The sequence below is a fragment of the Streptomyces sp. NPDC002309 genome (genome assembly GCF_053593375.1).
This window is the reverse complement of sequence record NZ_JBSFCI010000009.1, coordinates 141,112-193,917: the sequence shown is the minus strand read 5'-3', so window position 1 is coordinate 193,917 and position 52,806 is coordinate 141,112. Positions and strand designations below refer to the sequence as shown.

At 70.8% G+C, this 52,806-nt stretch carries 48 protein-coding genes and 1 pseudogene; 31 read left to right on the top strand and 18 right to left on the bottom strand.

Annotation, left to right across the window (positions count from 1 at the left end):
- The 6 genes from ACWCPM_RS10940 to ACWCPM_RS10915 all read left to right on the top strand — a co-directional run.
- A partial coding sequence (locus ACWCPM_RS10940; RefSeq protein ID WP_450975828.1) for a tyrosine-type recombinase/integrase occupies positions 1–169 on the top strand: 169 nt, incomplete at its 5' end.
- A 16-nt stretch (positions 170–185) separates the two neighbouring features.
- Positions 186–536, top strand: a complete 351-nt coding sequence (locus ACWCPM_RS10935; protein ID WP_450975821.1) for a helix-turn-helix domain-containing protein — start codon at positions 186–188, stop codon at positions 534–536.
- Positions 533–2,971, top strand: a complete 2,439-nt coding sequence (locus ACWCPM_RS10930; protein WP_450975820.1) for a site-specific integrase — start codon at positions 533–535, stop codon at positions 2,969–2,971. The genes ACWCPM_RS10935 and ACWCPM_RS10930 overlap by 4 nt, the downstream gene beginning before the upstream one ends.
- Positions 2,968–3,549: a hypothetical protein gene (locus ACWCPM_RS10925; RefSeq protein ID WP_450975819.1), complete on the top strand. Its 582-nt coding sequence runs from the start codon at positions 2,968–2,970 to the stop codon at positions 3,547–3,549. Before ACWCPM_RS10930 ends, ACWCPM_RS10925 begins: the two co-directional genes overlap by 4 nt.
- Before the next feature lie 126 nt (positions 3,550–3,675).
- Positions 3,676–4,743, top strand: coding sequence for a hypothetical protein (locus tag ACWCPM_RS10920; protein ID WP_450975818.1), 1,068 nt, complete (start codon positions 3,676–3,678; stop codon positions 4,741–4,743).
- Positions 4,640–5,761 carry a tyrosine-type recombinase/integrase gene (locus ACWCPM_RS10915; RefSeq protein WP_450975817.1) on the top strand — a complete coding sequence of 374 codons (1,122 nt, stop codon included), beginning with the start codon at positions 4,640–4,642 and terminating at the stop codon, positions 5,759–5,761. The genes ACWCPM_RS10920 and ACWCPM_RS10915 overlap by 104 nt, the downstream gene beginning before the upstream one ends.
- 15 nt (positions 5,762–5,776) lie before the next feature.
- On the opposite strand, the gene ACWCPM_RS10910 is transcribed toward ACWCPM_RS10915, so the two are convergent.
- Positions 5,777–6,250: a hypothetical protein gene (locus ACWCPM_RS10910; protein ID WP_450975816.1), complete on the bottom strand. Its 474-nt coding sequence runs from the start codon at positions 6,248–6,250 to the stop codon at positions 5,777–5,779.
- Positions 6,251–6,348: 98 nt separating this feature from the next.
- On the opposite strand from ACWCPM_RS10910, the pseudogene ACWCPM_RS10905 reads away from it, so the two are divergent.
- A pseudogene (locus ACWCPM_RS10905) lies at positions 6,349–7,089 on the top strand (Tn3 family transposase); the annotation flags it as partial.
- Positions 7,090–7,138: 49 nt separating this feature from the next.
- Here the strand turns inward: ACWCPM_RS10905 and ACWCPM_RS10900 are convergent.
- Complete coding sequence (locus ACWCPM_RS10900) at positions 7,139–8,398, bottom strand: hypothetical protein (protein ID WP_450975815.1); 1,260 nt, start codon at positions 8,396–8,398, stop codon at positions 7,139–7,141.
- 327 nt (positions 8,399–8,725) lie between these two features.
- On the opposite strand from ACWCPM_RS10900, the gene ACWCPM_RS10895 reads away from it, so the two are divergent.
- Positions 8,726–9,652 (top strand): recombinase family protein, encoded by a 927-nt coding sequence (locus ACWCPM_RS10895; RefSeq protein WP_450975814.1) that lies wholly within the window; start codon positions 8,726–8,728, stop codon positions 9,650–9,652.
- Positions 9,653–9,717: 65 nt separating this feature from the next.
- Here ACWCPM_RS10895 and ACWCPM_RS10890 read toward each other — a convergent pair whose 3' ends face one another.
- The gene (locus ACWCPM_RS10890; protein ID WP_450975813.1) at positions 9,718–10,041 is read right to left on the bottom strand and encodes an integrase core domain-containing protein; all 324 of its coding nucleotides are present in this window, start codon (positions 10,039–10,041) and stop codon (positions 9,718–9,720) included.
- A gap of 139 nt (positions 10,042–10,180) precedes the next feature.
- On the opposite strand from ACWCPM_RS10890, the gene ACWCPM_RS10885 reads away from it, so the two are divergent.
- Entirely contained in the window at positions 10,181–10,627 is a 447-nt protein-coding gene (locus ACWCPM_RS10885) for a hypothetical protein (RefSeq protein WP_450975812.1), read from the top strand.
- Positions 10,628–10,868: 241 nt separating this feature from the next.
- Here the strand turns inward: ACWCPM_RS10885 and ACWCPM_RS10880 are convergent, their stop codons facing one another.
- Entirely contained in the window at positions 10,869–11,291 is a 423-nt protein-coding gene (locus tag ACWCPM_RS10880) for a secondary thiamine-phosphate synthase enzyme YjbQ (RefSeq protein ID WP_450975811.1), read from the bottom strand.
- Between the two features lie 147 nt (positions 11,292–11,438).
- On the opposite strand from ACWCPM_RS10880, the gene ACWCPM_RS10875 reads away from it, so the two are divergent.
- The 6 genes from ACWCPM_RS10875 to ACWCPM_RS10850 all read left to right on the top strand — a co-directional run bounded on the left by ACWCPM_RS10875 (position 11,439) and on the right by ACWCPM_RS10850 (position 17,094).
- The gene (locus ACWCPM_RS10875; protein ID WP_349817350.1) at positions 11,439–11,522 is read left to right on the top strand and encodes a putative leader peptide; all 84 of its coding nucleotides are present in this window, start codon (positions 11,439–11,441) and stop codon (positions 11,520–11,522) included.
- A 258-nt stretch (positions 11,523–11,780) separates the two neighbouring features.
- Positions 11,781–12,695, top strand: coding sequence for an ABC transporter permease subunit (locus ACWCPM_RS10870; RefSeq protein ID WP_450975810.1), 915 nt, complete (start codon positions 11,781–11,783; stop codon positions 12,693–12,695).
- Complete coding sequence (locus tag ACWCPM_RS10865; protein ID WP_450975809.1) at positions 12,668–13,399, top strand: ABC transporter ATP-binding protein; 732 nt, start codon at positions 12,668–12,670, stop codon at positions 13,397–13,399. The genes ACWCPM_RS10870 and ACWCPM_RS10865 overlap by 28 nt, the downstream gene beginning before the upstream one ends.
- 54 nt (positions 13,400–13,453) lie before the next feature.
- A complete protein-coding gene (locus ACWCPM_RS10860) occupies positions 13,454–14,479 on the top strand; it encodes an ABC transporter substrate-binding protein (RefSeq protein ID WP_450975808.1) in 1,026 nt (341 codons plus the stop codon).
- Position 14,480: 1 nt separating this feature from the next.
- The gene (locus tag ACWCPM_RS10855; RefSeq protein WP_450975807.1) at positions 14,481–15,638 is read left to right on the top strand and encodes an LLM class flavin-dependent oxidoreductase; all 1,158 of its coding nucleotides are present in this window, start codon (positions 14,481–14,483) and stop codon (positions 15,636–15,638) included.
- A gap of 280 nt (positions 15,639–15,918) precedes the next feature.
- Complete coding sequence (locus ACWCPM_RS10850) at positions 15,919–17,094, top strand: NAD(P)-binding domain-containing protein (RefSeq protein WP_450975806.1); 1,176 nt, start codon at positions 15,919–15,921, stop codon at positions 17,092–17,094.
- A gap of 68 nt (positions 17,095–17,162) precedes the next feature.
- Here the strand turns inward: ACWCPM_RS10850 and mltG are convergent, their stop codons facing one another.
- Positions 17,163–18,014, bottom strand: a complete 852-nt coding sequence (mltG, locus tag ACWCPM_RS10845) for an endolytic transglycosylase MltG (protein WP_450975805.1) — start codon at positions 18,012–18,014, stop codon at positions 17,163–17,165.
- Between the two features lie 43 nt (positions 18,015–18,057).
- On the bottom strand, positions 18,058–19,860 hold the full coding sequence (locus tag ACWCPM_RS10840) for an ABC transporter ATP-binding protein (protein WP_450975804.1): 1,803 nt from the start codon (positions 19,858–19,860) through the stop codon (positions 18,058–18,060).
- A 94-nt stretch (positions 19,861–19,954) separates the two neighbouring features.
- Between ACWCPM_RS10840 and ACWCPM_RS10835 the strand changes: the two genes are divergently transcribed.
- The 5 genes from ACWCPM_RS10835 (at position 19,955) to ACWCPM_RS10815 (ending at position 25,679) form a co-directional block, all read left to right on the top strand.
- Positions 19,955–20,410, top strand: coding sequence for a MarR family winged helix-turn-helix transcriptional regulator (locus ACWCPM_RS10835; protein WP_450975803.1), 456 nt, complete (start codon positions 19,955–19,957; stop codon positions 20,408–20,410).
- Between the two features lie 407 nt (positions 20,411–20,817).
- Positions 20,818–22,833 (top strand): ABC transporter transmembrane domain-containing protein, encoded by a 2,016-nt coding sequence (locus tag ACWCPM_RS10830; RefSeq protein ID WP_450975802.1) that lies wholly within the window; start codon positions 20,818–20,820, stop codon positions 22,831–22,833.
- A complete protein-coding gene (locus tag ACWCPM_RS10825) occupies positions 22,830–24,611 on the top strand; it encodes an ABC transporter ATP-binding protein (protein WP_450975801.1) in 1,782 nt (593 codons plus the stop codon). The genes ACWCPM_RS10830 and ACWCPM_RS10825 overlap by 4 nt, the downstream gene beginning before the upstream one ends.
- A gap of 276 nt (positions 24,612–24,887) precedes the next feature.
- Positions 24,888–25,358: a DUF5709 domain-containing protein gene (locus ACWCPM_RS10820; protein ID WP_450975800.1), complete on the top strand. Its 471-nt coding sequence runs from the start codon at positions 24,888–24,890 to the stop codon at positions 25,356–25,358.
- Between the two features lie 57 nt (positions 25,359–25,415).
- Positions 25,416–25,679 carry a type B 50S ribosomal protein L31 gene (locus tag ACWCPM_RS10815; protein WP_450975799.1) on the top strand — a complete coding sequence of 88 codons (264 nt, stop codon included), beginning with the start codon at positions 25,416–25,418 and terminating at the stop codon, positions 25,677–25,679.
- 26 nt (positions 25,680–25,705) lie between these two features.
- On the opposite strand, the gene ACWCPM_RS10810 is transcribed toward ACWCPM_RS10815, so the two are convergent.
- Positions 25,706–26,500, bottom strand: coding sequence for a metal-dependent hydrolase (locus ACWCPM_RS10810; protein WP_450975798.1), 795 nt, complete (start codon positions 26,498–26,500; stop codon positions 25,706–25,708).
- 145 nt (positions 26,501–26,645) lie between these two features.
- Between ACWCPM_RS10810 and ACWCPM_RS10805 the strand changes: the two genes are divergently transcribed.
- Both ACWCPM_RS10805 and ACWCPM_RS10800 read left to right on the top strand, forming a co-directional pair.
- Positions 26,646–29,159: a DEAD/DEAH box helicase gene (locus tag ACWCPM_RS10805; RefSeq protein ID WP_450975797.1), complete on the top strand. Its 2,514-nt coding sequence runs from the start codon at positions 26,646–26,648 to the stop codon at positions 29,157–29,159.
- Between the two features lie 19 nt (positions 29,160–29,178).
- The gene (locus tag ACWCPM_RS10800; protein WP_450975796.1) at positions 29,179–30,045 is read left to right on the top strand and encodes an acyl-CoA thioesterase; all 867 of its coding nucleotides are present in this window, start codon (positions 29,179–29,181) and stop codon (positions 30,043–30,045) included.
- Positions 30,046–30,076: 31 nt separating this feature from the next.
- On the opposite strand, the gene ACWCPM_RS10795 is transcribed toward ACWCPM_RS10800, so the two are convergent.
- Complete coding sequence (locus tag ACWCPM_RS10795) at positions 30,077–31,162, bottom strand: DUF6397 family protein (RefSeq protein WP_450975795.1); 1,086 nt, start codon at positions 31,160–31,162, stop codon at positions 30,077–30,079.
- A 137-nt stretch (positions 31,163–31,299) separates the two neighbouring features.
- A complete protein-coding gene (locus ACWCPM_RS10790) occupies positions 31,300–31,710 on the bottom strand; it encodes a roadblock/LC7 domain-containing protein (RefSeq protein ID WP_450975794.1) in 411 nt (136 codons plus the stop codon).
- Between the two features lie 93 nt (positions 31,711–31,803).
- Here ACWCPM_RS10790 and ACWCPM_RS10785 point away from each other — a divergent pair, with 93 nt between their 5' ends.
- Positions 31,804–32,232 carry a PPOX class F420-dependent oxidoreductase gene (locus ACWCPM_RS10785; protein ID WP_450975793.1) on the top strand — a complete coding sequence of 143 codons (429 nt, stop codon included), beginning with the start codon at positions 31,804–31,806 and terminating at the stop codon, positions 32,230–32,232.
- Positions 32,233–32,247: 15 nt separating this feature from the next.
- On the opposite strand, the gene ACWCPM_RS10780 is transcribed toward ACWCPM_RS10785, so the two are convergent.
- The 5 genes from ACWCPM_RS10780 to ACWCPM_RS10760 form a co-directional block, all read right to left on the bottom strand.
- Complete coding sequence (locus ACWCPM_RS10780) at positions 32,248–32,853, bottom strand: GTP-binding protein (RefSeq protein WP_401671757.1); 606 nt, start codon at positions 32,851–32,853, stop codon at positions 32,248–32,250.
- Between the two features lie 249 nt (positions 32,854–33,102).
- A complete protein-coding gene (locus ACWCPM_RS10775) occupies positions 33,103–33,516 on the bottom strand; it encodes a DUF742 domain-containing protein (protein ID WP_450975792.1) in 414 nt (137 codons plus the stop codon).
- A 22-nt stretch (positions 33,517–33,538) separates the two neighbouring features.
- Positions 33,539–33,976: a roadblock/LC7 domain-containing protein gene (locus ACWCPM_RS10770; RefSeq protein WP_450975791.1), complete on the bottom strand. Its 438-nt coding sequence runs from the start codon at positions 33,974–33,976 to the stop codon at positions 33,539–33,541.
- Entirely contained in the window at positions 33,973–36,483 is a 2,511-nt protein-coding gene (locus ACWCPM_RS10765) for a nitrate- and nitrite sensing domain-containing protein (protein ID WP_450975790.1), read from the bottom strand. The genes ACWCPM_RS10770 and ACWCPM_RS10765 overlap by 4 nt, the downstream gene beginning before the upstream one ends.
- A 50-nt stretch (positions 36,484–36,533) precedes the next feature.
- The gene (locus ACWCPM_RS10760; RefSeq protein ID WP_450975789.1) at positions 36,534–37,307 is read right to left on the bottom strand and encodes an MHYT domain-containing protein; all 774 of its coding nucleotides are present in this window, start codon (positions 37,305–37,307) and stop codon (positions 36,534–36,536) included.
- Positions 37,308–37,459: 152 nt separating this feature from the next.
- On the opposite strand from ACWCPM_RS10760, the gene ACWCPM_RS10755 reads away from it, so the two are divergent.
- The 4 genes from ACWCPM_RS10755 to ACWCPM_RS10740 all read left to right on the top strand — a co-directional run bounded on the left by ACWCPM_RS10755 (position 37,460) and on the right by ACWCPM_RS10740 (position 41,009).
- Positions 37,460–38,059, top strand: coding sequence for a class I SAM-dependent methyltransferase (locus ACWCPM_RS10755; RefSeq protein WP_450975788.1), 600 nt, complete (start codon positions 37,460–37,462; stop codon positions 38,057–38,059).
- A 116-nt stretch (positions 38,060–38,175) separates the two neighbouring features.
- Positions 38,176–38,469 carry a hypothetical protein gene (locus ACWCPM_RS10750; RefSeq protein WP_450975787.1) on the top strand — a complete coding sequence of 98 codons (294 nt, stop codon included), beginning with the start codon at positions 38,176–38,178 and terminating at the stop codon, positions 38,467–38,469.
- 134 nt (positions 38,470–38,603) lie between these two features.
- Positions 38,604–39,431: a hypothetical protein gene (locus ACWCPM_RS10745; RefSeq protein ID WP_450975786.1), complete on the top strand. Its 828-nt coding sequence runs from the start codon at positions 38,604–38,606 to the stop codon at positions 39,429–39,431.
- 192 nt (positions 39,432–39,623) lie between these two features.
- Entirely contained in the window at positions 39,624–41,009 is a 1,386-nt protein-coding gene (locus tag ACWCPM_RS10740) for a tannase/feruloyl esterase family alpha/beta hydrolase (RefSeq protein WP_450975785.1), read from the top strand.
- A 3-nt stretch (positions 41,010–41,012) separates the two neighbouring features.
- Here the strand turns inward: ACWCPM_RS10740 and ACWCPM_RS10735 are convergent, their stop codons facing one another.
- The gene (locus ACWCPM_RS10735) at positions 41,013–41,195 is read right to left on the bottom strand and encodes a hypothetical protein (RefSeq protein WP_450975784.1); all 183 of its coding nucleotides are present in this window, start codon (positions 41,193–41,195) and stop codon (positions 41,013–41,015) included.
- Between the two features lie 243 nt (positions 41,196–41,438).
- Here ACWCPM_RS10735 and ACWCPM_RS10730 point away from each other — a divergent pair, with 243 nt between their 5' ends.
- On the top strand, positions 41,439–44,438 hold the full coding sequence (locus ACWCPM_RS10730) for a DEAD/DEAH box helicase (protein ID WP_450975783.1): 3,000 nt from the start codon (positions 41,439–41,441) through the stop codon (positions 44,436–44,438).
- On the top strand, positions 44,435–45,748 hold the full coding sequence (locus ACWCPM_RS10725; RefSeq protein WP_450975782.1) for an SWIM zinc finger family protein: 1,314 nt from the start codon (positions 44,435–44,437) through the stop codon (positions 45,746–45,748). The genes ACWCPM_RS10730 and ACWCPM_RS10725 overlap by 4 nt, the downstream gene beginning before the upstream one ends.
- Before the next feature lie 293 nt (positions 45,749–46,041).
- On the opposite strand, the gene ACWCPM_RS10720 is transcribed toward ACWCPM_RS10725, so the two are convergent.
- The 3 genes from ACWCPM_RS10720 to xylA form a co-directional block, all read right to left on the bottom strand.
- Positions 46,042–47,757, bottom strand: coding sequence for a CocE/NonD family hydrolase (locus tag ACWCPM_RS10720; RefSeq protein ID WP_450975781.1), 1,716 nt, complete (start codon positions 47,755–47,757; stop codon positions 46,042–46,044).
- Positions 47,758–48,092: 335 nt separating this feature from the next.
- A complete protein-coding gene (locus ACWCPM_RS10715; RefSeq protein WP_450975780.1) occupies positions 48,093–48,545 on the bottom strand; it encodes a hypothetical protein in 453 nt (150 codons plus the stop codon).
- Positions 48,546–48,687: 142 nt separating this feature from the next.
- Positions 48,688–49,854, bottom strand: a complete 1,167-nt coding sequence (gene xylA, locus ACWCPM_RS10710) for a xylose isomerase (RefSeq protein ID WP_450975779.1) — start codon at positions 49,852–49,854, stop codon at positions 48,688–48,690.
- Positions 49,855–50,052: 198 nt separating this feature from the next.
- Here xylA and xylB point away from each other — a divergent pair, with 198 nt between their 5' ends.
- Entirely contained in the window at positions 50,053–51,498 is a 1,446-nt protein-coding gene (xylB, locus tag ACWCPM_RS10705) for a xylulokinase (protein WP_450975778.1), read from the top strand.
- 182 nt (positions 51,499–51,680) lie between these two features.
- Positions 51,681–52,806: ROK family protein (locus tag ACWCPM_RS10700; protein WP_450975777.1), on the top strand; the 1,126-nt coding region annotated here is incomplete at its 3' end.

The window sequence follows — 52,806 nt, the reverse complement described above, 5'->3', positions numbered from 1 at the left end:
GCATTCGTACGTCACGCACCTGACGGAGGACGGGGTGGACCGCCGCTTCATCCAGCAGCAGGTCGGCCACGAGAGCGACAGCTCCCTGGCCATCTACACGCACGTCAGCGACGACTTCATGAACACTTCCCTGCACAAGGCACTGGCCCCGGCGTTCGCCGGAGCCTGACAGGAGGGACCCGGCGATGGCCGCCAAGCTCGACTACCACTGGCACCTGCGCAAAGTCATGGCCGACCGCGGGATGTTCTCCACCACCGACCTCATCCCTCCGCTTGCCGAGCGCGGTATCTCGCTGTCCTCGAGCCAGGTCTACCGGCTCGTCGTCGAGCGACCTGAGCGACTGAGCCTGAAGATCCTCATGGCTCTGCTCGACATCCTGGACTGCACCATGGACGACCTCATCGAGCCTATTGCGGTGGTCGGGGCCGTGAAGAAGCCGAAGAAGGCAGCCGTCGGCGGCACGGCACCCGACGCGGAAGGACTCGGCGGACTGCGGCCTAAGCGGGCCCGGATCAAGGGTGTTGACCGGTCGTGACCACCACCGACGCTGTCGACCGCGCCGTCGCGGACCCGATCGGCCTGATCACGGACCTGGTCGCGGATACCGAGAGCGAACTCGGCTCCGAGACCATCCAGACCGTGGTCACCGCGGTCGCGGGCGGCCGCGCAAAGTCACGGAACCTGGCCAAGTTCCTGGCGACGCGACCCGCCGCCCTGACCGATGGCCGGTCCCCGGCGCCACGGGCCGTCGGTGATCTCCTCATCGCCCTTCGCAAGGCCGGTGCCGCGGCGATCTCGCCGCCGGTCTGCGCGGACTGCGGGAAGGGGCTGCGAAGCCTCCAGCGGCAGGGCCAGGACTGGTACTGCTCGGTCTGCATCAAGGAGACCAGCGAGTGCGCCGCCTGCGGCAACACCCGGCGCGTCACGTTCCGGGATCGCAAGGGCCTGCCACGCTGTTCGATGTGTCCCGACCACGATGACCGTGACCCGGCCACGGTCGTTCACACGGTGATCAACACGATCGCCCCGGGCGCCGACCGCGACGTGGTCGCCGAGGCTCTGCGCCGGTCGGCGCCCCACCGTCCCCACTATCGCCAGCGAGTGGTCTGGTCCCTGGAGGAGAACCCTGGCCTGCTGACCGGCGAGGCCCATCTCGCTCCGCATCGCGCCATCTTGAGGTTCATCGACCTTCTGCACGAGGCTGGTGTTGCCGGGATCGTCCGACCGTCCTGCCCTCGCTGCCACCGGGTGGTTCGCATCGACAAGCCGCTCGACGGTCAGCGGGTCTGCCGCAACTGCATCGCCAAGTCCCGCGTCGAAGAATGCGTACGCTGCGGAGCCCGCCGCGAGCCGGCCACCCGCGACGACCGGGGGCGCCCGCTGTGTCCGAACTGCTTGGTCAACGACCCCGCGAACGTCGAGGTCTGCATCAACTGCGGAAAGCGGAAGCGAGTACAGAACCGCACCTCCAGCGGTCCTCTCTGCTCGAACTGTTGCCCCCTGCCCGTCCTCGTCTGCTCGATCTGCGGCCGCACCGCACCCGGCACCCACTCCCGTCTGACCGGCCTGCCCCGCTGCGGCGGCTGCGACCGACGCCACGCTCATTGCACCGCATGCGGGCGGCTTCGAGGCATCCACTCCGGGACCGCCGACGCACCGGTCTGCGGCCCCTGCACCGCCCCAGACGCCGAGCTCTGGCGCCCATGTCCCACCTGCGGGGAAGCGGAACGACTGCGAGCCGCCGGCCCGTGCCCTCGCTGCACTCTCAAGCAACGGCTCCACGAGCTTCTCGCCGACGACTCGGGCTCCATACCCCCGAAGCTGCAGGCCCTCAACGACGCCCTGGCCGAGACGGAACGGGCTGGCACGGCGATGCGCTGGCTCTCCGGCGGCATCGTCTCCACCGTTCTGTCCGATCTCGGATCCGGCCGTCGACCCCTGACACACGAGGCCCTGGACGAACTCCCGGCGGGCAAGGTCGTCGAGCACATCCGAAGCGTGCTCGTTGCTACCGGCACGCTGCCCCAGCGCGACGAGCAGATGGTCCGCCTGGAACGGCACGTGAACGATCTCGTCACCTCCCACACCACCGCTGAGGGACGGAAAATCCTGCACCGGTACGCGACCTGGCACCTCCTGCGACGACTCCGCCGACGCAGCCGCGGCAACGACATCACGCACACCCAGCTCACCGTCGTCCGCCAGCATCTGCGGGCAGCCGTCCATCTCCTCAACTGGCTCAACTGGCTCAACGACCAGCGTCTGACACTCACGACCTGCCGCCAGGCCGACCTTGAACGCTGGATGACCAGCGACGACGTCCGTCACCGCCGGGAGGCAGGCCACTTCGTGCGCTGGGCTCTCGCCCAGAAGATCGCACGCGATCTCAGCTTCCCGGCCGTCAGATGGAACGGCCCCACCCAGGCGATGGACGACGAGGCCCGCTGGGCCACCGCCCGCCGTCTGCTGCACGACGACACTCTCAAGTCCGAAGACCGCCTCGCCGGACTGCTGTTGCTCCTCTATGCCCAGTGGCCCGCGGCGATCTCCCGGCTCACCGTCGACCACATCGAGGAGACCGACGGAGCAGTCCGCCTCCGCCTCGGTGCCGTCCCGGTCGAGCTGCCCGCACCCGTCGCTGAACTGGCCCTCCAACAAGTCGCGGTTCGCCGCAGTCATGCCGTTCTCGCCCGGACGGATTCACCCTGGCTCTTCCCTGGCGGTCAGCCCGGCCGCCCGATCAGTGTCTGGGCTATGGGCGAACGTCTCCGCAAGCTCGGCATCCGGCTCGCCGAGACCCGCTCAACCGCTCTGTTCCAGCTCGCTACGGAGCTGCCTGCCGCAGTCCTTGCCCGCACTCTCGGCATCGACATCACTGTCGCCGTCAAGTGGCAGCGAGCCGCCGCCGGTGACTGGGCCGCTTACGCCGCCGACGTCAGCAACCGAATTCGAAAGGCTCCAGCCCCGTGACCTTCCAGGACCACCTCCGAACCCTTGCCGAGCGAGCAATCAGTTCGATCTCAGCGGCCGAGGCAGAGGACATCTACGTCATCTCGTTCTTCATCAACAATGAGAGGGACGACCCTCGACAGCCCACCTTGACCATCGGATACAACACCGCAGTTCAGTTCCGACGCAGCATCGCGGACGCCTCCGACAAGGCGGAAGCCCGCTGGAACTATGCCTTCTGGCTCCAGAACGAGCTCACGGTCATCGGCGACCTCACCCGAGACCCCGACGGAGCCACAGCACGCCGTCAGTGGATCACTGAACTCGGACTTTGGTACGACGACGAGCCCACGCACCCTGAGGACTGGATGACAACCGTGGGGCCGACCGCCTCGCTGATCGAGGCCAACTTCAACCAGGCATGCGTCCAGCTCGCTCGCGACCTCCACAACGATGGCGTCATCAAGAGCGCCATCGGCAAGCCGGTGCCCGTGGTCCTCCACGAGCTGGAGTACTACGAGGGGATCGCTCGCCGGACTGAGGCCGCCAACCCGCCCGGACTCGCCGATGACTTCACGGCGTGGGTCCGCACCGGCTGAGGCATTCGGGCAGTTCCAATACCCGACTCCACCATTACGGATCTCCGATCCGGCCGTCGTCGCCGACTACCACCGGGCCCTGGACGCGCTGGGCAAGCCGGCCGAGGGACATTCATGAGGGGCGTCATGGCTTCGACCGCCGCGCTGGTCGCCGCCCCGGAGCCGGTCCGCCGTCAGCGCCCCCGGCACTGTCCCGAGGAGCAGTACGTAGCGGTCGTCCGCAGCCAGGACAGCTTCAATCGCCAGTACCTCAACGCGAAACTGCGCTACTACCGCGACTTCCGGACCCGCTGGCCGGACCTGGAAGCCTGGTTCGCCGAACCCCTGGTGGAGCGGGCGGGCCGGCTGCCCGGGGAGTCCTTCCACCGCCCGTCGTTCCCCACCTCGCACCGGGCCCGGACCTACCTGACCTATCTGGGCCTGCGCGGGTACGCGACATTCGACTACCGGTGGATGTTCGCCGTCGGCCAGCTGCGTGTTCACGACCAGGCCGCCCTGCTGGGGATCGATCCGGGCACCATGGCGCTGGTCGAGGAAGCCGTCGCGCTCGGCTACAACCGGCTGTCGGCGAAGCAGGCGATGCACTGGTCGGTGGCCCGGATCGCGTTGCGCAACGGCCTGACCGACGTCGCCGACATCACCGGCGACCACGTCGCCGAGGTCTTGGAAGCCATCCGTCAGTTCCCCGAGGATCCGGAGTTCGCGTCCTTCTACCCGTCGGCGCAACAGTTCTACGAGGGCCCGGCGAAGAGCTGGATCACGCACCTGCACCAACTTGAGGTGGTGCTCTTCCACCGTGGCCAGACCGCCACACAGCCACGCAAGCTCATGCCGTCGTGGAAACCACCGCTGACGCTGCCTCCCCGGATGCTGGCCGTCGCGCAGAAGTGGCTGGCGGCCCGCAAACTGACCGACGCTCCCTCGACGGTGGACAAGCTGGAACTCGCGGGTGCGCACGTTCTACCGATGGCTGGAGGCCAACCACCCCGGCATCACGACGTTCGCCGACGTCACACGCGACCACTGCCTGGGCTGGATCGGGCACATCGCCGAAGCGCCGACCGAAAAGACCGGCAAGCCGCTCGGTGTCATGTCACGGATCCAGCGGATCTCCGGGCTGTCGCAGTTCTTCCGGGACACCGCGCTCTGGCAGTATCCCGACGTGCCCGGCCACACCCTCATCGGGGCAGGTGACGCACCCAAGTTCCCCCTGAAAGTGCCCCGCTTCATCCCCGACAACGAACTCGACCAGTTGATGCCAGCCATCGACGCGATCGCCTGCCCCTTCCAACGCGCCGCGCTGCTCGTGGCCCGCTGGTCCGGCGCCCGACGCACCGAGATCCAACGGCTGCCCATGTACTGTCTGGACCGCTACCCCGACGGCACCGCACGACTGCGTCTCTCCGGTCGCAAGACCTACAAAGAACGCGTCGTCCCCCTGCACGAGGACGCCGCAACGGCCCTGCAGCACGCCATCGACCTGCGCCGGAACGCACCCGAGAGACCGTTCACCGACGAACGCACCGGGGAGGAGATTCGCTATCTGTTCATGAGCCACGGTAAGCTCCTGTCGACCTTCTACCTGTTCGAGACGCCGATCCAGGACGCCTGCAAGGCGGCCGGACTGGTCCGCCCGGGCGGACGTGCCGGCACCGGACGCGGCACCGTCTCGGCCCACCGGTTCCGGCACACCGTCGGCACCCAGCTCGCTGAGCGCGGCGCGAAGCTCCACACCATCATGAAGGTGCTCGGCCACACCTCCGTCAGCATGGCCCTGGTCTATGCGCAGATCAGCGACCAGGAAGTACTGCGCGACTACAAGGCCGTGCTCGGCCCCGGCGCCACGATCGCCGGGCCGGCCGCCGACGAACTGCGCAACGGCTCACTGCCGGACACCGCGGTCGACTGGCTCACGACGAACTTCTTCAAGACCGAACTCGAACTCGGCCGCTGCCTCCGTCTCCCCGCCGAAGGCCCCTGCGAATGCGACCTCTACCTGACCTGCGCGAAGTTCGTCACCACACCCGAATACGCACCACGTCTGCGGGCCCGACGTGAAGTCGAGCAAACTCTCGCTCTCGACGCCGCCCAACGCGGCTGGGACCGCGAGGTCGAACGACACCGCTGCACCAGCGACCGCATCGACAAACTTCTCGCAGACCTCGGGCAACCCGCCCATCACGAAGAGAAAGCCGAAAACACCAGTCCGTGACCGCCACCCGGTGGGTTAACGGACCGGTCCTCGCTCATCGACGAGCACCGTGGGCGGAGACAAGAACACGTCAGCTTCCACCGGGCCGTAAGCGATGTTGAAGGTGTCGAGCCAGTACGACCAGCCCCGCACTCCCGCCGCGCTGCTGAAACGGTAGTTGAGCTGCCAGCGGACCCACTGTCCGGGAACAAGCCGTACGGCCGGGGGCCGTCGTGGCCGAGGAGGTATGGCAAAGAGGGGCTGGACCCGGGGCAGGACTCGCAACCGACCCTTGTCTTCGCGCAGCTGGACGTCGACCTTGCGCAGGTCTTCTTGGCCGTCGAAGGGGTCGAAGCCGTCGCTCTCATGCATGCGGACCACGTGCGCGACCGCGGGCGACATAGGCGGGACACGAAAGCCGACCGGGACGGCGTTCCTGCGAGCCGCGGCCTCCCCTCCACGAGACTGCTTCGTCCAGGACGTCCGTATCCACTGAACGGTGACCTCCACAACGCTTCCCCCCTGCCACCTCATCGAAAGCCTCACCCTATGTCCGCACCGACTGACAACACCGCAGAGGAAGATCAACTTGAACTGTCCACATAAACTCCGACATGGCCTTCGGCCTGTACAAGATGCTCGGCTTCCGCTTCGCCCCACGCTTCCGCGACCTCGCCGACCAGAGGTTCTGGCGGGCCGACCTGCCCGACGGCGAGACGCCGGCCGCCGGGTACGGGCCGCTGGAGGCCGTCGCCTGCAACAAGGTGAACCTCAAGCGCATCGTCACGCACTGGCCGGACATGCTCCGCGTCGCCGGATCGCTCATCACCAACCATGTCCGCGCCTACGACCTGCTACGGATGTTCGGACGCGAGGGCCACCCGACCCCGCTCGGCGCCGCATTCGCCGAGTACGGCCGCATCGACAAGACCATGCACCTGCTCGCCCTGGTCGACCCGGTCGACGACACCTACCGCCGGCTGATGAACCGGCAGCTCACCGTCCAGGAATCCCGCCACCGGCTCGCCCGCGCGATCTGCCACGGCGGCCGCGGCCAGATCCGCCAGGCGTACCGCGAGGGCCAGGAGGACCAGCTCGCCGCCCTCGGCCTGGTCCTCAACGCCGTCGTCCTGTGGAACACCCGCTACCTCGACGCCGCCGTCGCACAGCTCCGCGCCGAGGGCCACAACATCAAGAACGAGGACGTCGCACGCCTCTCCCCGCTCAAGGACCGGCACATCAACTTCCTGGGCCGCTACCTGTTCAACATCAAGGCCAGCGGCCCCGGCCAGGGCCTGCGCCCTCTCCGGGACCCGGACGCCGTCGAAGACGACGAGGGCAACGACTGAACCGGCCCGCGACTTACGGTGGAGACGTGGCGCATACCAGCCCGAGCTGTCAGAACGGCGGTTCGGTGGAGCAGGCGCCGTCCCAGGCGGGTGTGGTCGGTTTGCTTACCGGCTGCTGGAGGAGTCGTACAGCGTCATGGATGCGGCCGAGGTCGATAAGGCGCTCGGCCCGAAGAGAGCTGTTGACTTCCGGGTGCTGCGCGAGGACTGCGTCGGCTTCTTCGGCGCGGCCGGCTTTGTCAAGCATGTCGGACAAGGCCCAGGCCGCGTACCAGGTGTCACCCTCGGGGTGCGCCCGCGTCTGCTCGATCGCTTCGTCGAGCAGGCCGCAGTCGGCCATGAGCGGAAGCCGCATCTGGAAGAGGTCCCAGTACTCCATGCCATCGCCTCGCGCCTTGATGGCATCGAGGTGGGCCAGGGCCTCTCGGGACCGACCGTGGTCGGCGTACAGGGTGCAAAGAGTATGGACGAGCCAGTCCTCCGCGTCGTGTTCGGTGAGCACGCGCAGCAGCTCGATCGCCTCGTCGCTCCGCCCGTGCCGGACCAGGAGCTCGGACAGCGGCACAGCCACATGCCACATGCCGGACGGCGTGGCACCGAACGTGCGGTAGGCGGCGATCGCACCTTCCACGTCGCCGCGTTCCTCCAGCACTTCGGCAAGGCGCTGCACGGCGTGCCCGTGGAACTCGGACGCCGCGTACGCACGCAGTTCCGTGATCCGGCCGTGCCTGGCCAGCAGGTCGGCCAGCTGGTCACGGCCGTTGACGGAGGTGACCTCGCGGGTGTGCAGCAGCGTGATCGCCTCCTCGATCCGGCCCTGGCGTTCCCTGATCGTGGCGAGCAGGCCGACGGCGTTGGACGGTTCCATCCGGAGGCGGTCACAGTCCGGGTCGGCACAGGCAGGGACCGCCGCTTCCACCCGGGCCTCCAACAGGGCCGCCGCTTCCTCGTCCATGCCCGCCGCCGCGGCGGCGTCGACCAGGCACTCGGCGAGGAGCCAATCCTGGATCCCGGCGCGCAGCAGCATGAACGCCTCGCCGCTGCGGCCGTGGCGGGCCAGCAGGCGTGCGAAGAAGACCAGCGCCAGCCGGTCACCGGCCTCCGCGTACGGGCGGGACAACGCGATCGCCTCCTCCACCCGGCCCCAGCCCTCCAGCAACTCCGCCCGGGCTTGGGTCGCCGGCCACCAGTTCGTGGCGACGTACGGAGCGAGCACCTCCAACGCCTGCTCTCGCTGGCCCCGATTCCCGAGCAGCCGGGCCCACTCCAGCGCGCAGAACCACTCCCCGCGGCCAGCCTGGAACTCCACTTCCCGCTCATGACCGAGTTCAAGAAGTCGCGCCACCTGCCCCGGAGGAATGCAGCCCGTCAGCGTTCGGGTCCGGTAGTCAAGATCATCAGCATCCACGACAGCGCACCTTAGCCATCACCACCGACACAGCCCGCACGTCGGGGCCATCGCATGTGAGGGCAGGCGTCAATAAACGATCGTTTGACGACAGGCAGGCGGCGCGTCCAATGAACCCGTGCAATCCAGGGGTTCGCGGCGGCGCGAATCCAATCAGATCCGATGGTGATTGCTGACAGGGTTTGACGACAGATAGGGTCCGATCCTCCGTACGGAAGGGGCCCTTCGGTGGCGAACCTGGTCTACAAGCGGGTCTCGACCGACCAGCAGTCCACCGCCCGGCAGAACCTCGTCCTGGCCGAGGCCGGGATCGAGGACCCGGTCGTCTTCGAGGAGGACCCCGGCACCTCCAGCCGCCTCCACCCTCTCCAGCGCCCGAAGTTCGGCGAGCTGCTCACCTACGCGCGGCCGGGCGACACCGTGCACATCTCCGAGATGTTCCGCCTCGTACGCGGCACCGGACACATCCTCGACGTGCTCGACGTCCTCCACCGCGACCAGGTGGCGCTGCGCATCCACGACGGCGCGTTCTCCGCGATGGACCTCACCGCCCGCCACCCGCGCACCGGCGAGCTTTTGTCCACAGTGAAGTTCATGGTGCAGACCCTCGCCGCCGCCGGCGAACTCCAGCGCGACCTCCAGCGCGAGCTCACGTACGACGGACTGCGCGCCGCAGAGGCCAAGGGCAACAAGGGCGGACGGCGCCCCGCAGTCCCGGCCGGCAAGACCGCCGACGTGCGCGCCGCGTACCTGGAAGGCCGCTCGATCGCAGCCCTCGCCCGCGATCACGAGGTCAGCCGCGGCGCCATCCGCACCGCCGTTGCCGACCTCCTGCCCGACCACACCGCGCCCACGGAGGACGCCCCCGCCCCGGAGCTGCCGATCACCCTCGACATGCCCGGCAAGGTCGCCGACTTCCTGCGCGCCACCGAGCTGGAGCCCACCGAGCGCGCCGCGCTCGACCAGGGAGTGACCGTACGACGCGGCCAGGGCTACACCCTGCGCGTCACCGCCGTCCCCGCCGTGCACCATGGACTGCTCGCCCGCTGCCAGCCGCTCGACGGCACCCAGGACGTCCGGGCGATCCCGGCCCAGCGCAAGGCCCGCCGCGAGTACGAGAGCCGGGTGAGCGCACTCACGCTGTCGGGACCATGATCGTTCTCACCGGGATTTCCTGTACGCCGACTACTCACACCCGGACCCCTGATTTTGAACACGGGTTATGCGGCTTCGGCCAGCGTCGTTGATGTTGTTCGGAGTGCTCGCTCGTAGGCGATGGGGCTGCGGTGTCCGAGGCGGGAGTGGCGTCGGACGGTGTTGTAGCGGTGGAGCCAGCGGAAGAGGCCCAGGTGGGCCTCGCGCTCGGTGTCCCAGGCCCGGCGGCCTTGGAGGGTCTCCCGTTTGCAGGTCGCGTTGAACGACTCGGCGAGTGCGTTGTCCGCGCTGGAACCGACCGCGCTCATGGACTGGGTGACGCCGGTCTGGCGGCAGGCGTCGGAGAAGGCCCGGCTGCAGTATTGCTCGGATTCAACAGGTCGTTGCAACACCGGTTTGTTGGAGCAAGAGTAGCTGCTCGTTGAATGCCTCGGCCGGACGCCCCTCACGGCATGCGGGGAGTGACGTGTACAGGTCATCGCGACGGCGCAGACGACGGACAGCGGCTGGACCTGGACCCAGACAGCCGTGCTGATCGTCCCCTGCATCGCCCTCTTCGGCGCGTACCTGACGTACACCCTCGGTCAGCGGGCCGTACGCAGAGAAAGCCGGGCCAAAACCGTCGCCGAAGCATTGACCACGGTCGAGGAGTACCTGGAGATGCCGTACCACATACGGCGCCGGCCCAAGTCCTCCTCCGCCGTGCGGCAACAGCTCACCGACGAGGTCAGCGGCCTGCTCGCACGGATGGCCTTCCACCAAGCCTGGCTGCAGATCGAGGCATCAGCCGTCGCGGGTCCCTACTCGGCTCTCGTAGCGACGGCTCGAGCAGAAGCTGGCGCGCAGATGAGCCTCGCCTGGCAGCAACCCCCGCTCACCTCCGATAGCGGGATAAACCTCGGCGTGCCGTATCCCCAGGACCGATCAATCGCGGCTCGAGCCAATTGTATTGCAGTGATGCGCGGGCACCTCTGATGCCGACCAAGCTCGTCACGTCAGCTCCCCGGCGTCCGGTGAAGCTCATCAGTCTCCACCTGACGCGAGCAGACTTCACGGTATGGCGAAGGCCAGTCCTCGCGCACGGTGGGGCTCCGGTCCGACTGTGGCAATGCCCTGACGGGAGAGGAACCGCCGGATGAAGCGGCTATGACCGCTCCAGAGGGCGTCTCGTTTGGTGCGGCCGGATGTCACTCCTACAGTGACGTCAGACGCGGCACTATCCGAGGAACGACAACCGCACCGTACGGTCGTGATTCGAGACGTTCGTGTCCACCAGGCACACCGACTGCCACGTTCCCAGTTCCAGACGCCCACCCACCACCGGCAGGGTCGCGTGGGGCGGCACGATCGCCGGAACGACATGGTCACGTCCGTGGCCGGGGCTGCCGTGGCGGTGCTGCCAGCGGTCGTCGGCGGGAAGCAGGGTGTGCAGGGCGGTGAGGAGGTCGTCGTCACTGCCGGCCCCCGTCTCGATCACGGCGATGCCGGCGGTCGCGTGGGGGACGAAGACATTGAGCAGACCGTCGCGGCCCGCGGCCACCTCCCCCAGGAAGGACTCGCAGTCACGGGTGAGGTCGACGACCGTCTCCTCGGAGCCGGAGGAGACCTGAAGGACTCGGGTGGTGAACGCGTGCGCCATGCCTCCCATCCTGACCCATGCCCCACCCATGTCCCGAGCCCGCACCCCGACAGCGGTGACACAACGGTCGCCCGGCCGCCGATACGAGGGTCCACTCCGCGAGACGGGCATTGACCACGAACATGCCATCTGGCTACGTTCAGCAGCATGTTGCGTTCAGCTCTGCTCACCACGCGCGGTCACATCGACCTGCTGCGGGTGGCTTCCGCCGCGTGTCGCCGCGGCTGCTGACGCCCTTCCCCCTCGCGTTGCCCCTGCGCAGGCCCTTGCCCCGCGTGGGGCAACCGCTCCTGCCGTGAGCGGGAGCGCACAGGACCGTCTCGTCGGGACACCGTGTCGCCGTACCACCGTGACGACATGACGACGTGACCCCATGACGACGTGACCCGGTGTCGCTGTGGCGCCGTCTCGCTGTGACGACGTGACCTCGTATCGCCGTATCGCTGGATCGCCCGGCTCCCCGTATCGCTGTATCGCCCTGGAGCAGCCATGAGCATCAGCCATGCCCCGCCGAACTCTCCCGAGCCCGATATTTCGCCTGTTTCATCTGACCTGCCTGTCCCCCTCGGCAAGGACGGGTACTCCGACCCCCACCCCGCCCTCCACCTCGATCCCCTGGTCCCCACGTCCTCCCGCCGCACCCGCGTCCCCCGTTGGCTCCGCCGCACCACCGGCCCGCTCCTCCTGCTGCTGCTCTGGCAACTGCTCAGCACCACAGGCATGTTGACCGCGGACATACTCGCCTCGCCCGGCCGTATCGCCCAGGTCGCCAGGGATCTGATCGCCGACGGTTCGCTGCCGTCGGCCATGGCGACCTCGCTGCGGCGCGTGGCGGGCGGACTGCTCCTGGGCACCCTCATCGGTACCGGACTCGCCCTGGTGTCAGGGCTGTTCCGTATCGGCGAGGACCTGGTGGACGCCTCGGTGCAGATGCTGCGGACGGTGCCCTTCGTGGGGCTCATCCCCCTGTTCATCATCTGGTTCGGCATCGGCGAGGCACCCAAGGTCGCCGTCATCACGCTCGGCGTGACCTTCCCGCTGTACCTCAACGTCTACGCCGGCATCCGCGGTGTCGACTCCCAGCTCATCGAGGCGGGTGAGTCGCTCGGGTTGTCCCGGTGGGGGCTGGTGCGGCATGTCGTCCTGCCTGGCGCGCTGCCCGGCGCGCTGACCGGCCTGCGCTACTCGCTGGGCATCGCCTGGCTCGCGCTGGTCTTCGCCGAGCAGATCAACGCGGACGCCGGGATCGGCTTCCTCATGGTGCAGGCACGCGACTTCCTGCGGACCGACGTGATCGTGGTCTGCCTGATCGTCTACGCCTTCCTCGGCCTGCTGGCCGACTTCGTCGTCCGTTCTCTCGAAAGGCTGCTGCTGCAATGGCGACCGACGTTCACGGGCCGGTGAACACCCGCACGGCGGTGCACGTCAAGGGGCTCACCAGGACCTTCGACGGCCGCGCCGTCATCGGCGACCTCCGACTGGAGGTGGAGCAGGGCGAGTTCGTGGCGCTGCTCGGCCGCAGCGGCTGCGGCAAGTCGACCCTGTTGCGCATCCTGGCCGGACTCGACAGGGACATCGAGGGCACCGTGCTGGTCCCGCGCCGCAAGGCCGTCGCCTTCCAGGCGCCGCGGCTGATGCCATGGAAGAAGGTGTGGCGCAACGTCCTGCTCGGCTTGCCCGGCCGGCCCGACCGCTCCGTCGCCGAGCACGCCCTCGAAGAGGTCGGTCTGAGTCACCGTACGAACGCTTGGCCCAAAACCCTGTCGGGCGGTGAGGCCCAGCGCGCCTCGCTGGCCCGCGCCCTGGTGCGCGAGCCCGATCTGCTGCTGCTCGACGAGCCTTTCGGCGCCCTCGACGCGCTCACCCGCATCACGGCTCAGCGCCTGGTGGGCGAGTTGTGGCAGCGGCGCGGCTGCGCGGTGCTGCTCGTCACGCACGACGTCGAGGAGGCCGTGCTGCTGGCCGACCGCGTCCTGGTCATGGACGGGGGTGTGATCGCCCACGAACAGCGCGTCGACCTGGACCGCCCGCGTGACATCGCCGATCCCCGCTTCGCCGGGCTGCGTGCGGGACTGCTGCGGCACCTCGGCGTCGAAGCAGCCGCCTGATAGCGACAAGTTCTCTCGATGGCCACTTCCTCAACGGACAGGAACGGATCCGCCATGCGACCACGCCTCACCACCGCCGCCCTGCTCCTTCCTCTCGCCCTGCTGCTCACCGCCTGCGGGGGCAGCTCCGCCGCCGACTCCGGCTCGGACACCGACGGCAAGGGCTCCCTGACCCTCGACGTGGGTGACCAGAAGGGCGGGTCCGAGGCGCTCCTGCGTGCCGCCGGTGAACTCGACGACCTCGACTACAGGATCGAGTGGTCCACCTTCACCTCCGGCCCCCCGCTGCTGGAGGCCGTCAACGCCAGGGCCGTCGACATCGGCGGCGTCGGCAACACCCCTCCGGTGTTCGCGGCCGGAGCCGACTCCAAGATCACGGTCGTGGCCGCCTGGCACGGCACGTCCGACGGTGACGCCCTCCTCGTACCGAACGACTCGAAGCTCACCGGCACCGAGCAGCTCAGGGGCAGGTCCGTGGCCGTCGCCCAGGGGTCGTCCGCGCACTACCAATTGGTCGCCTCACTGCGCAAGGCCGGGCTCACGCCGAGCGACGTACAGGTGAAGTACCTCCAGCCGGCGGACGCGCTCGCGGCGTTCACCAGCGGCAAGGTGGACGCGTGGGCGGTCTGGGATCCGTACACCTCGCAGGTGCTGCACGCCGGGCAGGGCCGCGTCCTCACCACGGGCCGGGGCGTGACCAACGGTCTGACCTTCCAGGTGGCCGCCCCCGGCGCGCTGCGGGACAAGGCGAAGGCGGCGGCGATCGAGGACTACCTCGACCGCCTCAGGCGCGCCCAGGACTGGGTCCACGAGCACCCGGAGGAGTGGGCGAAGGTGTGGGCCAAGGACACCAAGCTGCCCTACGAGGTGGCGCTGGCCTCGGTCAAACGCTCCAACGGCACTCGCGTACCGGTCGCCGTCGACCAACCACTGATCGAGTCCGAGCAGGAGATCGCCGACACCTTCGCCGGCCTGAAGCTGATCCCGGGCAAGGTCGACTTCGGCGCCTTCGTGGACACCCGCTACAACGGCGACCTGCCGCCGTCGAGCACCGCTCCCCACGTCTACAAGGAGAAGTGACATGACCGTGCGACTCCACTGGTTCCTGCCGACGGGCGGCGACGGCCGCACGCTCGTGGACCGGCACGCCTACGCCGCGAACGGCTCCGGCCCGGTCCGCAAGGTCGGCGGGGTCCGCGCTCCTGACCTGGACTATCTCGTGCAGATCGCCAAGGCGGCGGAGCAGTTGGGCTTCGAGGCGGTGCTGACGCCCACCGGAACCTGGTGCGAGGACGCCTGGCTCACCACGGTCGCCCTCGCTCAGCACACCGAGCGGCTGAAGTTCCTGGTCGCCTTCCGACCCGGGGTGATCTCGCCGACCCTCGCCGCGCAGATGGCGTCGACCTATCAGCGCCTCACCCGCGGGCGGCTGCTGCTCAACGTCGTCACCGGCGGCGACTCAGCCGAGCAGCGCCGCTTCGGCGACCACCTCGACCACGACGAGCGGTACTCCCGCACCGACGAGTTCCTGTCGGTCGTACGCGGGGTGTGGCAGGGCCGGCCCTACGACTTCCACGGCGCGCACTACGACATCGAGGGCGGGCTGACCGCGCTGCCGCCCGACCCGCTGCCGGAGCTGTTCTTTGGCGGGTCGTCTGCCGCGGCCGGCCCGGTCGCCGCACGTCACTCCGACGTGTATCTGACCTGGGGCGAGCCGCCCGCACAGGTCGCGGAGAAGATCGGCTGGATCCGCGCGCTGGCCCGCCAGGAGGGCCGTACCGTCCGCTTCGGCGTCCGGCTCCACACCATCTCGCGCGACACCTCGGCCGAGGCTTGGGGGGTGGCGCACCGACTGCTGGACGACCTCGACGCCGGCACGATCGACGCGGCGCAGGCGGCGCTCGGTCGCAGCGAGTCGGTGGGGCAGCGGCGGATGCTGGCGCTGCACGGAGGCTCACGGGAGCGACTGGAGATCTACCCGAACCTCTGGGCGGGCGTGGGCCTCGTCCGTGGCGGGGCCGGGACCGCGCTGGTCGGCAGCCATGCCGAGGTCGCCGAACTGATCGCGGAGTACCACGCACTCGGCGTGGAGCACTTCGTGCTCTCCGGCTATCCGCATCTGGAGGAGGCGTACTGGTTCGGGGAGGGAGTGATTCCGGAGCTGGCGGCACGTGGGCTGCTGGGTGGTACGCCCGAGGTGGCGGCGGGTGCGCCACTGCTCGTTTCGGGCGGACGGTGATCCGACGCTTCAGGACACCGCCCGCCCGCCGGTCCCATTGACCTCGGTCGTCTCGGTGATCGCCCCCTCTCTCGGTGATCGCTCTCGTCCCATTTCTTGGTGATCCCCCTCTCGTCCCATCTCCTGGTGATCCCTCTCGTCCCGGTGATCCCGCCTCGTGTCAGTGATCTTCCTGGTGCCGTCGCCTCCCTTGACCGCGCCGATCCCCTGGTCGCAGCGATCTCGGTCACTGTGGTGGGCAACGGGGAAGATCCATGACGGTGGCGCTGTTCGTACCGTCGTGAACACCACGGATGAGGTCGATGTTGTCGTCATAGGCGCTGGTCAGGCAGGTCTGGCCGGCGCCTATCACCTGCGGCGGAGCGGGTTCGAACCCGACCGCGACTTCGTGGTGCTGGACCACTCCCCCGGTCCCGGCGGTGCCTGGCAGTTCCGCTGGCCCTCGCTGACGTACGGCAAGGTGCACGGGATGCACGCGCTGCCGGGAAGGGAACTCGTGGGCGCCGATCCGGCGCGGCGGTCGTCCGAGGTGATCCGGGAGTACTTCGCCGCGTACGAGAAGGAGTTCGATCTGCGGGTACGGCGGCCTGTAGACGTACGGGCCGTCCGGGACGGCTCCGACGGTCGGCTCCTCGTCAAGACCTCCGCCGGGAACTGGTCCACACGGGCGCTGATCAACGCGACCGGGACCTGGGACCGGCCCTTCTGGCCGCGCTACCCGGGCCAGGAGGTCTTTCGTGGACGCCAGCTGCACACCGCGCAGTACCCCGGGCCCGAGGAGTTCGCCGGGCAGCGGGTGATCGTCGTGGGCGGCGGTGCGTCCGGCACGCAGCATCTGCTGGAGATCGCCCCGTATGCGGCCGCCACCACCTGGGTGACCCGTCGGCCGCCGGTCTTCCGCGAGGGGCCGTTCGACGAGGACGCGGGCCGCGCGGCCGTCGCACTCGTCGAGGAGCGCGTACGACAAGGACTGCCGCCGCGGAGCGTGGTCTCCGTGACGGGGCTGCCGCTGAACGACGCCGTTCGGCAGGGCCTGGCCGACGGGGTGCTGGACCGGCAGCCGATGTTCGTCCGCATCACCCCCGACGGCGTGGAGTGGGAGGACGGACGGCACGTCGATGCCGACGTCATCCTCTGGGCGACGGGTTTCCGGCCCGCCATCGAACACCTCACGCCCCTCCGGCTGCGCGAGCCGGGCGGTGGCATCCGCGTCGAGGGGACCCGTGCGGTCGACGACCCGCGTGTCCATCTCGTCGGCTACGGCCCGTCGGCCAGCACCATCGGGGCCAACCGGGCGGGCCGGGCGGCGGTGCGGGAGATCAGGCGGCTGCTGGCGACGACGCGGGAAGGGCAGCAGGTGACGCGGGGGCACGAAGAACAGCTGGGCGGGACTGGCGCGGGTGGGGACGAAGGAGTGGGACGAGGCGGAGAGCAGGGGGAGTCGGTCGCCGCGTGACCCACCCGCTCCCACGGGACACCATGCCGCCCGCATCTTTGTGGGGAGGTTCCTGATGTCCCGTGGGCTCAGCGTGCCGGGCTCTGGCTTCTCTGCACGGCGTTGAACTCGGCGACGTTGCGCTGGTGCTGTGCGTAGTCGGCCGTGAAGCGGGTGTCGCCCGGCTTGACCGTGACGAAGTACAGCCAGTCCCCCGGGGTCGGGTTGATCGCGGCGCGCACCGCCTGCTCACCGGGGTTGTCGATGGGTGTGGGCGGCAGGCCCATCCGCTGGTAGGAGTTGTACGGGCTGTCGATACGGGTGTCGTCCAGCGTCGTCCTGAGGGTGTGGCGGTTCAGCGCGTAGTTGATGGTGGAGTCCATCTGGAGCGGCATGCCGCGCTCCAACCGATTGAAGACGACCCGGGCCACCTTCGCCATGTCGGCCTTGTTGCCGGCCTCGGCCTGGACGATGCTGGCGATGGTGACCGCCTGATAGACGTTCATGGCGTTGCGCTGCGCGCCGGCGGCGATCGGCGCGCCGTTGAACTTGTCGTTGGCGGTGTCGACCATCTTGGCCAGCACCTTCTCCGGCGTCGTGCCCTTCGCCAGCGGATAGGTCGCCGGGAAGAGATAGCCCTCCGGGTTGCCCTCGGCCTCGTTCGGCAGTTTGAGGTGGGCGCGGGAGACAGCCTTCTCGGTGGAGTCGGCGGGCAGGGCGAGGGCCTTGTCGACGGCGGCGAAGACCTGGCCGGCGCGCCAGCCCTCCGGGATCACCAGGGTCGCCGGTCTGGCCGGCTTCTCCTCGCCTTCCAGCAACAGCAACGGCACCGCCACGGCGGTGCCTGCCACCACGGCGCCGGTCGCGATGAGGGCGGCGCGGCCCCGGCGCGTCAGTCGGATCGTGCGAGTCGTGCTCCGTGGCGGAGTGTTCATCTGCATGCGGGCACGGTAACCCGCAGATCACCGCAAACCCGGCATATCGTCAGCTTGTCGGCTCCAGTTGGGCATCACGGCGGACCAGTGCCGCGTATCTCCCGCCCAACTCCAGTAGTTCCTCGTGCGTCCCCCGCTCGACCGCGCCGCCGGAATCCAGGACGAGGATCTGGTCGGCGCCCCGGACCGTGGAGAGCCGGTGCGCGATCGTGAGCGTCGTCCGGTTGGCCGACAGGGCGTCGATCGCCTTCTGGACGGCGTGCTCGGTGCGGGTGTCCAGGGCACTCGTGGCCTCGTCGAGGATCAGAACCGGCGGATCGCGCAGGATGGTGCGCGCGATGGCCAGGCGCTGCTTCTCACCACCGGAGAAGCGGTGGCCGCGCTCGCCGACGATCGTTTCGTAGCCGTCGGGCAGCGCCGCGATGTGGTCGTGGATCTGGGCCGCCCGTGCCGCCGCGCTCAACTCCTCGTCGGTGGCGTCGGGCTTGGCGAAGCGAAGGTTGTCGGCGACCGAGGCATGGAAGAGGTACGTCTCCTGGGAGACGACGCCGACCGCTCGTGCGAGGGTGTCGAAGTCGAGATCGCGGACATCGACCCCGTCGAGGGTCACCCGGCCGCCGGTGACGTCGTACAGCCGTGGCACGAGATAGCCCAACGTGGACTTCCCGGCGCCGGTCGGCCCGACGATCGCGAGGCTGCCGCCGGCCGGGACGGTGAGGTCGATGCCGGCGAGGATCGGCCTGCCGCTGCCGTCGTAACGGAACTCGACGTCCTCGAAGCGCACCTCGCCCTTGACTCTGTCCAGACGGGTCGGCCGCTCGCGTTCGGTGATGTCGATCGGCAGGTCCAGGTACTCGAAGATGCGCTGGAACAGGGCCAGCGACGTCTGGATCTGCACACCCGTGCTCAGGAGGCTGACCGTCGGGCGGAACAGCCCCTGCTGGAGGGAGACGAAGGCGACGATGGTGCCGATGGAGACGCCGGGTCCCCCGACGTGGAGGACGAAGCCGGCGGTCCAGTAGATGACGGCGGGCATGGCGGCCATGACGATCGTGATGACGGCCATCCGCCAGCGGCCCGCCATGTTCGACCGCACTTCCAGGTCGACCAGGCGGTCCGATTCGTCGGCGAAGGAGCGCGTCAGCGACTCGGCACGCCCCATGGTGCGGCCCAGCAGAATCCCGCTGACCGACAGCGACTCGGTGACCGTCGCCGCCATCGTGGCCATCTGCTTCTGGCGCTGGGTGGTGATCTTCCGGCGCTCGTCGCCGACCCTGCGGCTGATCCACACGAACACCGGCAGCAGGAGCAGGGAGACGACGGTCAGCCGCCAGTCCAGGGCGAGCATCGCGACGACCGTGGCGACGACGCTGGTGAAGTTGGAGACCAGGGAGGTGGCGGTGGAGGTGACGGTCGCCTGCATGCCGCCGATGTCGTTGGCGATGCGGGACTGGACCTCGCCCGTCCGGGTCCGGGTGAAGAAGGCGAGCGACATGCGCTGCAGGCGGCCGTAGACCGCTGTGCGCAGGTCATGCATGACCCGCTGGCCGACGGTGGTGGAGATGAGCGTCTGCAGGACGCCGAAGACGCTGGTCAGGACGGCACTGAGGATCATGCCGAGGGCAAGCAGGGTGAGCAGGCCGGTGCGCCCCTGGGGGATGGCGGTGTCGAGGATCGCCTTCAGCAGGAAGGGCGTGGCGACGGAGACGACCGAGGCGGCGGCGACCAGCAGGCCGACCACGGCGAGGCGGCCTCGGTAGGGACGGAACAGCTTGAGGATGCGGCGCACCTGCCGCGGCTGGTCCGCGTCGGCGGCAGCAGGCCGCCAGGCGGGTTCATGGTCGGGCTTCATGGGCTCCTACGTGAATGAGTCGACGTTGTCCGAATGGATCATAGCTCATTGTTACCTATACTCACAATGAATGCCATCCTGATATTGTTCCCGCATGACCACGCCCGATCCCGACGGACTGCTCGCCGAGCAGTTGCTGCGGCTCACCCGCCGGGTGCACCGGATCCAGAAGCGCCACCTCCAGCAGCGCATCCACGGCATCACTCCAGCCCAGTCCCGTCTGCTGCGCACGCTCGCCGAGTACGACGCCCCGCCCCGCATGGCCGACCTCGCCGGGCGGCTTGAGGTCGTCCCGAGGGCGGTGACCACGCTGGTCGACGGGCTGGAGGCGAACGGCCAGGTGCGCAGGGCACCCGATCCGACCAACCGCCGGGTGATCCGGATCGAGCTGACGGACCACGGACGCGAGACACTGCGCGAACTGCACGGGGCGCGGAGGACGGCGGCGGAGGAGATCCTGGCACCGCTGACGGACGTGGAGCGGCGGGTGCTGGGGACGCTGCTGGACACATTGGTGGACGGCGGGAGCGGCGGCGCAGGGCAGTGCTGAATCCTTTAGCCCCTGCACGGGACGGTCCGTTGTCGACTGCGTCGCGATAAAGGTGAAGGGGGCGGACACGCGGCGTCCGATCCTCGCGCATGCGCTTCCCACGGCGAGTCGGGGTCGCGCGACGAGACTCGGGGAACGAGGGCTCACGCGAGCGGGAGAGGGGGGTAGCCGGTTCTGTGCGGTGATTCAGAAAACCGGTTGCCTCGGACAGGTCTGTGGCGCGAGCCTTTCACGGTTCGGTGCCCCTTGCAGTCACCCATGTCCCTGAGCGGCCCCGGCCGCCGTCCCGCCCCACCCCCTGCCCTCGCGATTCCCGTCGGCCCGGGCAGCCTTCCGCCGCTCCCCCTCCCCTCCCGCACCCCCTTCCCCATCACCCCTTCCGCCCTGACAAGAGCCACTGGGATGTCATGCAGATTCAAGACCTTCCGTATCCCGACCCTGGTGTGCCGGACGCTCGTTCAGGGCCGCGGTTCCTGTGGTGGCTCGGCCGGAACCAGCTGCGCGGTCAGCTCATCGCCCTGCTCTGGGGACTGGTGCACTTCGTGTCGGTCTCCTCACTGCCGTTCTGCGTCGGCTTCGCCGTCCAGGCCGTGGTCGACCGTTCCGGGGAGCGGCTCGCCCTCGCGGGAGGACTGATGGCGCTGGCGTGCGCGGGCAACGCAGTCGGAGAGACCTTCCTGCACCGGGCCGCCGTCACCAACTGGATCACCGCGGCGGCCCGGGTCCAGCAACTCCTGGCCCGCAAGGCCGCGTACCTGGGATCAACCCTGACCCGGCGGGTCACGGCCGGCGAGGTCGTCGCCGTCTCCACGGGTGACGTCGAGAAGATCGGCTGGTTCGTGGAGGCCGTGTCCCGCTTCACCGCGGCCGCCCTCACGATCGTGCTGGTCTGCATCGGTCTCGTCGTCCACCAGCCGGCCCTCGGCGTCGTCATCGCCCTCGGCCTGCCCGTGCTCGCACTGGCCGTACTGCCCCTGCTCCCGCGCGCGACCCGGCGTGCCGACGTCCAGCGGGAGAAGGCGGGACACGCCACCGAACTCGCCTCCGACACCGTTGCCGGACTGCGCGTCCTGCGCGGCATCGGCGGCGAGGAACTCTTCCTCGACCGATACCGCCGCGCCTCGCAGGAGGTCCGCCACGCGGCCGTGCACAACGCGCGGATGTGGTCGCTGATCTCGGCGATCCAGGTACTGCTGCCGGGACTGCTCCTCATCGCGGTCGTCTGGTACGGCGTACACCTCGCCCGGCAGGGCCGGATCACCGTCGGCGAACTCGTCACCGTCTACAGCTCGGTCATGCTCCTCACCTATCCGCTGCGGCACTTCGAGGAGATCGCGATGGCGTACTCCTTCTCGCGCCCCTCCGCCCATCGGGCGGCGCGCGTGCTGTCGCTGCGGCGGGCGACGGACGGCGACGGGGCGGGCGAGGGCTCGGTGAAGTCGTCCCGCGAGGCCTCCGACGAACCGTCCGGCAAGGGCTTGCGCGTGGACTCACATGAGGGCTCGCACTCTGGCGACCTGCCCTCCGAGGACAAGTCCTTCGGTGCCCTGCCCTCGGGCGACCTCCCGTCCCAGGACCCGTCCCCCAGAGCCCTGCCCTCCGGTGAAGTGCCGTCGGGGGACCTGTACGACCCGGCCAGCGGTCTGCTCGCGCCGTCCGGCCGGTTCACCGCCGTGGTGTGCGGTGACCCTGACGTGGCGGGTCGGCTGGCGGAGCGGCTCGGCGGCCATCCGGCGGAGGCGGGCATCTCGGTGCTGCTCGGCGGTGTCGCGCTCGACGAGCTGCCGCTGGATCGCGCGAGGACGGCCGTCCTCGTCCAGGACAAGGATCCCGTGCTCCTGTCGGGCTCCCTGCGCGAACTGCTCGATGTCCCCGCGTCCGGAAAGGTCCGCGCGGACAAGGCCCTGACGGCCGCGCAGTGCGAGGACGTACTGGCGGCGCTCGTGCAGGGCTCGCTCGACGCGGACGACCCGATGGACGCCCGGATCACGGAACGCGGGCGCTCCCTCTCCGGTGGCCAGCGCCAGCGGCTGGCCCTCGCCCGGTCGCTGATCACCGATCCGGAGGTGCTCGTCCTGGACGAACCGACCTCCGCCGTCGACTCCCACACCGAGGCACGGATCGCGGAGGGCGTGCGCGAGCTGCGGACCGGGCGCACGACGGTCGTCTTCACCTCCTCGCCGCTGCTCCTGGACCGCGCGGATCGTGTGGTGCTCGTCCACGAGGGCGAGGTCGCGGCCGTCGGGCTGCACCGGGACCTGGTGCACCAGGACCCCCGGTACCGGGCCGTGGTGACCCGGGAGACCGAGGAGGAGTCCGCCGCCCTGACCGGCGCACTCGCCGGGTTCGAGGCCGGCGGACTCGACAAGCTGGACCAGATGGACGAGCTGGACGCACTGGATGAGATCGAGGAGACAGCATGATCGGCGTGGCGCCACCGGCGTACGACCCGGCCGCCCCGACGACGGCGCACACCCTGCCCATCGGTGGCCCCGCGACCGTACGCGCCTACGTCACCGAACTGTTCCGCCGGCACCGCCGGGCGTTCCTGCTCCTCGTCGCCGTCAACACGATCGCAGTGATCGCGTCCATGGTCGGCCCCTATCTGCTCGGCGGGCTCGTCGAAGGGGTCTCGGACAAGGCCCGTGAGCTGAATCCGGGCCTCACGGTGACGTTCTTCCTGCTCGCGCTGGCCGTACAGGCCGTGTTCGTGCGGCAGGTGCGGCTGCGCGGCGCGATGCTCGGCGAACGGATGCTGGCCGATCTGCGCGAGGACTTCCTCGTGCGGTCCGTCGGGCTGCCACCAGGAGTCCTGGAGCGGGCGGGCACGGGTGACCTCCTGTCCCGGATCACCACCGACATCGACCGGCTCGGCAACGCCATGCGCGAAGCCGTGCCCCAACTGGCGATCGGTGTGGTGTGGGTCGCCCTGCTGCTGGGCGGCCTGGTGGTGACGGCACCGCCGCTCGCGGGGGCCGTGCTGCTCGCCCTGCCACTGCTGGTGATCGGTTGCCGCTGGTACTTCCGCAGGGCGCCGGCCGCCTACCGGTCGGAGGCGTCCGGGTACGCCGCCGTGGCCGCGGCGCTCGCCGAGACCGTGGACGCCGGGCGCACCGTCGAGGCGCACCGGCTCGGCGAGCGCCGGGTGGAACTGTCGGAGCGCCGGATCAAGGAGTGGACGGCCTGGGAGCGCTACACGCTCTGGCTGCGCTCGGTGCTGTTCCCGGTGATCAACGTCACCCATGTGACCGTGCTCACCTCCGTCCTGATGGTCGGCGGGGTCTTCGTGCTCCAGGGCTGGCTCGACGTCGGGCAGCTGACCACGGGCGCGCTGATCGCGCAGATGCTCGTCGATCCGGTCGGACTGATCCTGCGCTGGTACGACGAGCTGCAGGTGGCCCAGGTGTCGCTGGCCCGGCTCGTCGGCGTCCGTGAAATCGAGCCCGCCGCCGGGGACCAGGGGCCGGCGCCGGACGGCCGGGACGTGCACGCCGATCAGGTGTACTTCGGTTACCTCGAGGGTGTCGACGTGCTGCGCGAGGTGTCGCTGAGGGTCGCCCCCGGCACCCGGGTGGCGCTGGTCGGTCCCTCGGGTGCGGGCAAGTCGACGCTGGGCCGGCTGCTCGCCGGGATCTACGCGCCGAGGGACGGCCGGATCACCCTCGGCGGCGCGGAACTGTCCCGGATGCCCGCGGAACGCGTCCGCTCCCACGTGGCCCTCGTCAACCAGGAGCACCACGTCTTCGTCGGCGCCCTGCGCGACAACCTGCTGCTCGCCCGCACCGGCGCGACCGACGCCGAGCTGTGGGCCGCGCTCGCCGCGGTCGACGCCGACGGGTGGGCGCGGGCCCTGGAGGAAGGGCTGGACACCGAGGTCGGCTCGGGCGGGGTCGCGCTCACCCCGGCGCAGGCCCAGCAGATCGCGCTCGCCCGGCTGGTGCTGGCCGACCCGCACACACTGGTCCTGGACGAGGCCACGTCCCTCCTCGACCCTCGCGCGGCCCGCCACCTGGAACGGTCCCTGGCCCGCGTCCTCGAAGGCCGCACCGTGGTCGCCATCGCCCACCGCCTGCACACCGCACACGACGCCGACGTCATCGCCGTCGTCGAGGACGGCCGCATCAGCGAGCTGGGCAGCCATGCCGAGCTGGTCGAGGCGGACGGGGCGTACGCGGCGCTGTGGAGGTCGTGGCATGGCTGAGGGGTGACGAACCGCCCGTGAGGGCGGCCTCCCGCGGCGCTGTGCCAAGGGGGCGGCGCGCTGGTCCGCCCCTGCCGGTCCAGCGGGCCGGCCCCTGTCGGTGCCCGTGCCGTTGCGCGGGGGCGAACAGGGGTGGAAGGCTGGAAAGCGGCGCAGGCTCGGGGAGCGCCCGTGAAGTGCGCGGGACAGCGTCGGGCGCGGCCTGTGCCTCCGGTACGGACGGCGCGCCGCCGGCCGTGGCGGGAACGGCCCCGACCTCACCACCTGGAGGTACCCGTGAACAGCGCCGACGGATGGGGAGACGACGTCTACCAGCCCGACGGGTCCGAGCAGCGTGAGGACACGGGGCTGCTCGACGGGGAGGACACCCTGGAGAACGACGGTGTCAGCGACCCCCTGGATCGGGGCTGGTCCCCTCCGGAGCGGCCGTGGGCGGTGGAGCACACCGGCGTGACGGCCGCCGAGCGGGCGCGGGGCGAGACCCTGGACGAGCGGCTGGCCGAGGAGGTGCCCGAGTCGGACGTGTTCGAAGGGGACGGCCTCGGTGACGCGGACGGCACCGACGGGGAGCTCCTGGACAACGAGGTCGGTTTCGCCCGGTCCGGCCGGCTCGTCGCTCCCGACGAGGGAGCCCATGAGGACGACGAATCCGCGCTGATCGCCACGGACGTCGGCATCGACGGGGCGGCCGCCTCCGCCGAGGAGGCCGCCGTCCACATCGTCGACGAGGACGCCCTGTCCGGCTGACGCCGGCCGCGCCCGCCCGACGCCTCCGCCCATGCCCCCTCCGCACCAGGAGCAGCCATGCAGCAGGACAAGCAGCCCGCCTACCACCCGGTCGTCTTCCGCGACCGCTCCGCCGGGTACGCCTTCCTGACCCGGTCCACCGCGACCAGCGAGCAGACCATCGAGTGGGACGACGGCGAGACCTACCCCGTCGTGGACGTCGAGATCTCCTCGGAGAGCCACCCCTTCTACACAGGCAAGGCGCGGACGGTGGACACCGAGGGCCGCGTCGCCCGCTTCGAGCGCCGATACGGCGAGGGCACGCGCCAAGGCGCCGACTGACGCCTTCGAGCGTGCCGCGCGGAGCCTCAGATCACGTTGAGGGCCGCAGCGCCGCCGACTCCGCCGAGCACCATGAACACCGGCATCAGCACCTTCAGCTCCACCCAGCTGCCGGCCCGGAACCGCATGGCCTTCGGCGGCCCGATCGGGTACCAGCGCTTGCGGCCCAGCGGGATCGGCCACAGTATCGGGCAGCCCGAGACGGTCAGCGCGTCCCCGATGTCGTGCACCAGCGCGCCCAGCAGGATCGGCAGTCCGAGCCAGAGGTACTCCTGGCCCGGCTCCGTGAAGAGCCAGTCCGCACCGTTGCCCGGCTGGTCCAGGACTCCTGCGATGATCCAGGCGCTCGTGGCGGCGAGGAGCCAGACCAGGACGTCCGCGCTGGTACCGCGCGTGGCCCGCCAGAGCAGGCCCTCGATGGCCAGCACCATGTGGACGAAGAGGATCGCCAGCACCGCCCAGCGCCCGCCGGTGACCGCCAGCACCGAGGCACCCGCGCCGATCATGACCGCCCACAGCCAGGTGTGCGTGAGCGTGCGGTGCCCACCGGAGCGACGGGGGTCGCCCGGCTTCCTCGTGGCCTTGTAGACGGCGTACGACAGCTTGTCGACGATCTCGCAGAGCCAGCGCGACACCGGTCCGAAGGCGCGCGAGATGGTGGCGGCCTTGTGGTCGAGATCGGGGGCGAGCGCGGCTCCCGCGCAGATCAGCGCGCCGCACAGCAGGACCGGCCAGGGCATCCCGTGCCCTGCCGCGGCAGCGGCCGCTCCGACGCCGAGCCAGGCCGCGGCTCCCGAGAGAGAGTGTGCTGGTCCCATCATTGCCGCTGCCCGCCCCATTCTTCGTGCGCCGCTGTCCAGTTGACCTGCCGCGCTGACATCGTGTCGGCGGCACAGCGTAGCGGTCGCGATCTTCGTGCGGGCATCCGATTCCCGCATCGGACGGAAGGCCAGGCAAGATGGGGGCGTGACCCTCATCGATCAGCTGCCGCAGACCGCCGACCCCGACGCCCTCTACGAAGCCTTCGAGTCGTGGGCGCAGGAGCGCGGTCTCACGCTCTACCCCCACCAGGAGGAGGCACTGATCGAGGTGGTCTCCGGCGCGAACGTGATCGTGTCGACGCCCACCGGGTCCGGCAAGAGCATGATCGCCGCGGGTGCCCACTTCGCCGCGCTGGCCAGGGACGAGGTCACCTTCTACACGGCTCCGATCAAGGCGCTGGTCTCGGAGAAGTTCTTCGAGCTGTGCAAGCTGTTCGGCACCGAGAACGTCGGCATGCTCACCGGCGACGCCTCCGTGAACGCCGACGCCCCGGTGATCTGCTGCACCGCCGAGGTGCTCGCCTCGATCGCCCTGCGCGACGGCCGGAACGCGGACATCGGCCAGGTCGTGATGGACGAGTTCCATTTCTACGCGGAGCCGGATCGCGGCTGGGCCTGGCAGATCCCCCTGCTCGAACTCCCGCAGGCGCAGTTCGTCCTCATGTCCGCCACCCTCGGCGACGTCTCGATGTTCGAGAAGGACCTCACCCGGCGCACCGGCCGCCCGACGTCGGTGGTCCGTTCCGCGACGCGTCCGGTGCCCCTCTCCTACGAGTACCGGCGCTCCCCGCTCACGGAGACGCTGACGGAGCTGCTGGACACCAAGCAGGCACCCGTCTACATCGTGCACTTCACCCAGGCCCAGGCGGTGGAGCGGGCCCAGGCTCTGATGAGCATCAACATGTGCTCGCGTGAGGAGAAGGAGCAGATCGCCGAGCTGATCGGCAACTTCCGCTTCACCACCAAGTTCGGCCGCAATCTCTCCCGCTACGTCCGGCACGGCATCGGCGTGCACCACGCCGGCATGCTGCCCAAGTACCGCCGCCTGGTCGAGAAGCTCGCCCAGGCCGGTCTGCTGAAGGTCATCTGCGGCACGGACACGCTGGGCGTGGGCGTCAACGTGCCGATCCGCACCGTGCTGTTCACCGCCCTGACCAAGTACGACGGCAGCCGGGTGCGCACCCTGCGTGCCCGTGAGTTCCACCAGATCGCCGGGCGGGCCGGACGGGCGGGCTTCGACACGGCCGGCTTCGTGGTCGCCGAGGCGCCCGAGCACGTCATCGAGAACGAGAAGGCCCTCGCCAAGGCGGGCGACGACCCGAAGAAGCGCCGGAAGGTCGTGCGCAAGAAGGCACCGGAAGGCTTCGTCGCCTGGAGCGACGACACCTTCGAGAGGCTGATCACCTCCGAGCCGGAACCGCTGACGTCCCGGTTCCGGGTCACGCACACCATGCTGCTGTCGGTGATCGCCCGGCCCGGCAACGCCTTCGAGGCCATGCGGCATCTCCTGGAGGACAACCACGAGCCGCGCAAGCAGCAGCTGCGGCACATCCGGCGGGCGATCGCCATCTACCGCTCGCTGCTGGACGGCGGCATCGTCGAGAAACTGGACGAACCGGACACCGAGGGCCGCATCGTCCGTCTCACCGTGGACCTGCAGCAGGACTTCGCGCTCAACCAGCCGCTGTCCACCTTCGCGCTGGCCGCCTTCGAGCTGCTGGACCCCGAATCGCCCTCGTACGCACTGGACATGGTGTCCGTCGTGGAGTCCACGCTGGACGATCCGCGCCAGATCCTCGCCGCCCAGCAGAACAAGGCGCGCGGTGAGGCCGTGGCCGCGATGAAGGCGGACGGCGTCGAGTACGAGGAGCGCATGGAGCGGCTCCAGGACGTCTCCTACCCGAAGCCGTTGGAGGAGTTGCTCTTCCACGCGTACAACACGTACCGCAAGAGCCACCCTTGGGTCGGCGACCATCCGCTGTCGCCGAAGTCCGTCATCCGGGACATGTACGAGCGTGCGATGTCCTTCACGGAGCTGGTCTCGTACTACGAGCTGGCCCGCACCGAGGGAATCGTGCTGCGCTACCTGGCCGGCGCTTACAAGGCCCTCGAGCACAACATCCCCGACGACCTCAAGTCCGAGGACCTCCAGGACCTGATCGAGTGGCTCGGCGAGATGGTGCGCCAGGTCGACTCCAGCCTGCTGGACGAGTGGGAGCAACTCGCCAACCCGCAGGAGATGACCGCCGAGGAGGCCCAGGAGAAGGCCGACCAGGTCAAGCCGGTCACCTCCAACGCACGCGCCTTCCGGGTGCTGGTCCGCAACGCTCTGTTCCGCCGTGTCGAGCTGGCCGCGCTCGACCAGATGGCGGAGCTCGGCGAAATGGACGCCGAGTCCGGCTGGGACGCCGACAGCTGGGGCGAAGCCATGGACAAGTACTGGGACGAGTACGACGACCTCGGCACAGGCCCCGACGCGCGTGGCCCCAAGCTGCTGCTGATCGAGGAGGAGCCGGAGCACGGGTTGTGGCGCGTCCGGCAGATCTTCGACGATCCCAGCGACGATCACGACTGGGGTATCAGCGCCGAGATCGATCTTGCGGCCTCCGACGCCGAAGGCCGTGCCGTGGTCCGCGTCACCGACGTGGGCCAGCTGTGAGCACAGGAGAAAGACAGTCATGACAAACCCGGCCGAGAGGCTCGTCGACCTGCTCGATCTGGAGCAGATCGAGGTCAACATCTTCCGGGGCCGCAGCCCCGAGGAATCGCTGCAGCGAGTCTTCGGCGGCCAGGTGGCCGGCCAGGCGCTCGTCGCCGCCGGGCGCACCACTGAGGGCGACCGGCCGGTGCACTCGCTGCACGCGTACTTCCTGCGCCCAGGGCGCCCCGGCGTGCCGATCGTGTACCAGGTCGAACGGGTCCGTGACGGGCGGTCGTTCACGACCCGCCGGGTCACGGCCGTGCAGCAGGGCCGCACGATCTTCAACCTCACCGCCTCCTTTCACCAATCCGAGGAAGGGAGCTTCGAGCACCAGCTGCCGCCGGCCCGCGAGGTGCCGGACCCCGAGTCCCTGCCGACCGTCGCCGAGGAGATCCGGAAACACCTGGGCGCGCTGCCGGAGCAGTTGGAGCGGATGGCGCGCCGCCAGCCGTTCGACATCCGGTACGTGGACCGACTGCGCTGGACGCCTGAGGAGATCAAGGACGCGGAGCCTCGCAGCGCCGTGTGGATGCGCGCCGTCGGGCCGCTCGGTGACGACCCGCTGGTGCACACCTGCGCGCTGACGTACGCGAGCGACATGACCCTGCTGGACGCCGTGCGCATTCCTGTCGAACCGCTGTGGGGTCCGCGCGGCTTCGACATGGCGTCGCTCGACCACGCGATGTGGTTCCACCGGCCGTTCCGCGCGGACGAGTGGTTCCTCTACGACCAGGAGTCGCCGATCGCGACCGGCGGGCGAGGGCTCGCCCGCGGACGGATCTACGACCTGGAGGGCCGTCTGCTGGTGTCGGTCGTCCAGGAAGGGCTGTTCAGGGCGCTGTAGGAAAGCGCTCTACCAGGTGGCCGGCGCGCCTTCACCGGCCTCTGCGGAGCAGTCGGCTCAGCAGGCTGCGAGGGCGCTCCGGCTGCGGCGCGCGGGTCTGCGCCTCGGTTCGGGGTGCGGATCGGCGTGTGGATCCGTGTGTGGGCGGTCGGGTCACGGGCAGACGCCCACTGTGCCCGGCGCCCTGCCCGCGCACCGGACGATGCGGGTGAGCGGGCCCGGCCGCGCCCACCACGTGATGCGCGTGAGCGGATCCGGCAGCGTGCCCCACACGGTTCGTGCGAGCGGAATCGTCCGGGTGCGCCGTACGGCCCGTGTCACCGTGGCCGTGTGGCTGTCGGAACGCCGGCCGCTGAGCGCGGGCCTCGTCCAACACCTGGGCGAGTTCGGCCCGCAGCCAGCCGATCTCGTCGGGTTCGTCGGCTGTCATGAGCTTCTCGGCGAGCAGCGCCGACGGCGAGTCGGGGGCGCCGTGGGTCGGTGGCCCCGGACGGAACCGGTTCACCAGGGCGCGCTCGGAGGAATCCTCGACGACCTCCGCGACATGAACGGGCTCCAGCAGTGCTGCCAGGGCGCCGGCACGCTCCCAGGGGCTGTCGGCCCGGCGCAGCAGGAACCCCAGGTGCCGTCCGCGCCAGTTGCGGGCGCGCAGGTCCGTCCCGTCCCGTAGCCGAACCAGTAGCTCCTCGGGCAGCACGCGGCCCCTCACCACCCGTGCGTTCTGCTCGTCGGCCGCGAACCGGCTCACCTCGTCGGCAAGATAGAGCCACACGAGCGCCCGATAGCGGTTCAGACAGAACGCGACCGGCGCCACGAGCCCCAGCCGGGCCAGGCGTGTGAACCGGCCCCCCGTCACGCCCATGAGACGGGCCGCCTCGTTCGTGCTCACGGTCCGCACCCGTTCAAGGAGCGGCGCCGGGAATCCCTCCTGTGAGCGCAACCGCTCGATCTCGGCGTCGGCGACGCGGCGCCCTCCGCCGCCTTCGTCGGGCAGCGTGCGGATCCGTCCCAGATTCACCGCCAGCTCGAACTCACGCCGCTTCAGTCCCAGTTCGCGTGCGGCGCGGCTCGGCGAGCGGGTGAGGACCTGCGTACTCGCGATGGTGTTGCCGGACATGGCGTTTCTCCCCCGTGAAGTGGTGGTCGACGGACTTCGCTCACGCTCCGTGCGCTCGCGGTCACACCACCGTAGCCGCTTCGGCCGATCCCGTGGCGAGCCTGTGGATAACTTCGCGGGGGCTGAAAACGCGCAGGTCAGACGTCGGTGGGCGGGAACCGCTCGGGCTGGCGGGCGTCGATTCCGAGGTGCTCGCCGACCCGGTTGACGAGCAGTGTCATCTCGTAGGCGATCTGACCGATGTCGGCCTCCGCGGCGCTGAGTACACACAGGCAGCTGCCGCTGCCGGCCGCCGTGACGAACAGCACCGCGTCGTCGAACTCGACCATCGTCTGACGCACCTGCCCGGCACCGAAGTGAAGGCCCGACCCCTTGGCGAGGCTGTGCAGTCCGGACGCGACGGCGGCGAGGTGTTCGGCGTCCTCGCGCCGTAGGCCCGTGCTCGCCCCTGTCACGAGTCCGTCGTTGGACAGGACGAGTGCGTGCCGCACCTGCTCCACGCGCTCGGTAAAGTCGTCCAGCAGCCAGCCCAGTCCCTTGTGCACCATGATGACGATCTCCCCGTGTGACGACTCCCCCTGGCCGGAGGTCTCTCCGCCAGCCTTCACCACGTCCGCCTGACGGGCAAGCAGGATGGTGACATGGCACAGAAGATGACCGACACGGAATGGCGGGCCTTCCTGTCACAGGGCACCCGCACGGCGAAGCTGTCCACCGTCCGGGCTGACGGGAGCCCGCACGTGGCGCCGATCTGGTTCCTGCTCGACGGGAACGAGGTGGTGTTCAACACCTCCAAGGAGAGCGTGAAGGGACGCAATCTGGCCCGCGACGGGCGGGTCGCCCTCTGCGTGGACGACGACCGTCCGCCGTTCGACTTCGTCGTGGTGCAGGGGCGCGCCCAGCTCTTCGAGGACCTCGACGAACTCCGCGAGTGGGCCACCCGTATCGCCGGGCGGTACATGGGCGAGGAGAACGCCGAGGCGTTCGGGGAACGCAACGGCCGGCCGGGGGAACTCCTGGTGCGGGTCTCGATCGACAAGGTCCTGGCGCAGAAGGCCGTCGCCGGCTGAAGCACCTCCGACCGGTCAGCTCACGGAGTCGAGCAGCCGGGCGGTGTGCACCCGCCCGGCGTACTCGACGAGCCGGATCAGCACCTCCTTCCCCGAGTCACGGTCACGAGCGTCGCAGAGGACGACGGGGGTTCCCCGGTCGAGATCCAGGGCGCGGCAGACGTCCTGTGCGCCGTAGGCGCGCGCGCCCGTGAAGCAGTTGACGGCCACCACGAAGGGGATGTGGCGGTGCTCGAAGTAGTCCACCGCGGGGAAGCAGTCCTCCAGGCGGCGGGTGTCGGCCAGCACGACCGCCCCCAGCGCTCCCTGCGACAGTTCGTCCCACAGGAACCAGAAGCGGTCCTGTCCTGGTGTACCGAACAGATACAGGGAGAGGCCGGAGCGGATGGTGATCCGGCCGAAGTCCATGGCGACCGTGGTCGTGACCTTGTGGTCCACGCCGTCGGTGTCGTCCACCAGCTGACCGGCCTCGCTCAGCAGTTCCTCGGTGCGCAGGGGCCTGATCTCGCTGACCGCGCCCACCAGGGTGGTCTTGCCCACGCCGAACCCACCGGCGACCAGTATCTTCAACGCCAGGGCGGCGGTCTCGCCCTCGGTGGCGTCGGACGTCTCGGAGACCATCGATCACTTCTCTCGGGAGTGCCTGCAAGGGTCGACGTCGGTACGCGCGTGCCGCGCCGGGGCACGGCGTCCGCACACGGTCGCGGTGCTCGTGCGCGAAGGCAGCATCATGACAACGGCCGGTCCCCGCAGGGCCCCGGGACCGCTCTTTGCCTGATGTGACCGAGTCGAATGCGTTCCGCGCCCACAAAGGTGCGTAAGTCGGCGGTCTGTGCGGCCGTACGCGCGCGGGTTGTCGTGAGCGTTCATCTACAGCGCCCGCAGTCCGTCGATGACCTCGCGCAGAATCCGCTCGTCGGGCAGTTGCGCAGGTGGCACGGGGCGGCTGACGGTGACACGGCCGAGTTCCAGCAGATCTCCGAGAAGCACCCGGACGACGCCGACGGGTAGGTCCGCGCCCGCGGCGAGTTCGGCGACCGACTGGGTCTCGATGCGGCACAGGTCGACGAGGGCGAGGTGTTCGGGGCCGAGCGCGGGGTCGTCGTCGAGGTGAGCGGCGCCCGGGTCGAGGGTGACCAGGGCGATGAGGTCGAAGCCCACCCCGGTGGGGCCCGGCTTGGTACGGCCGCCCGTCATGGCGTACGGCCGCACGAGCGGACCCGCCTCGCCGTCGTACCACTGGCTGCCCTGCTCGTGCGGGGTGCCCTTCATGTCCTCGGTCATCTGTGCGGACCGTCCTCCAGCCTCATCCGGCAGCGGGTGGCCGCGCGTTCATGCGCGGCGCCGTGTAGAGGTGCTCCCCGACGCGTTTCACCAGCCGCGCCATCTCGTAGGCGACCAGGCCTATGTCGGCGGTGACGGCGGTGAGGACGGCGAGGCAGGAACCGTCTCCGGCGGCGGCCACGAAGAGGAAAGCGTCGTCCATCTCCACCATGGTCTGGCGCACGCCACCGGCGCCGAAGTGCCGGCCGGCGCCCTTGGCCAGGCTGTGGAAGCCCGAGGCGACGGCGGCGAGGTGTTCGGCGTCCTCGCGCCCGAGATCGGTCGAGGAGCCCACGGCGAGGCCGTCGTTGGAGAGCACCACGACGTGCCGTACCTCGTGCACACGCAGCACCAAGTCATCGAGCAGCCAGTCGAGTTCGCCGGAGCTCTGAGCGGCTCTCATGCCGGGGTCCTGGATCATGCGGGGTCTCCTTCGCTGCTGTCACTGCCGCCTGCCGGGTCGGTCGTCGCGCCGCGGCCGGGTGGGCGGCCGCCACCACGGGCCCAACCGTCGCGGTAGGCCGACATGCGGTCACGTACGAGTTCGGGGGTGCGCCGCTCGTCGTTCCGGGAAGCGGACGACTGCGGAGGGTCAGGGGAACGCCGCTCGCGCAACTGCGGGGCGAGGCTGGCCTGCCGTACCCGGCGGGGGAGGTTCTCGGAGCCTTCGTCGGGGTCGGGGGGACGGTGCAGGCGCAAGGCGGTGACTCCGGGGGGCGGGGTTTCGGGACCGGTCTGCGCCGTGGCCGGGACGGGTGGCACCAGGGCGGGCCGGTCACCGGTGGTGGGGACGGCCTCCTGGTGAGGTCCGCCGGGCACGCGCGCGTACTCGTGTTCCGGTTCCGCCGCCTTGGCGCCGGAACGTTCCGGCACACCGTTGTGCAGCAGAGCGGTGGGCAGCAGGACGACCGCGGTGGTGCCGCCGTAGGGCGAGGTGCGCAGGTTCACCTTGATCTCGTGGCGTGCGGCGAGCCTGCTGACGACGAAGAGGCCGAGCCGGTCGCTGTCGAAGAGGTCGAGTGCCTCGGACTGGGCGATACGGCGGTTGGCCTCGGCGAGGGTGTCCTTGCCCATGCCCAGGCCGCGGTCCTCGACCTCGACGGCGTAGCCGTTGCCGACGGGCTCCCCGGTGACGCGCACGCGCGTGTGCGGGGGCGAGAACTGAGCGGCGTTCTCGACGAGCTCGGCCAGCAGGTGGGTGAGGTCGGCCACGGCGGCACCGATGACGAGGGCCTCGGGGAGCTGACGCACCTCCACGCGCGCGTAGTCCTCGATCTCGGACACGGCCGCGCGGACCACGTTGGTCAGGGAGACCGGCATGCGCCAGGCCCGGCCGGGGGCCGCGCCCGAGAGGATGATCAGGCTCTCGGCGTGGCGCCGCATACGGGTGGTGAGGTGGTCGAGCCGGAACAGGTCGCTCAGTTCGTTCGGGTCGTCGGAGCGGCGTTCCATGCTGTCCAGGAGGCTCAGCTGGCGGTGCACGAGGACCTGACTGCGGCGGGCCAGGTTGACGAAGACACCGGAGATGCCGCTGGCGAGCTCGGCGCGTTCCACCGCGGCGCGCAGCGCGGCCCGGTGCACCGTGCCGAGGGCCTCCGCGACCTGGCCGACCTCGTCCTCGGCCGGCGGCCCGGGCGGTGCCTCGGCGCGGACGTCGATCTCCTCTCCGGCGCGGAGTTTGCCCATGGCTTCGGGGAGTTTACGGCGGGCGATCTCCAGTGCGCCGTTGCGCAGGCTGATCAGTTCGACGACGAGGCCGCGTCCGATGCGTACCGAGATGACGAGGGACGCGGCGACGGCGGCCAGACCGAAGAGGACGGCGGCGCCCGCCGGCGTGAGCAGGCCACGGGCGAAGGGGTCGGCCCGATCGGCGACGCCGCGGGCGGCGTCCTGCTCGATGGTGCGCATGCCGCCCTGAACGCGCGTGTGTGCCGGGGTCCATTCGGTCTCGGGGGCGGCCTTGATCGCCCCGGACCCCGGCCGGCTCGTCAGGACCTTGTCCTCGACGGCGACCATCGCCGCGTAGTCCACGCTCTCGGCGAGGTTCCGCCAGGCTGCCCGCTCGTCGCCTCGCAGGTCGGCGACGGCGGCGTCGGTGAGGTCGCGCCGGGTTTCGACCGCGCCGGTGAACAGCCGCAACCGCTCGCCCTCCAGACCGCCCGCGAGCCGGGCGCTGGACAGCAGCACGTCCTCCCGGGCCAGGGCCTCGCCCGCGCGGGAGAACTCCAGCAGCACGCGCGCGTCGGAGCCGAGTTCGGCGTCCTGGATGCCGGTCAGGGCACCGCCCACGCCGAAGGCCGTGGCGATGGTCTTCGTGTACTGCTCGTACGCGTCGTCCCATCCGGCACGCCGGTCCAGCACGTCGGCGCGCAGTGTCCGCAGCCCCTCCGTGCCCGTGACGAAGGTTTCGAGTCGTTGGGCGACTCCCTCGGGCAGTTCCTGTCCGTCGGCGACGGTGTTGCGCTCGCCGAGCCGCAACTTCGCGACCGCCCGGTCCGTGCGTTCCGCCAGGCGCCGCAGTTCACCGCCGGCACCGGTCGCGGGGTCGGTGGCGTGCCGTACGGCGGCGGCGCGCTCGGCCTGGAGGGCGGCCACGGTGGCCGCGACGGGGGCACGGACGTCGGAGTCCACACGTTGCAACTGCTTGAGCCGGGCGACGTCCTGGACGGTGCTGACGGTGGCGTACGCCCACAGGGCCAGCAGCGACACGGCGGGCACCATCAGCAGGCAGACGATCTTGGCGCGCACGGTGCGCGGACGTATGTGCCAGCGCTCCCCCCCGTGCGCGGGATCATCTTTCGCCACCGCGTCCGCGGTGTCCTGCGGGGTCTCGTCGGCCGGTTGTCCGGCGTGGGCGCGGCGACCGCGCGCGGAGTTCGGGGGCGGCGTCTGAGCGCCGGTGCCGGGGTTCCTACGGGGGGTACGCATGGCCTCCTCGTTCGGAAAGGGTTCGGATGCGGTCCGGTGGAGGTGGGCCTTCAGTGGGCGGCGCTCCCGAGGGACCGCTGCGCCGACGCGGATGCCTCGCGCTCCCCTGCCGTGGGCGACAGCGCCACGAAGGCGGAGGTCAGGAAGAGGTAGGACCCGAGGCCGACGGCGAGGGGGAAGACGAACTGCATCGCCGTGGCCCCGGGCAGTGCGTCGCCCGAGGGCGTGACCTGCACACCCACCGCGAACATCCCGGTGTAGTGCATGCTGCTCACGGCCGCGCCCATGACGAGGGACGCGACGGTGACCGCGACGGGCGACTTGATGTTGAGCGCCGCCCACAGGGCCGCGGTCGCCGCGACGACGGCGATCCCGACCGACAGGGCGACCCGTGCCGGGTCGTACGTCACGTCACCGTGCAGGCGTACCGCCGCCATGCCCAGGTAGTGCATGCTCGCGACGCCGAGCCCCGTGGTGAGGCCACCGACGAGCAGCGCCCGGGTCCGGTCGCGGCCGTACCCGACCGCGAAGACGCCGGCACAGACCACGATCATGGCCACCAGCAGGCTCAGGACGGTGAGCGGCACGTCGTAGCGGATCTCGGTCCCGCTCACGCTGAAGCCGAGCATGGCCACGAAGTGCATGGTCCAGATGCCGGTGCCGAGGGCCGAGGCGGCTGTGATCAGCCAGTTGCGGCGCGAGCGGCCGGTGGCCCCGAGCGCGCGGACGGTGCAGCGCAGGCCCAGGGCGGCGCCTGTGCAGGCCATGACGTACGACAGTACGGGTGTCAGCCAGCCGAGGGCGGCGTGGTCCAGGTGTCCCATGGCCAAGGGACGCTACTGGGAGCACAGGAGCACGAAGGGGGCGCATTTCGAAAGGTGTTGGAATATGACACAGATATGTACCTGAACGATCACATCGCGCTCGAACATGTGCGCCGGGGCGTCCGTCATGTCAGTGAGGGATCATGCCGGACATGAGCGACGACCGTACGCACGTCCAGGAGTTCTTCACGCCCCGGGCGGCCGGCTGGGACAGCCGGTTCCCCGACGACGGCCCCGCCTACGCGGCCGCGGTCGGCGAACTCGGTCTGCGCGAGGGCGACCGCGTCCTCGACGCCGGCTGCGGCACGGGACGGGCCCTGCCACCGCTGCGAGCGGCCGTGGGCGCCTCGGGGGTGGTCCTCGGGGCCGATCTGACCCCGGCCATGCTGCGGGCCGCCGCACACGCCGGACGCGACCGCGACGGGACGCTGCTGCTCACCGACGTGGCGGCGCTCCCGCTGCGTTCTGGTTCGCTCGACGCGGTGTTCGCGGCGGGTCTGATCGCCCACCTGCCCGACCCGGCCCGGAACTTGCGGGAGTTGGCCCGGGTCGTGTGCCCCGGCGGGAGGCTCGCCCTCTTCCACCCGATCGGCCGCGCGGCGCTCGCCGCCCGGCAGGGCCGTCGGATCACCCCGGCCGACCTGCGTGCGGAGCCCAACCTCCGTCCGCTGCTGGCCGGTTCCGGCTGGACCATGACGTCGTACGTCGATCGCGACGACCGCTTCCTCGCCCTCGCGGTCCGGGCGGACTGACCGTCCCGGCGCTTCACCGCGCCTTCCCCCTTCTGCCGTCGCGGCTCCAACTCTACGTTGATTGGCAGTGGGTGGACGATCGGCGAGGGAAGCCACGAGCGGGGATGGTGGTCACCGTGTTCGACAGGGTTCGCAAGGCGTGGTCCGGGTTCCGTGAGACGGCACGCGCGGAGCGCAAGGCCGGTGCGGACCGGCGTGCGCACAATTTGTTCGAGGCCGCCGCCTATGTCTCGGCATGTGCGGAGGACGACCAGGACCGCATCGACGAGGCGGCGGGCTGGGTGTCGCCGGAGGCGCTGTCGTTCGGCGTGAACGAGCTGGCGTGCCGGGCCGTCATCGCACTGGCCCGGGAGCGCGACCAGTCGACACGGACCGTCGCACGCGAGCTGCTGGGGCTGCCGACGGCGTGAGGAAGGGCCGACGAGAGGTCGTTCTGGCCTGTCCGGTCGGACAACCGCAGGTCCGGTGGTCCGCGGAGTCGTGACAAGCGGCTTGCGGTCGCACTAGGGTGCGCGCCGATGGACGAACCCCTGGGGAGGCTGGGATGGCCGGGACGGACGCGGAAGCCGTCGCCGCCGAGGACGACGCGCTCTATGTGCTCACGGCGGTGCTGCTGACCCCTGCTCGGTTCCCGAGCGTGCTGGGCGACGACTACCCGGAAGCCTGCGCGGCGCTGGGCATCGCGCCAATGGCGGACGGGTACGGCCTCGTGTTCGGCCAGGACGGCGCGGGCGCGCGGTGGACCGTCGTCACGGACGACGTGTCGCTGGTCGCGGTCGCCGTCGCCTCCTGGGACTGCGGCATGGAGTACGACCTCTCGCCCGACGAGCGGTCCGTGGTCGCCGCCCTGCCGGGGTGGCCGCTCGCCGTTGCTGTCGCGGCTCCCGGCGTACCCGCGCCGCACGATCCCGACCCCGAGGACGCGGGGGGCTGCGAGCCCCTCTCGCCGCCGGACACCACGGGCTGGGGGGCGGCCCAGCGCAGGCTGGGGGCTGACGAGATCGCGATGCAGTGGACGTCGTGGCGCGAGCAGGTCGGCGACAAGGAACTCGTGGTCCCCGATGCGGACTCCGAGGCCGCCGAGGACGAGCCGGCCGGCCCCGAACGCAGCGTCATCCGGCGCGTTCTCGCGGAGGCACAGGCGTACGTGGACACCCCGCCGCCCCTGGGGCGCGTGCGGTCCTCCTTCGCCACGGGCGACGCCCGGACGTTGCGCGCGGACGGCCCTGGCTGGTCGCTGGTGGCGAGGACCGACGACATGGCGTTCCTGCTGGTCGACGAGAAGCCGGGCGAGGTACTGCCCGTGGGGCGGGGACCCCAGCTGCCCGCGCTGCTCGAGGCGCTGGACAAGATGGCGGTACGGCCCAGCTGACGGGGTCCCCTGCGCGCACGGGACTCAGTCAACGAGGCTCCACGGAACGTCACCACCTGTGCCGACCACCCATGGCCCAACTCAGCGGCATGTGGTCCCACTCCATGGAAGACGCGCGGCGCTCGCCCGACGATGGGGCAGCCCCGGCCCGGCCCGTCCGCCGTGCCCTGCCGTCCCGCCCTGGAGGCCCGTATGCGTCCGTCCCCCGGTGTCCCCCTGCTTGCCGCCGCGCTCTTCGCGGCCGCCCTCACGGCCCCGGCCTTCGCCCAGGGCGGCGGGGACGGTCACTGCACGCGTCAGGACCGCGTGCGGGTGCCGGGCGCGGCGTTCCAGCGGACCGCCTGCCTGGACGACCTGACCACCACGGGCCTGGCCGGTACTCCCTACACCGACCTGGCCGATCAGGCGGGCCTGACGGCGCAGGCCACGCGGACGCCGTCCGGCGTGCCGGGGGTGCAGGTCGACGGGTACTTCCCCGACTCGTCCCGGTTCAACGCCACGCACGGCTGGCGCCACGACGCCCAGTTCGTGATCCGGCTGCCGGATCGCTGGAACGGCGGCCTCGTCGTCACCGGCGCTCCGGGCACCCGCCGGCAGTACGCGACCGACAAGGCGATCTCCGACCGGGTGCTGGCACAGGGCTACGCGTACGCCGCGACCGACAAGGGCAACAACGGCACCGACTTCTACCGCGACGGCTACCGGCCCGGCGACGCGGTCGCCGAGTGGAACGCGCGCACGACCCAGCTCACACGCGCCGCACGCAAGGCCGTGGCCCAGCGATACGGCCATGCCCCGCGCCGCACCTACATGACGGGCATCTCCAACGGCGGCTATCTGACTCGCTGGCAGCTGGAGAACCATCCTGAGCTGTACGACGGCGGGGTGGACTGGGAGGGCGCCCTGTGGACGACGAGCGGCCCGAACCTGCTCACCTCCCTGCCCACGGCGGTGGCGCGGACCCGCGGCTCGGCGTCGGACGAGGACGTGTACGGCGTCGGCTTCGCGCGTGGCTCGGAGTTCCTGTGGCCGTACCACGAGAAGGCGTACTGGGGTGTCACGCAGAAGACCTACCGGGCGGAGTTCGACCCGGGCTACGACCCCGGGTGCCCCGGAGCGTCCGCCGGGACCACACCTGAGGAGATCCTGGCGTCCTGCGCGTCCGACGCGGCCTACGACTACGCCTCGCGTCCGTCCTCGGTCCACCGGGCCGTGGCCCGGGTGGCGCTGACCGGACGCATCGGCAAGCCGCTGATCACGCTCCACGGGGACATGGACACGCTGCTGCCCAAGGCCGCCGACTCCGACGTGTACGCGCGCATGGTCGACGGGCGGGGGCGGGGGCCCCTGCACCGCTACTACACCGTGCGGGGCGGCACTCATGTCGACGGGCTGTACGACACGTATCCCGACCGGCTGCGGCCCATCCTTCCCTGCTATCGATCGGCCTTCGACGCGCTGGTCGCATGGGTGGAGCGAGGGACCCGGCCGCCCGCGGACCGGACCGTCGGGCGGCCCACGGACGGCGATGTGGTCGACTCGTGCGCGCTGGACGGCGGTGCCGCCGCGGATCGGTGACGCCTAGCGTCCCAGTTCCTTGCCCGTGACCCGTCGCAGCCTCCGACGCTGCGACGGGTCAAGCGCCAGGTACGCGGCGGCGGGGACACCCAGCACTATGAGCAGCGCGGCCCACCAAGGCAGCCAGATCAACAGGATGAGCCCGACCGCCACACCTCCTGCGGCGATCTTCGCGTTCTTCGTCATGTGCGTCGCCTCCTTCGCGGCCACTGCCGCTCTCTGTTCTGAAAACGGGCCCGCGTTTCCGCCAGTTCCGGCCGCACCCCTGAGACGCACCCTGAGACATCCCTGACGCTCACCCCCGAGCCACCCCTGAGGGGCATCGGGTGAGCGGGGCCACATGTCCAGCATGCCGGGCAGCGCGAGGACGTGCGGTAGCCTCGGCGACCTCGGTACGACTAGTCAAACTTGAGGAATACGACCATCCCTGTGCAGAGGATTCCCACGGCAACCCCGTCCGAAATCTTCGAACTGGGCGCATGCTGCGCCGTGTTCGTTCCCGGCGACCCGGCCCGCACCGGCCGTGTCGCCTTCTGGCGCCCCGACGGCGCGGCCCCACCGGTCGTGAACGGCGGCAGCTTCGAGCAGCTCACGGTCGTGCTGCCCGGTGGCGACGGGGTCGAGCGTGCCGACGTGCCTGCGGTCCTGCTGCCCGTGCGGGCGGCACTGCCCGTCCTCACGCGCGCGCGTGCCGCCGTCACGGGACACCGGGCGGCCGTGTTCTGGGGCGCCGCCGCCGTACTGGGCCTGCAGTTCGTGGCCCGCGGCCTGCTGCTGCCCGGCCTGTCACCCCGCGATCACGACGCCTGGCGTGCGGGGCCGCTGCGAGCCGAGGACATCGAGAGCGTGCGACGGCTGGCCGCCGCGATGCCGCCCGAGGCGTACGCCGTTCCGCTGAACGGACACGTGGGTCCGGACGGTCCCACACCGCAAGACGGACACGTGGCTCTGGACGGTCCCACACCACGAGACGGTCACCCACCACAGGACGGTTACGCACCATCGGACGGTTACGCACCATCGGAAGGTGGGGCGCCGGACGGCCCCGGGCCGCTGCGGCTGCCCGACCCTGAGCGCCTGCTGCGGGCCTTCCTGGACGCGATCGCCGACACGCTGCCCCGCTCCCCCGCCGCGTCGCTCGTGACGGGCGGCCCTGCCTACGCCGTGCCGGAGCCGCAGCACCTGCCCGGGCACCGGGACTGGGCCGCCGACGTCGCCGCCGGACATGACGCGGGTGTCCGGATCTCGCTGCGGATCGAGGTACGCGGCCTGGCGACGGAGGACGACACCGGGCCGGAGTTCCGGGCGGTGCTCCAGGTGCACAGCGTGAGCGACCCTGCGCTCGTCGCGGACGCCGCCGAGGTCTGGGCCGGGACGGCCGCCGCCCGGCAGGCCTTCGGCACCCGCGCGCGGATGGACGCGCTGCTGGCGTTGAGGCGCGCGGCTCGGGCCTGGCCGACGCTCACTCCCCTGCTGTCGGCCGCGGTGCCGGACGCCGTCGAACTCGCCGACGAGGAGGTCACCGATCTCCTCGGTGACGGCTCGGAGGCCCTCGTCGGCGCCGGGGTCGACGTGCACTGGCCCAGGGAGCCGGCCCGTCGCCTGACCGCCCGCGTGGTCGTCGGTCCGCCGGACGACGGGGTGACGGGGGCGAACCGCTCCCCGGACATGCCGTCGCTCCTGACGGCGGACGCGCTGCTCGCGTTCGACTGGAGGTTCGCGCTGGGCGGCCGGGAGCTGACGCGCGACGAGCTGGACAGGCTCGCCGAGGCGAACCGCCCCGCGGTGCGGCTCCGGGACCAATGGGTGCTGATCGACCCTCAGGAGATCCGCCGCGCCCGCGCGCGGCAGGACCGTGAGGTCTCGCCCCTCGACGCCCTCGGCGCCGCCCTGACAGGCTCGACGGAGGTCGACGGCCGCAGGGTCGACGTGGAACCGACCGGCTGGCTGGCGGCACTGCGCGAGCGGCTGGCCGACCCGGAGGCGCAGGAACCGGTCGAACAGCCCCTCGCGCTCGCCGCCGAGCTGCGCGACTACCAGCGGCGGGGTCTGTCCTGGCTGGCGCGGACGACGTCCCTGGGACTCGGCTGCTGCCTCGCCGACGACATGGGGCTCGGCAAGACGATCACCTTGATCGCCCTGCACCTGCACCGCCGGACGGAGCCGTCCGCCGCCGGTCCGACCCTCGTGGTCTGCCCGACATCCCTCATGGGCAACTGGCAGCGGGAGATCGAGAGGTTCGCGCCCGGCACCCCGGTGCGCCGTTTCCACGGTTCCCGGCGCGACCTGGACGGCGTTGCCGACGGGGAGTTCGTCCTGACGACGTACGGCACGATGCGGCTCGACGCACGGCGGCTGGCCGACGTGTCGTGGGGTCTGGTGGTGGCCGACGAGGCACAGCATGTGAAGAACCCGTACTCGGCGACCGCGCGGGAGCTGCGGTCCATCGGCGCACGCGCGCGCGTGGCGCTCACCGGCACGCCGGTCGAGAACAACCTCTCGGAGCTGTGGGCGATCCTCGACTGGACCACCCCCGGGCTGCTCGGCCGGCTCGGCACGTTCGGCGGCCGGTTCGCGCGGGCCGTCGAGGGCGGCCGGGACCCGGCTGCCGCGGAGCGCCTCTCCCGACTGGTGGGACCTTTCCTGCTGCGCCGCCGGAAGTCGGATCCGGGCATCGCGCCCGAACTGCCGCCGAAGACCGAGACCGACCGTGCCGTGTCGCTCACCGCGGAACAGGTGGCCCTGTACGAGGCCGTCGTGCGCGAGACGCTCGCGGAACTCGCGCACGCCGACGACATGGCCCGGCGTGGACTGATCATGAAGCTGCTGACCGGTCTCAAGCAGATCTGCAACCACCCGGCGCAGTATCTCAAGGAGGAGCGGCCGAGGATCGCCGGCCGCTCGGGGAAGCTGGAGCTGCTGGACGAGTTGCTCGACACGATCCTCTCGGAAGAGGCGGGCGTACTGGTCTTCACGCAGTACGTGAGCATGGCCCGGTTGATCGAACGACATCTGGCGGACCGCGGTGTGCCCACGCAGTTCCTGCACGGCGCGACTTCCGTCCCCGCGCGCGAGGCGATGGTGCGGCGCTTCCAGGACGGTGAGGTCCCCGTCTTCCTGTTGTCGTTGAAGGCGGCGGGCACCGGGCTGAACCTCACGCGCGCGGAACATGTCGTCCACTACGACCGCTGGTGGAACCCCGCCGTCGAGGCCCAGGCGACGGACCGCGCGTACCGCATCGGCCAGGACCGGCCGGTGCAGGTGCACCGGCTGATCGCGGAGGGGACCATCGAGGACCGCATCGCCGAGATGCTGCACCGTAAGCGGGAGCTGGCCGAAGCGGTTCTGGGCTCCGGCGAGACCGCGCTCACGGAACTGTCGGACGCGGAACTGGCCGACCTGGTCGAGCTGCGAGAGGCAATGCGATGAATCAGCATGACGAGACGGAGCGCACGTTCGCCGCGTCGCCCCCCACGCGCGGGAGGGGCTTCGCGCTCACCTGGTGGGGCCGGGCCTGGCTGAAGGCCCTGGAGGACGCGGCGCTGGACGGGGAGCAGGTGAAGACGGGCCGCCGGCTCGCGCGCGCGGGAGCCGTGGGCGCGGTGTCGGTGCGGCCGGGGCGGGTCACGGCGGTCGTGCGGGACCGGGACGGCACGGCGCACCGGGCCGACGTGACGCTGGAGGAGTTGACGGCCGGTCAGTGGGACCGCTTCCTGACGATGGCGGTCGAGCGGGCCGGTCACGTCGCGGCGCTGCTCGACCGCGAGATGCCGCCGCACCTGGTGGAGGACGCCGCGGCGGCCGGGGTCGAACTGCTGCCCGGCATGGGGGCTCTGGAGCCCACCTGCGACTGCGGCGCCTGGGACCACTGCGGGCACACGGCGGCACTGTGCTACCAGGTGGCACGGCTGCTCGACGAGGACCCCTTCGTCCTGCTGCTGATGCGCGGGCGCGGTGCACGGGCCCTGCTCGGCGACCTCCAGACCCGCATCGCGTCGCCCGCGCGGGAGGGAGCCGCGGAGCACCCCGAGCTGACGGGGGTGGACGCCCTGGAGGCATACGCGGCCGGGGACATCCTGCCTCCGTTGCCCGCTCCGCCCGGAATCCCGGCGGAGCCGGGGCTGCCGCCGTCCCTGGACACCGAGGCTCCGCCGGCGGCCGGCGTGGACCCTGCCGCCCTGGAGTTCCTGGCCGCCCGGACGGCGGTGACGGCACACCGACTGCTGTCCGCGGCGCTGCAGGGAGACGAGAGCACGGAGGAGCTGACGGTGGCGCAGGACGCCGTACGGCTGGCCGCGGGCGCTCCTGAGCCGATTCTTGCGGAGCGGATCGCCCGGGGGTCGGGGCGGAGCCCTGGCGAGCTGTCCGCGGCTGTCCTTGCGTGGCAGTACGGCGGAGTGGCCGGACTCTCCGTGCTCGAGGAGGAATGGGCCGTCGAGGGCGAATCCCTCGCACGCGCGCGTGCCGCCCTGAACACGGCCTGGGACGACGACGAGCGTCCGGCACTGCGGGCGCGGGGCAACCGGTGGACGCTCGTCGGCTCACCGCGCCAGCTACGCCTCGGGCGCGACGGCCGCTGGTGGCCGTACCGGAACCAGGCGGGCCGTTGGATGCCCGTGGGCGGCGGGGACCGGGACCCGGCGACGGCGCTGGCCGCCACGGAGGATGTGCCGGCGCAGGGCGCCCACGCCGCCGGTGACGAATTCGATGACCGACTACGACCGACCCGGCATCCGTGACCGAGAACGACCGGCCCAGCGTCGGTCACCGAGAACGACCGGCCCGGCGTCCGTCACCGAGGACAGCCGGCCCGGCGTCCGTCACCGAGAACGACCGACCCGGCGTCCGTCGCCGAGAACAACCGGCCCGGCGTCGGTCACCGGGAAGAGTCATGCCTGCCGTTCCGGCCCGGCCGGCGTATCGCCGTGACCACCACCGGCTCTCGTCCACGCCGACGGCGACGCTCCCCGCGACGTGAGCGGGGAGCGTCGCCGTGCCCGAAGTGGGCGATCTCTCGGCTGGGATGCCGCTGCTACGAAGGGATCACCGGCAGGGTGAGGTGGGAGGGGTATTCCGCCGTGTGCAGCACGGTCTGGGTGGCCACCCGAGGCACTCCGTCGCCGGGGTAACCGGAGTTGGAGTTCCGCGCCCACTGCGGGAAGTCCGAGCTCGTGACGTCGATGCGCAGCCGTGCCCCGGCCGGGACGCGAGCCGACACCGGGCCCAGATCGATCACGTACTCGTAGACCTCGCCCGGGACGATGGGCTGCGGCGTGGTCACCGAGTCACGGAAAGCGGCCCGCACGATGCCCTCCTGCAGGTTGCGCGAGCAGCCGTCCTCGTCGACCACGCACAGGCGCGCGGTCCAGTCGGTGTCGGTGGCCGAGGAGGCCGCGTAGAGGGTCAGCGTCACGTCGCCGACCACGTCCACGTCCCGTTCCTGCGGAGCGGTCGTGTAGACGAGCACGCCCTTGGCGTTCTCACGCTGGCACTGGCAGGCCGGGCCCATCGGCGTCAGTTCCTCGACGCAGCAGGAATGGCCACCCTCGCTCTTGACCGGCGCGTTCGGGTCGTAGATGTAGAGGTCGGGCAACTCGTCGCCCTGCTTGCGGTCGTCCAGTGTGCCGTCGCCGAAGCGGGTGTTGGCGCGTCCCTGCGAGTGCAGGAAGAGCCGCTCCGTCCGTGCCTCCTGCGGAGGCCAAGCCGAGAACTCACGCCAACCGTCCCCCAGGACGTAGGTGCTGACCGCGGATTCGAAGGTGCCGGTGACCGTGTCCTTCAGCGTCTCCGAGAAGAACTGCACCTGGCGGTCGTCGACGGCCTTGGAATCCGCGTCCGTGTTCTCCAGCTTGGTGACCGGGTACCAGGGCATGTGGTGGAAAGGCGCCAGAACGAACTTCTGCCGAGCGGCGACCTCTGCGGTGCTCGCTCCGTTTCGGAGCCCGACGAAGTTGCGCTTGGTCCCCGACACGAACACGTCGTAGAGACCGGCCACATGCAATGCGGGCACCTGAATGCGGCTGTAGTCGCTGTCGATCGACCAGCGCGCCCAGTAGTCGTCGTACGTGGAGTGATCGAGCCAGTCGAAATAGTAGGGCGTGATGTCCCGGTCGAGGGCGGGAAATGTCTCCGGATTCATCCAGAAGTTGTCCGGCGCGTGCAGCAGGGCGCCACTGAGCGCTCCGATGCGCTCCTGGTCGCCGCGTCGGACCGCTTCGGCGATGCCGAGGTAGGTGGCCCAGAAAGCGTTGAACCCGTAGGCGAATGCACCCTTGTTGTGGGTCCATCCCTCGTATGCCTGGGAGCCCGTCAGAGCCGGGCTGATGGCGGCGAGGCTGGGCGGCTGCTCGACCGCGGCCAGGAGCTGGGTGAACCCGGCGTAGGAGAAGCCGTACATTCCGACCCGGCCGGTCGAGCCGGGCAGTCCGGCCGCCCACTCCACGGCGTCGTACCCGTCGCGGCCCTCGTCACGGAACGGGTAGAAGTCACCCTCGGACGCATACCGCCCCCGTACGTCCTGGACGACGACGATGAACCCCTGATGGGCGTACCACGCCGGGTGCGCGAACGCCGTCTCCGACTGGGCTCCCTGCTTTCCGTAGGGGGTGCGCTGCAGCAGAACCGGATAGGGACCTCCCGCAGGGTCCGGGCGATAAACGTCCGCGCGCAGGACGACGCCATCACGCAACCGGCACTCGACGTCGGTTTCCAGGGTGACCCCGGGAAATCCTGTGACTGGCTCCACCATTAGTACCTGCTCCTCATTGCCACTGCTGTTCCATCTCGGTTCTCGTTGCAGGCGCCGCCGCGAAGATCAGATCCGGCGGGGCACCCTGCGCCCTATTGACCTGGCTGGGCTCCGATATGTGACAACGTGCCGCTCGAAGCGGGATCAATTGTTTGAGGATGGTGGCTGACCTGCTGTGTTGCCGATTCGCCGAGAGGCCGGGCGAAGGACTTTCGGGATGGAGACCAGGAGTGAGCCGGGTGATGGGCGGTCGCCGCCCACGACTCCGGCAGTCCTGACATTGCGGCGACGGCCTGGGGCATTTCCTCGACGGCCTGGGGCAGTTGGTCGACGGCTCAGGGCAGTTCGTCGACGGGAAGGTCCGAGATCAGGGATTCAAGATCGCTCGGTAGATCACTCGGCAGCTCGCTCGGGAAACCGCTCGGGAATTCGCTCGGCAGCTCCGAAGGGAACTGGCTCGGCAGTGAGGGCAGTCCGCTCGGCAACCTGCTGGGGAGCTCGGTGGGCAGCGAGGGCAGTCGGGTGGGGATGCCGGCACCCGGCCCCCCGGAGCTGTCGCCGGTGCCCGGCTTCCCGTCCGGTGACTCGTCGCTCCCGGAGGCCATCAGGACCAGGGCCGCGACAGCGACCGCGACGGCTACGAGCACGGCCAGCGCGACCAGGACGGGACGCCGCCGCCGCGGGGGCACTGATCCGAATTCCGTGGTGGACGGTCCGAAACCGCCGCCCGGAGGCGGCGTGTCACCCGGCGGCCCGGGCGGCTGAGGCGGTACGGGGGGCAGGGCCATGGTGCCCAGGTTCCCGAAGCGGCACCCGGGCCGCGACCCCCACGCGGTGGATGGCACGGACTCATGCCATGGAGCGCACGATTCCGTGGCATTCCGCGCGGAGGTCCGACCCTGGTACGCCCCGCACGAGGCCCGTACGGCCTCAGCCGCGCGCGCCCAGCAGGTGGTCCATGGCCAGCTGGTCGAGCCGCTCGAACGCCATCCCGCGCGCGGCGACCGCGTCGACGTCGAACTCCTCGAACGCGGTGCGGTCGGCGAGCAGCGCCTGCACGCCGTCCGCGGCCGTCGGCTGGGCCAGCTCGTCCAGTCGGGAGGCGCGCAGGGCTTCCTGGACCTCGGGGTCGGCGCGGAAGGCAGTGGCACGCTCCTTCAGGATGAGGTAGTTGCGCATGCAGCCCGCGGCCGACGCCCACACACCGTCGAGGTCCTCGGTCCGCGGCGGCTTGAAGTCGAAGTGGCGCGGCCCCTCGTACCCGGCGCTCTCCAGGAGGTCGACCAGCCAGAAGGCGGAGCGCAGGTCGCCGGCGCCGAAACGCAGGTCCTGGTCGTACTTGATGCCGGACTGGCCGTTGAGGTCGATGTGGAAGAGCTTGCCCGCCCACAGCGCCTGCGCGATGCCGTGCGGGAAGTTCAGCCCGGCCATCTGCTCGTGGCCGACCTCGGGGTTGACGCCGTACAGTTCCGGCCGCTCCAGGCGCTCGATGAACGCGAGGGCGTGGCCGACGGTGGGAAGCAGGATGTCACCGCGGGGCTCGTTCGGCTTGGGCTCGATGGCGAAGCGCAGGTCGTAGCCCTGGGAGGTGACGTACTCGCCGAGGAGGTCGAACGCCTCCTTCATACGGTCGAGTGCGGCGCGTACGTCCTTGGCGGCACCGGACTCGGCTCCCTCGCGCCCGCCCCACGCGACGTACGTCCGCGCGCCCAGCTCCGCCGCCAGGTCGATGTTGCGGATGGTCTTGCGCAGCGCGTACCGGCGGACGTCGCGGTCGTTCGCGGTGAACGCGCCGTCCTTGAAGACGGGGTGCGTGAAGAGGTTGGTGGTGGCCATCGGGACGGTCATGCCGGTCGCGTCCAGGGCCTGACGGAAGCGCTTGATGTGCGACTCGCGCTCGGTGTCCGAGGATCCGAAAGGGATCAGGTCGTCGTCGTGGAAGGTCACTCCGTGGGCGCCGAGCTCGGCCAGGCGCTGCACCGTCTCGACCGGGTCGAGGGCACGCCGTGTGGCGTCGCCGAACGGGTCCCTGCCCTGCCAGCCGACGGTCCACAGACCGAAGGTGAACCTGTCCTCGGGGGTGGGCTGGTAGTTCATGTCGCGGCTCCCTCGCTCGCTTGCCACTGTGGCGCACGACTATTTCGTCATGGCGATTTACAAATTAGTATGCGAACGCATCCCTGGGAAGAGACCACGGGCTCAGTGGGAAGAGACACAGGTGTCACTCCCCGGGACATGGACCGCAGGAACCCCAGGTACGAGCCGCGGAAACGCCGCAGAAGCAGGGAGAGCCCGATGTCAGCAGCCGAGGGTCCGCTCGTCGTCGGCGTGGACACGTCCACGCAGTCCACCAAGGCGCTGGTCGTCGACGCGTCCACCGGTGAGATCGTGGCCGCCGGGCAGGCCCCGCACACGGTCACGTCCGGCGCCGGCCGGGAGAGCGATCCACGGCAGTGGTGGGAGGCGCTGTGCGAGGCGCTGCGCCAGTGCGGTGAGCCCGCCCACGAGGCCGCCGCGGTGTCGATCGGCGGCCAGCAGCACGGTCTGGTCACGCTGGACGCCCGGGGCGAACCGGTGCGCCCCGCCCTGCTCTGGAACGACGTCCGCTCGGCGCCGCAGGCCCGGCGCCTGGTGGAGGAGATGGGAGGGGCGAAGTTCTGGGCGGACCGTACGGGCAGTGTGCCCGCCGCGTCGTTCACCGTCACCAAGTGGGCCTGGCTCGCGGAGCACGAGCCCGAGGCGGTACGGGCGACGAAGGCGGTACGGCTCCCCCACGACTACCTCGCCGAACGTCTCACGGGGCAGGGCACGACCGACCGCGGAGACGCCTCCGGCACGGGCTGGTGGGCGTCGGACAGCGAGGGGTACGACGAGGAGATCCTCAGGCGCGTGGGGCTGGATCCGGCGCTGCTGCCGCGCGTGGTCCGGCCCGGCGAGGTCGCGGGCACCGTGCGGGACAGTCACGACCTGCCGTTCTCCAGGGGCACCCTGGTCGCCCCGGGCACCGGCGACAACGCCGCCGCCGCCCTCGGTCTCGGCCTGCGCCCGGGTAGCCCCGTCCTGAGCCTGGGCACGTCCGGCACGGTCTACGCGGTGTCCCGGCGGCGTCCCGCCGACCCGACCGGCACGGTGGCGGGCTTCGCGGACGCGCGCGGGGACTGGCTTCCCCTGGCCTGCACCCTGAACTGCACGCTCGCCGTCGACCGCGTCGCCGCCCTGCTCGGCAGGGACCGCGAGGCGGTCGAGCCCGGCACGAGCGTGACCCTGCTCCCGTACCTGGACGGCGAACGCACCCCCGACCTGCCGAACGCCTCGGGGCTGCTGCACGGCCTGCGGCACGACACCACCGGCGGTCAGCTCCTCCAGGCCGCGTACGACGGTGCCGTGCACGCGCTCCTGGGAGCGCTGGACCTGGTCCTCGACGAGGACGCGGACCCGTCGGCGCCGCTGCTGCTGATCGGCGGCGGCGCCCGGGGCTCGGCCTGGCAGGAGACGGTACGACGGCTCTCCGGGCGTCCCGTACAGGTACCCGAGGCCCGCGAGCTGGTCGCCCTCGGCGCTGCCGCCCAGGCGGCCGGCCTACTCACCGGTGAGGACCCGGCCGCGGTCGCCCGGCGATGGAACACCGCGCGCGGGCCGGTGCTCGATGCCGTGGAACGGGACGAGGAGACGCTGGCCAGGATCTCCGGGGTACTCTCCGACGCGGCCCCGCTCCTGGAGCGGAGCCCCGAGAGCCGCTGAGCCGGGCGGGAACCGGCCCACCGCCCCCGGGGCACCGGGGCACCCGCACCGACACCCACACCCACCGAGCTGACCCCGCTGAGCCGGCTGACCGAACCACCGGACCCGACGGAGCTGACCGAGCTGACCGAGCCATCGAAAACGACCGAGCCGACCGAACCGACCTTCACAAGGACGGGGGCATGACCGCACCGCTGCACAAGGGCGAACCCGCCGGGCCCGGGCGCGCGCTGCCGGACACCCAGCAGGGCATGCGGCGCCGCAATCTCGCCCGGGTGATGCACACGATCGGCGCGGAGGGGCCCCTGTCGCGTGCCGCGGTGGCCTCGCGTATCGGCCTGACCCGCGCGGCGGTCTCCACCCTGGTCGACGAGCTCATCCGTAGCGGCCTGCTGGAGGAACTGGGTCCGGAGCGTCCCGGCCGCGTCGGCCGGGGCCGCCCCGGTTCCGCCCTCGCGGTCAGCGGGCACGGTCCCGCGGGGATCGGCGCGGAGGTCGGCGTCGACCATCTCGCCGTCTGCGCGGTCGACCTGCGCGGAGAGGTGCGCGCGCGAGTCGTGCGGCACGGCACCAACCGCGACCGCTCGCCCGAGCCGGTGATCGAGGAACTCACCGCGCTGGTGCGTCAGGTCGTCGCCGATGCGCGGCACGAGGGACTGTGGCCCGCGGGCCTCGCGGTGGCGGTGCCCGGGCTGGTGGCCCGCGACGCCCGGACCGTCGTACGCGCGCCCAACCTCGGCTGGCACGACACGGACCTCGGCTCCCTACTGCCCGCGGAGCTGCCCCTCACGGTGGACAACGAGGCCAATTTCGGCGCGCTGGCCGAACTCTGGCTCGGCCCGGACACCCCACGGGACTTCGTCCATGTGTCGGCCGAGATCGGTATCGGCGCGGGCGTCGTCGTGGACGGGGGACTGCTGCGCGGGACACGGGGATTCGCGGGCGAGTTGGGACACGTCCCGGTCCGGCCGGACGGGCCGGAGTGCGCTTGTGGCGGCCGAGGGTGCCTCGAGCAGTACGCCGGTGAAGAGGCCCTGCTGCGCGCGGCCGGCCTGGAGCCCGGCGGGGACCGCGTCGGACTGCTCGCCGGGCTGGCGGCCGACGGTGACGAGAACGTACGGCGGGCGCTGCGCGACGCGGGCGAGGCGCTGGGCGTCGCGCTGACCGGGGCGGTGAACCTGCTGGACCCCGAGAGCGTGGTGCTGGGCGGTGCGCTGGCCGGGCTCGCGCCCTGGCTGCTGCCGTCCCTGCGCTCCGAGCTGGCCCGCCGCACGGCCGGGCCGTCCTGCCCGGTTTCCGTGTCGCGGC

Coding starts and splice junctions, on each gene's coding strand:
- ACWCPM_RS10935 (WP_450975821.1), top strand. CDS start 186: ATGGCCGCCAAGCTCGACTACCACTGGCACCTGCGCAAAGTCATGGCC.
- ACWCPM_RS10920 (WP_450975818.1), top strand. CDS start 3,676: ATGGCTTCGACCGCCGCGCTGGTCGCCGCCCCGGAGCCGGTCCGCCGT.
- ACWCPM_RS10915 (WP_450975817.1), top strand. CDS start 4,640: ATGTCACGGATCCAGCGGATCTCCGGGCTGTCGCAGTTCTTCCGGGAC.
- ACWCPM_RS10880 (WP_450975811.1), bottom strand. CDS start 11,291: ATGGCGCACGCGTTCACCACCCGAGTCCTTCAGGTCTCCTCCGGCTCC.
- ACWCPM_RS10875 (WP_349817350.1), top strand. CDS start 11,439: ATGTTGCGTTCAGCTCTGCTCACCACGCGCGGTCACATCGACCTGCTG.
- ACWCPM_RS10870 (WP_450975810.1), top strand. CDS start 11,781: ATGAGCATCAGCCATGCCCCGCCGAACTCTCCCGAGCCCGATATTTCG.
- ACWCPM_RS10865 (WP_450975809.1), top strand. CDS start 12,668: ATGGCGACCGACGTTCACGGGCCGGTGAACACCCGCACGGCGGTGCAC.
- ACWCPM_RS10860 (WP_450975808.1), top strand. CDS start 13,454: ATGCGACCACGCCTCACCACCGCCGCCCTGCTCCTTCCTCTCGCCCTG.
- ACWCPM_RS10855 (WP_450975807.1), top strand. CDS start 14,481: ATGACCGTGCGACTCCACTGGTTCCTGCCGACGGGCGGCGACGGCCGC.
- mltG (WP_450975805.1), bottom strand. CDS start 18,014: ATGCAGATGAACACTCCGCCACGGAGCACGACTCGCACGATCCGACTG.
- ACWCPM_RS10840 (WP_450975804.1), bottom strand. CDS start 19,860: ATGAAGCCCGACCATGAACCCGCCTGGCGGCCTGCTGCCGCCGACGCG.
- ACWCPM_RS10835 (WP_450975803.1), top strand. CDS start 19,955: ATGACCACGCCCGATCCCGACGGACTGCTCGCCGAGCAGTTGCTGCGG.
- ACWCPM_RS10830 (WP_450975802.1), top strand. CDS start 20,818: ATGCAGATTCAAGACCTTCCGTATCCCGACCCTGGTGTGCCGGACGCT.
- ACWCPM_RS10825 (WP_450975801.1), top strand. CDS start 22,830: ATGATCGGCGTGGCGCCACCGGCGTACGACCCGGCCGCCCCGACGACG.
- ACWCPM_RS10815 (WP_450975799.1), top strand. CDS start 25,416: ATGCAGCAGGACAAGCAGCCCGCCTACCACCCGGTCGTCTTCCGCGAC.
- ACWCPM_RS10810 (WP_450975798.1), bottom strand. CDS start 26,500: ATGATGGGACCAGCACACTCTCTCTCGGGAGCCGCGGCCTGGCTCGGC.
- ACWCPM_RS10800 (WP_450975796.1), top strand. CDS start 29,179: ATGACAAACCCGGCCGAGAGGCTCGTCGACCTGCTCGATCTGGAGCAG.
- ACWCPM_RS10795 (WP_450975795.1), bottom strand. CDS start 31,162: ATGTCCGGCAACACCATCGCGAGTACGCAGGTCCTCACCCGCTCGCCG.
- ACWCPM_RS10790 (WP_450975794.1), bottom strand. CDS start 31,710: ATGGTGCACAAGGGACTGGGCTGGCTGCTGGACGACTTTACCGAGCGC.
- ACWCPM_RS10785 (WP_450975793.1), top strand. CDS start 31,804: ATGGCACAGAAGATGACCGACACGGAATGGCGGGCCTTCCTGTCACAG.
- ACWCPM_RS10780 (WP_401671757.1), bottom strand. CDS start 32,853: ATGGTCTCCGAGACGTCCGACGCCACCGAGGGCGAGACCGCCGCCCTG.
- ACWCPM_RS10775 (WP_450975792.1), bottom strand. CDS start 33,516: ATGACCGAGGACATGAAGGGCACCCCGCACGAGCAGGGCAGCCAGTGG.
- ACWCPM_RS10770 (WP_450975791.1), bottom strand. CDS start 33,976: ATGATCCAGGACCCCGGCATGAGAGCCGCTCAGAGCTCCGGCGAACTC.
- ACWCPM_RS10765 (WP_450975790.1), bottom strand. CDS start 36,483: ATGCGTACCCCCCGTAGGAACCCCGGCACCGGCGCTCAGACGCCGCCC.
- ACWCPM_RS10760 (WP_450975789.1), bottom strand. CDS start 37,307: ATGGGACACCTGGACCACGCCGCCCTCGGCTGGCTGACACCCGTACTG.
- ACWCPM_RS10755 (WP_450975788.1), top strand. CDS start 37,460: ATGAGCGACGACCGTACGCACGTCCAGGAGTTCTTCACGCCCCGGGCG.
- ACWCPM_RS10745 (WP_450975786.1), top strand. CDS start 38,604: ATGGCCGGGACGGACGCGGAAGCCGTCGCCGCCGAGGACGACGCGCTC.
- ACWCPM_RS10740 (WP_450975785.1), top strand. CDS start 39,624: ATGCGTCCGTCCCCCGGTGTCCCCCTGCTTGCCGCCGCGCTCTTCGCG.
- ACWCPM_RS10735 (WP_450975784.1), bottom strand. CDS start 41,195: ATGACGAAGAACGCGAAGATCGCCGCAGGAGGTGTGGCGGTCGGGCTC.
- ACWCPM_RS10725 (WP_450975782.1), top strand. CDS start 44,435: ATGAATCAGCATGACGAGACGGAGCGCACGTTCGCCGCGTCGCCCCCC.
- ACWCPM_RS10720 (WP_450975781.1), bottom strand. CDS start 47,757: ATGGTGGAGCCAGTCACAGGATTTCCCGGGGTCACCCTGGAAACCGAC.
- ACWCPM_RS10715 (WP_450975780.1), bottom strand. CDS start 48,545: ATGGCCCTGCCCCCCGTACCGCCTCAGCCGCCCGGGCCGCCGGGTGAC.
- xylA (WP_450975779.1), bottom strand. CDS start 49,854: ATGAACTACCAGCCCACCCCCGAGGACAGGTTCACCTTCGGTCTGTGG.
- xylB (WP_450975778.1), top strand. CDS start 50,053: ATGTCAGCAGCCGAGGGTCCGCTCGTCGTCGGCGTGGACACGTCCACG.